This window comes from Streptomyces sp. NPDC021225 (assembly GCF_044332865.1).
Lineage (GTDB): Bacteria > Actinomycetota > Actinomycetes > Streptomycetales > Streptomycetaceae > Streptomyces.
Genome location: NZ_JBIRPV010000012.1, coordinates 167,941 through 224,666 on the forward strand (window position 1 = coordinate 167,941; position 56,726 = coordinate 224,666).

Consider the following 56,726-nt stretch of genomic DNA (forward strand, 5'->3'; position numbering starts at 1 on the left):
ACTGGGTTCGGCCAAAGGGCTAGGCTCCCGCCCGTACCAGTCGTACGGGCCGTGCGGAGCGACCGCGGCCCGACGAGAAGCACCGCGGCCGTGACCACGAAGCGACGCGCCGCACGATCGGGAGACTGCCACGCCATGGGCAAGAAGCGCCGCCCCCAGACGACGAAGGCCGGACCGCGGGTCACGAGCGCGGAGATCCCCGTGGTGGGGGCGCGCGAGCCCTGCCCGTGCGGCTCCGGCCGCCGCTACAAGGCCTGCCACGGCCGGGAGGCGGCGCACGCCGTCACCGAGCTGGTGCACCGCCCCTTCGAGGGGCTGCCCGGCGAGTGCGACTGGGTCGCGCTGCGCGAGCTCGTCCCCGCCGCGACCGTCGAGCTCAAGCTCGCCGAGGGGCTGCCCGAGGACGTTCCGTCCGTGACCCTCGCGACCGTGCTGCCCATGGCCTGGCCGGCGCTGCGCCGCGACAACGGCGCCGTCATGCTCGGCCTCCAGAACGACACGGCCTCCGGCGACATCAGCCGCGACCTGGCCGACACCCTCCAGCGCGCCCTGACCGCCGAGCCGGGGACGCCGGTGGCCGCCGAACGGGTCTCCGGCGAGGGTCCGCGGCTCCAGGATCTGCTCGATCCGAAGGGCGGTTTTTCGCCGACCCTGCACGAGGGGTTCGAGTTCTGGCTCGAGGACGCCGCGAGCGCCACCGGTGAGGTCGCCGCATCCCTCGAACGGGCCAACGCCGCCGCCATCCCGACCGCCCGGCTCGCCGGCGTCGAGGCCGCCTACTGGTGCCGGACGCCGGAGAAGAACCACCTGCGCTGGGTGATGTCCCACCCGGAGGAGCAGCTGCTCGACGCCCTCGCGCGGCTGCACGCCGCAGGCGCCTCCTCCCTCGGTGAAGGCACCCGGCTGGTCGGCTCCTTCCGGGCGCACGGCCTCACGGTCCCGGTGTGGGACCTGCCCGGCGAGATGGGCGCGGAGGACGTGGAGAAGCCCGCCGAGGCGTTCGCGGAGCGGCTCGCCGAGGCGCTGGCCTCGGACGCTCCGCTGACCGCCGAGCAGCGGCGGGCGCGCGGCGGGCTCACCAACCGTCAGGTGACGCTCAGCTGACGGTCATACCGGGCTCAAATGCGGGGAACCGTACGCGTGACACTGCTCACAACTCAGCGCTACGCCCTGCAATTACGCGTCCGGAAATCCGCGATCGAATTTGCGAACCGCCGATCTCTTGTTACGGTTTTAAAAGCCCGGTCGCTGGTGCATCCCCCGTCGCCAGCGACCGGGCGCTTCCATGTCCGCTCCGCGTCCGCCCCGCACCCGCGTCCCGTACGGGCCGGGCGGCGTACGGGCAGGGCGAGGGTGAGGGGTTCCACCGAGGGCGGCCAACGCGCCCCGCGGTCTACGAAGTTGAGTCCCCTGCGCGGAGCCGCCGCGGACCGTCCCCATCGCAACCGCAACCGCCGCGAGGGCACACACGGCCGTCTGCGCGCCGTGGGCGGCCTCCGGGCCACCGGACCCCGGGGCGGGCGTGCACGGCGCCCCGCGGCCCCTCTCCCGCGTTCTGAGGGCAGCCGCGGAGCCGGGCACCGGACCCAACACGCCGACACCCGCCCCCAACGCGTCGGGGCCCGCAGCGCACGTCACGCGCCGGGGCCCCGCACACACGCCTCCGCGAGGTCAGTAGGCCAGCCTGCTGCCTCCGTCGGGCGCGCTGCTGCTCGCCTCGACCAGCGCGTCCACCACCGTGGCGACCTCGGGCAGCCACGGCCGCCCGCCACGGCGCAGCGGGGCCCGCTCCCAGCGCACCCCGCCCGAGCCGAGCTGCGAGGGGGGCAGCGCCAGATAGCCGCCCTCGCCGTGGAACCGCAGCGAGCTGGGCACCCAGTCCTGGTGGTAGAGCAGGTCGCCGAGTTCTTCGAGGGAGTACGGAGCCACCAGCAGCGCCCAGCGGGTGGGCGTGGCGATCACTGGGCCGAGCCGTACGCCGGACCGCTCACAGGCGGCCAGCGCCCGCATGCCGGCGACCGCGGGCAGGCTCACCGCGCACGGGCCGCGCCCTCCGGTGGCGAGCAGGACGGGCGCGGTCGGGCGGTTCGCCCACCACCAGCGCACCATGCGCGGGTCGGTGGTCGCCGCGAGGAGGACCGGGTCGAAGGGGTGGCCGCCGGGCACCGCGCAGTCCGGCTGCGGGCATCCGCACGCACGCGGCCGTCCGCCGCCGGGCGTCAGGCCCACGCCGGGGAGTACGGGCCACTGCCACTCGGTGGCGCAGGTGAGCGCCGCACGGAGCAGCGGCGACCGCGCACCGCGCCGCAGCGAGAACTTGCGTCGCCTTCCGAGGATCTCGCGCATGAGCGCTCGTTCCTTTCCGTTAACGCCGAGGGCTGTTCCGTCGCACTACATGGACATGGCACTTCGCATGGCACTACGTGGCGCTGTCCGGCATTGTTCGGCCCGTCACACCACGTGGATCACAAGTCACTGCGCGTACAAGGCAGCGCATCACGCCGCAGGCCGAGCGTGGAACGTGGCGAGGGGTGGCGCGCACATGGCGCTTGCCGCCTTCTTTAGTGCGCTTCCTCGCCACTCGGGGATGGGCGCCGGCCGTTGCCGTCTATGACGCCTGGACCGGCCACGGGGTTCCGGGGCGGTCCCAACTGCCCCTGCCCTTCTCCGAATGTGTACCCGCCGCGATGGAGACGACGCGCTGTCGAATGACGCCAGTCGACCCTAAATCGGCAACGCAACTACCTCTTTTCAGCCAAGTTCAATTCCGCACAGACACCAACAAGACCACCGGGACAATGCTGGACATCGCCTCTCCGGTGCGTGTACATGTGGAGACAGTAGCGGCACCTTAGCGGCGCAGCACGACAGGGGGTTTGCGATGCGATCGAGCAAGCCGGAGGCCGCGTGCGAAGGCGGCGGGCCATGAGCTCGCCCCACCTGCCGAAAGTGGCCGGAATCGATCCTTCACTACCCGCCCCCACACACACTTCCGACCCCGTCACGCCGCCCACCGCCTCCGAATCCTCCACCGCCGCCGTCTCCGGTCCCGCCCTTCAGGACCATCTCGCCCGGTGGGTCTCGGACCTGACCACCCTCCACGAGCTCACCGAGCGGCTCGCCCTCACGGGCACACTGGACGACGCGCTGCACGAACTCCTGCGCGCCGGAGCCGCGCTCGTGGGCGCCCGGCGCGGGCTGGTCGCGCTGGAACCGGCCGACGGGCTCGGCCCGGTCACCACCGTCGGCCTCGGCCTCGGGCGCGCCGACCTCGGCCATATCGAGACGCTCCCGCGCGGTTCCGCGTCGGCCGGCCACCTCCTGGACGGGCTGCCCGAGCCGGACGGCGAGCCGCGGCCCGGCGTCGCGCACCCCGACATCCCGGGCGAGGCCGAACTCGACCCGCGCCACCGCGAAGTCGCCGCCCGCCTCGGCTACTCCGCGAGCTACGCCGTGGCGCTCGACCCGCTCGCCGGCCCCGGCACCGCCTCGAAGAGCCCCACGGGCGCCGGGGGACCCACCGGACGGCTCGGCGCGGCGGCCTGGCTGTACGACGAACCGGCCGAGCCCGCCGAGCGCCAGCGCCACCTCGTGGGCCTGTACTGCCGCTACGCCGCCGCGCACATCGCCCGGCTGGTCGAGCTCACCCGCGCCCGCGCCACCGTCGCGACCGTCCAGGAGGAGCTGCTGCCCACGCGGCTGCCTCGGATCCCCGGGGTCCGCCTCGCCGTGCGCCACCGCGCGGCTCCCCTCGGGGGCGGCGACTGGTACGACGCGCTGCCGCTGCCCGACGGCGCGCTCGGCCTCTCCGTCGGCGGGGTGACCGGTTCCGGACCCAGCGCGATCGCCGCCATGGGGCGGCTGCGGGCCTCCCTGCGCGCGTATGCCGTGATGGAGGGCGAGGATCCGGTGGCCGTGCTCTCCGACCTCGAACTGCTGCTGCGGCTGACCGAGCCCGCCCGCTCCGCGACCGCCCTCTTCGCCTACTACGAGCCCCTGCCACGCAAGGTGGTGCTGGCCGGGGCCGGCCACTGCCCGCCGCTGATCACTGGCGAGCGGCGCACCGAGTTCGTGGAGACCGCCCTGTCCGCGCCGCTCGGCATGCTCTCCTGCTGGGAGGCGCCCAGCGTCGAGCTCGAACCCGCCCATGGAGAAACGCTCCTCTTCTACAGCGACGGGCTGCTCCACCGCACGGGAGAGCCCATGGACCGGGCCTTCGCCCGGCTGCACACGGCCGCCGCGAGCGCCCCCAGGGCCGTACGGCACGATCCGGACGGCTTCGCGGACCACGTGCTGCGCACGGTCCTCCCCGGAGCCGGAGACGGAGCCGGAAGCGGGGCGGGCGGGGGCGCGAGCGCCGCCGACGACTGCGCGGAGGACGTCGTCCTGCTCGTCGCCCACTTCGACTGACCGCGCGCGTGAACGGCGATAAACGGCGATGAACCCCCGAGAACTCCGACCGGTCATCGAGTGACAAAAAGTCTCAAATCCTCTTTGACCGGCAATCGACGGCAGATCAGGCACGTCCCGGCCGTCATACCCCGCGCCTACCATGGACACGGTCCAACGCGAGGAGGATGACGTGACCGAGGAGCCCACCTCCGAGGCCCTGGAGACCCCAGAGGCCGCGGAGCAGCCCATCAAGCAGCGGAAGAACGGCCTTTACTCAGGCGTTTCCGACGAGCTGGCCGAGAACATGCAGTCCGGCTGGGCCGACACCGAGCTGCACGGCCTTGAGCCCATCGAGCAGGCGCCCCACACCGCCCGCCGCCGCGCCGCGCTCTCCGCGCGGTTCCCCGGTGAGCGGCTGGTCATTCCCGCGGGCAACCTCCGCACCCGCTCCAACGACACCGAGTACGACTTCCGGGCCGCCACGGAGTACGCGTACCTCACCGGCGACCAAACGCATGATGGCGTCCTGGTCCTGGAGCCGGACGGCCCCGGGGGCCACACCGCGACCATCTATCTGCTGCCCCGCTCCAACCGGGAGAACGGCGAGTTCTGGCTGGACGGCCAGGGCGAGCTGTGGGTCGGCCGCCGCCACAGCCTCGCCGAGGCCGAGCAGCTGCTGGGCCTGCCCGCCAAGGACGTGCGCAAGCTCCCCGACGAGCTGCGGGCCGCGACCGGCCCGGTGCGCATCGTCCGCGGCCACGACGCCGGTCTCGAGGCGGCCCTGACGGACAAGGTCACCGCCGAGCGCGACGCGGAGCTGCGCACGTTCCTCAGCGAGCAGCGGCTGGTCAAGGACGCGTTCGAGATCGGCCAGCTCCAGGCTGCCGTCGACTCGACCGTGCGCGGCTTCGAGGACGTGGTCAAGGTCCTCGACAAGGCCGAGGCCACCTCCGAGCGCTACATCGAGGGCACGTTCTTCCTGCGCGCCCGCGTCGAGGGCAACCACGTCGGCTACGCCTCCATCTGCGCCGCCGGCCCGCACGCCACCACGCTCCACTGGGTGCGCAACGACGGACCCGTCCGCTCCGGGGAGCTGCTGCTCCTGGACGCGGGTGTGGAGACCCCCACCCTCTACACCGCCGACGTGACCCGCACGATGCCGGTCAGCGGCCGCTTCACGCCGCTTCAGCGCAAGATCTACGACGCGGTGTACGAGGCGCAGGAGGCGGGCATCGCGGCGGTCAAGCCGGGCGCGAAGTACCTCGACTTCCATGACGCCGCCCAGCGGGTTCTCACCGCGAAGCTGGTCGAGTGGGGCCTGATCGAGGGCCCGGTCGAGCGCGTCCTGGAGCTCGGCCTCCAGCGCCGCTGGACGCTGCACGGCACCGGCCACATGCTCGGCATGGACGTCCACGACTGCGCCGTGGCCCGCCGGGAGGCGTACGCGGAGGGCACCCTGGAGCCCGGCATGTGCCTCACGGTCGAGCCCGGCCTGTACTTCCAGGCCGACGACCTGACCGTCCCCGAGGAGTACCGGGGCATCGGGGTCCGCATCGAGGACGACATCCTCGTCACGGAGGACGGCAACCGGAACCTCTCGGCCGCGCTTCCCCGCACCTCCGACGACGTCGAGGCGTGGATGGCGGCGCTTCTTTAGGCCCTTCTTCAGGCCCTGAAGAGCCGAGCTCGGGAGAAGAGACCCGGGGTATCGTCGGTCGCCGTGGCGGAATCCTGGGTCAATTCGGCGGCGGCCCTCGGCAGTGATCTCCATCTGGAGCTGGCCAGGGCGGGCAGCCGCCGGGCGGCGTTGACGGGGGCGCTGCGCGAGGCCATCCGCGACGGCCGGCTCGCCCCCGGCACCCGGCTGCCGCCGTACCGGTCCCTCGCCGCCGACCTCGGCCTGGCCCGCAACACCGTGGCCGGCGCCTACGCCGAGCTGGTCGCCGAGGGCTGGCTCACCGCCCGCCAGGGCTCCGGCACCCGCGTCGCGCCCCGGGCCGCGCCGCCCCCGCCCAGGCGAGTGAACCGAAGGGGCGGCGCGGCCGTGGGCTTCGGCTCGGCGCCCGTGCGGCGCGCCCGCAGCGCGCCCGCGCGTCCTCCCGAGCCCGTCCACAATCTGCTGCAAGGCCAGCCCGACGCGGCGTCCTTCCCCCGTTCCGCCTGGCTGGCCTCCGCCCGCCGCGCCCTGACCTCCGCACCCAACGAGGCCTTCGGCCCCGGCGATCCGCACGGCCGCCCGGAGCTGCGCCGCGCGCTGGCCGGCTATCTGGCCCGCGCCCGGGGCGTGCGCACCGACGCGGACCGGATCGTCATCTGCTCCGGGTACGCCCACGCGCTGCGGCTGCTGGCCGGGACGGCGGCGCTGCGCGGCACGGCGGCCGTGGAGGCGTACGGCCTCGGCTTCCACCGCTCGCTGCTCGCCGCCGCCGGGATCCGTACCGTGCCGCTGTCGCTGGACGCGGACGGCGCCCGCACCGAGGAGCTGGCCTCGCTCCAGGGCGTACGGACCGTCCTGCTCACGCCCGCCCACCAGTTCCCCACCGGCGGGCCGCTGCACCCCCTGCGGCGGGCGGCCGCCGTCGACTGGGCGCGCGCCCGCGGCGGGCTGGTCCTGGAGGACGACTACGACGGCGAGTTCCGCTACGACCGCAAGCCCGTGGGCGCCGTCCAGGGCCTGGACCCCGGGCATGTCCTCTACGTGGGGTCGGCCAGCAAGAGCCTGACCCCGGCCCTGCGGCTGGGCTGGATGGTGCTGCCCGACCACCTCGTGGACGAGGTCCTGGCCGTCAAGGGGGAGCGGGAGGCGTGGGCGAGCGCGCTCGACCAGCTCACCCTCGCCGACTTCATCGAGTCGGGCGGATACGACCGGCACATCCGCAACATGCGCCAGCGCTACCGCCGCCGCCGGGACCAGTTGGTCGCCGCCCTCGCCGAACGCGCCCCGCACATCCGCGTCAGCGGCGTCGCGGCGGGGCTGCACGCGGTGCTGGAGCTGCCGCCGGGCACCGAGCGGTCCGCCGTCCAGGCCGCCGCCTGGCAGGGGCTCGCCCTGGAGGGCCTGGCCGGCTACCGCCATCCGGACGCGGCGGGGCCGCCCCGCGACGGCCTGGTCGTCGGCTACGCCACCCCGCCCGACCACGCCTTCGCGGGCGCGCTGGACGCGCTGTGCCGCGGGCTGCCGCCCGACCTCTCGGCCGATGCGGCCGAAGCGGCCGAAGCGGCCGAAGCGGCCGAAGCGGCCGACACGGACGCGGCTGACACGACCGGCGCGGCTGACACGACCGACGCGGCTGACACGGTCGTCACACCCCCGTCAGGGAGTCCTCGCGCCACTTGAGGATCTTGTCGAAGCTGACCACCACACCGCCGCGCCCCGGGCGGTCGCGGTAGCGGACGTGGTCGGTCAGCGCCTCGATCAAAAAGAGCCCTCGCCCGTGCTCTGCCTGGGCGGGGGCCGGCTGTCTCGCGGCGGGGTGGGGCTGCGGGGCCTTGGCCCAGTCCCCCGGGCCGGCGGGGACGGGGCGGCGGTGGAAGCCCGGCCCGGAGTCGGTGACCTCGATGCGGCAGGTGTCGCCGTCGATGAAGGTCGTGACTCTGTAGTCCCCGTCGGCGCCGTCCGCGCCGCCGTGCTCGACCGCGTTGGCGCAGGCCTCGGAGAGGGCGACCGACAGGTCGTAGGAGATCTCGGGATCGACCCCGGCCGTCTCCATCGTGCCGAGGAGCAGGCGCCGGGCGAGCGGAACGCTCGCCGCCTCACGCGGCAGATGGAGTGACCACCAAATGCTCATACTCCAGCCTCCCGGCCACGGCTCGACATACCGTTACGTATTGCCTGCGTCCATGGTCCGTAAGCGTCCAATTGACGTGACTCCCCTCATTCGGCGGAAGCGCATATTCCATATCGCGGTGTATGGAGCGGTGCATGGAGCTGTCCAGGTGTGCGGCGGTACGCCCCACCCGCCGTGGGGGAATTCGGGGCCCAGTGGGATGATGGCGCGGCCATGTCTGCCCCCCACGGACGCGCCGGAGCCGATCTGCGGATACTGCGGGCCGCGGTGTTCACCGCGGTCTGCGTCGTGCTGTCCGCGGGCGGGCACATGCTCGCCTCCTGCACGACCGTGCCGCTGTGGACGCTCGGCGCGGGCTGCGCGGTGCTGTTCGCGACGGTGGCGCCGCTGGCCGGGCGGGAGCGGTCGCTGCCCGGGATCGCCGTGGTCCTGGGCGTGGGTCAGCTCGCGCTCCACGCCGTCTTCGCGCTCGGGCAGCGCACCACCCAGCAGACCCCGGCAACGGGCGGCTCCGAGGGCGGGGTGACCGCCATGGCCGGCCGGCTGCTGTGCGGCTCGGGCCCCGTCCGGCTGGACGCCGCCACGGCGCACCGGATCGTCACCCACGCCGGGATCGACCCCGCCACGGTGGGCTCCGCGCCGTCCCGGCCGGGCCCCGAGGCCATGCACCTGGACACCCTGCTGCCGTCGCTGCCGATGGCGCTGGGGCATCTGCTCGCCGCCCTCGCCGTCGGCTGGCTGCTGCGCCGCGGCGAGGTGGCCGTGTGGCGGGCGGTGCGGCTGTCGGCGGACGGGGCGCGCGGGGTCGCGGAAGCCGCGCTCGTGCGGGCGCTGCGCGCCGCGCTGCGGCTGGTCCGGGCGCTGCGCGCCGGCCAGGACGAGCCGCTCGGCGCCTCCGTGCGCCGGCCGCGCACACCCGAACGGGACGAGTGCGCGGCCGAGACCCTCGTACTCCAGCACAGTGTGATCAGGCGGGGCCCGCCTGGCTTCGACCTCGCGGCCTGACCGACGCGGCGCACTCCGGCGGGACCGGGGGCGTTCGCGCTGTCGCCGCACGCGCGCCACCCCCAAATCCCGATTCATTCCTGCCATGGAGTGTTTTGTCATGAACGCCATGCGTCTTCCCCGTCTCCGCCGTCTTCCGATGGCCTGCGGCATCGCCGCCGGAGCACTGGTGCTGTTCGCCGCCACCCCCGCCTTCGCGCACGTCAGCGTGCAGCCGGGCCAGGCCGAGCAGGGTGGCTACAGCACGATCGCCTTCAAGGTGCCCAACGAGAAGGACGACGCCTCGACCGTCAAGCTCGAGGTCACCCTGCCCGCCGACCACCCGCTGGCCTCGGTGATGGCGCAACCGGTGCCCGGCTGGGACGTGAAGCTCACCAAGACCAAGCTCGCCAAGCCGGTCGAGGTGCACGGCGAGAAGGTCACCGAGGCGGTCACCAAGGTCACCTGGAGCGGCGGCAAGATCGAGCCGGGCACCTTCCAGCAGTTCCCGCTGTCGGTCGGCGCGCTGCCCGACGACGCCGACCAACTGGTCTTCAAGGCCCTCCAGACGTACGACGACAAGGAGGTCGTGCGCTGGATCGAGGCGCCCAAGGAGGGTGCGCCGGAGCCCGAGAACCCGGCGCCCGTCCTCAAGCTCGTCAAGCCGGCCGAGGGCTCCGACGGCCACGGCGGCGGCACCCAGAACGCGAAGGCCGAGGCCGACGGCGCCACCGAGAAGACCGCCTCCGCGTCGAGCGATGACGGCGGCGACAACAGCGACACCACCGCCCGTGTGCTGGGCATCGTGGGCATCGTCGTCGGCGTCGCCGGCGTGGCCTTCGGCGTGCTCGCCGGCCGCCGTCGCAACGCCTGATCTCCACCCCGCAGCACCGAGGGACCTGAGGGGTGGTGGGCGCGCTTGCCCGCCACCCCCGCACCACCGATCCACCCGCATCTTTTGGAGAACGACTCCATGCGCAACACCACATACCTGGGCGCGGCCCTCGTCACCGCCGCCGCTCTCACCCTGACCGCCTGCGGCGGTTCCGGCGGCGACGGCGACCGGACCGAGAAGGCCGCCGATGTCTCCGGCGGCAGCAAGCCCGGCCAGGCGATCGTCCTCGACCAGCCCAAGGCCAAGCCCGATCTCGTCCTGACCGACACCGACGGCAAGAAGTACGACCTGCTGAAGGAGACCAAGGGCAAGCCCACCCTGATCTACTTCGGCTACACCTACTGCCCGGACGTCTGCTCGCTGGTCATGAGCAACATCGGCCTCGCGGAGCAGAAGCTCCCCAAGGCCGAGCGCGACAAGCTCCAGGTCGTCTTCGTCACCACCGACCCCGGGCGGGACACCCCCAAGCGCATGCGCTCCTGGCTGGACGGCCAGGGCGGTCAGGACTTCGTCGCGCTGACCGGCGACTTCGACACCATCCAGGCCGCCGCGCGGCCGCTGGGCATCCTCGTCGAGAAGCCGAAGAAGGAGAAGGACGGCAGCATCACCGTCAACCACGGCGCCGAGGTGATCGCCTTCTCCCCCAAGGACGACAAGAACCACTGGCTCTACACCACCGAGACCACGGCCGACCAGTACGTCAAGGACCTGCCGAAGATCATCAAGGGGCAGAACCCGTGACCGGGACGGCGACCGGCGCGCGGCGGACGGCCGCCGCCGCGCTGGTCCTCACCCTGTCCGCCGCCCTCGCGGCCTGCGGCGGCGAGGACGGTGGCGGCGGCGACCGGCCGAAGCTGTCCGTCAGCGGCGCGTACGTGCCCCAGCCCCCGACCCGGGACATGGCCGCGGGCTATGTGACGGTGACCAACAAGGGCGGCGGCGCCGACGAGCTGACCTCCGTCACCACCTCGCTGGCCGGCGAGGTCACCATGCACACCACCACCGGCACCCGGATGAAGCAGGTGCGGTCGCTGAAGATCCCGGCCAATGGTGAGCTGCGGCTGGCCACCGGCGGAGATCATCTGATGCTGACAAATCTGACCCGCAAGCCGAACGTCGGTGACAAGGTCGGTTTCACCCTGCATTTCGCCTCCTCCGACCCCATCGAGATCAAGGTCCCGGTCGAGCCGACGACGTACCGCCCCAAGGACTGACGCCCGATGCCCTCGCTGCCCCCCTCCCTGACCAGGACGACCAGGTCGGCCTGGACGACCAGGCTGACCAGGCCGTCCAGGCCGTCCAGGCCGACCACCAGGCGACTGCTGTCGGTCTTCGGTGCCCTGCTGGCCGCGCTGCTGTGCGCGCTCAGCTTCGGCGCGTCCTCCGCGTCGGCGCACGCCGCGCTCACGGAGACCGACCCCGCGGACGGCGCGGTGGTCAAGGCCGCGCCGTCGCAGGTGCGGCTCACCTTCTCGGAGGGGGTGCTGCTGTCCGGCGACTCCGTGCGCGTCCTGGACCCGAAGGGCAATCGGGTGGACACCGGCAAACCCGCCCATGTGGGCGGCAAGTCGTCCACGGCCGGCGTCGCGCTGCACGCCGGGCTGCCCGACGGCACGTTCACGGTGGCCTGGAAGGTGGTCTCGGAGGACAGCCACCCGGTGGCCGGGGCGTTCACGTTCTCCATCGGCGCGCCGTCCAAGACGAAGGCCAAGGTGCCCTCGGCCGCGGGCCCCGACGAGACGGTCGAGACGCTGTACGACATCGGGCGGTACGTCGCCTACGGCGGCTTCACGGTGCTGGTCGGCGGCTGTGTCTTCGCCGGGCTGTGCCGCTCCTCGCGGCCGGTCCAGAAGCTCACCGTCGGCGGCTGGGTGGCCCTCTTCTCCGCGACCCTGCTGCTGTTGCTGCTGCGCGGCCCGTACACCGACGGCAAGGGCATCGGCGGGGTCTTCGACCTCGGTGGCCTGAGCGATGTGCTGTCCACCAAGGCGGGCGCGGCGCTGCTGTCGCGGCTGATGCTGCTCGGCGCGGCGGCGCTCTTCCTGGCCGTGCTCTTCGGCTCGTACGCGCGCCGCGCGGCGGACGAGGACCAGGGGCGGCGCCAGGACCTGGCCTTCGGGCTCGCCTTCGGCGGCACCGTCGTCTCGGTGGGCATCGCCGCGACCTGGGCGATGGCCGAGCACGCCTCGGTCGGCATCCAGTCCACCGTGGCGATGCCGGTCGACGTGGTCCACCTGCTCGCCGTGGGCGTATGGCTGGGCGGTCTGGCGGCGCTCGTGGCCACGCTGCGCGCGGGGGAGCCGATCGGGCGGACGGCGGTGCGCCGCTTCTCGCGGCTGGCCTTCGGCTCGGTCGTCGTCCTGGTCCTCACCGGCCTCTACCAGTCGTGGCGGCAGGTCGGCTCCTGGGACGCGCTGACCGGCACCGAGTACGGGCGCTGGCTGCTGGTCAAGGTCGGCCTCGTGGCGGTGCTCGTCGCCATCGCCTCCGTCTCGCGCCGCTGGACGGGCCGCCTCACGGACGAGGAGGCGACGGCGAGCGGTGACGAAGCCGAGGCCGAGGAAGAGAAAGAAGAGGAAGAGGCCAAGGACACGGAAGAGGCTGCCGCCGCCGACCCCGTGCGCACCGCCCAGCTCGCCCGCCAGAAGGCGGCGGTCTCCAAGGCCGCCACCCTCCGCAAGCGCCACGGCGACCTCACCCGCGGCTCGCTCTACCGCTCCGTACTCGCGGAGACGGTCGTGGCCGTCGTGCTGCTCGCCGTCGCCACGGTGCTCAGCACGACCCAGCCCGGCCGGGCCGCGAGCGCCGTCGCGAGCGCGAAGTCCGGCGGCGCGGCCGTGGACACCACCCCGGCCGTCGACCCGATCAGCGTCGAGATCCCGTACAACACGGGGCCCAAGAGCGGCCGCGGCAAGGCGATCTTCATGCTGGACCCGGCCCTCCCCGGCGACAACCTGATCCATGTCTTCACCTTCGACCTGGCCGACCGGCCCGTGGACGCGGAGGAGGCGAAGGTGACCCTGACGCTCCCGAAGGAGAACATCGGCCCGCTGACCGTGCCGCTGGAGCACGTCGCCACCGGCCACTGGAGCGCGAAGAGCTTCCAGCTGCCCATGGGCGGCACCTGGCGGCTCGCCCTGACCGTACGGACCTCCGACATCGACCAGGTGACGGAGACCAGGACCCTGAAGATCGGCCAATGAGCAAGACCCCGAACACCCAGCACACCCCGGACACCCAGCCGGAACCCCCTTCCTCGATCTCCCGGCGCCGCCTGCTGGGCACGGCCGGCGCCGTCGGCGCGGCCGGGCTCGTCGCGGGCGGCGCGGCCGGGGCGTACGCCGCCGAGACGGCCCGCACCGACCCCGACCCGCTCAGCTCCGTCGGCTCGACCGCCGTGCCCTTCCACGGCGAGCGCCAGGCCGGCATCACCACCCCCCTCCAGGCGCACGGCCACGTGGTCGCCCTCGACCTGGCGCCCGGCGCGAACCGCAAGGCGGCCGCCGCGCTGCTGCGCCGCTGGTCGAAGACGGCCGAGGAGCTGACCGCGGGCAGGGCCCCGGCGAACGACACGGGCATCGCGCTGGACGCGGGCCCGGCGTCGCTCACCGTCACCTTCGGCTTCGGCCGCACCTTCTTCGGCAAGGTGGGGCTGGGCGACCGGCTGCCGGAGGCGCTGGCCCCGCTCCCCGACTTCTCCGCTGACGTGCTCGACCCGAAGCGCAGCAACGGCGATCTGTGGCTTCAGATCGGCGCGAACGACGGGCTGGTCGCCTTCCACGCGCTGCGCGCGCTCCAGCGCGAGGCCGGGGAGACGGCCCGGGTGCGCTGGCAGATGAACGGCTTCAACCGGACGCCCGGCGCGACCTCCCGCCCCATGACCGCCCGCAACCTCATGGGGCAGGTCGACGGCACCAACAACCCCAAGCCCACGGATGACGACTTCGACCAGCGGATCTTCGTCCCCGCGCAGGGGAAGCCGGACTGGATGGCGGGCGGCTCGTACGCGGTGGTGCGGCGGATCCGGATGCTCCTCGACACCTGGGACCACCTCTCCCCGGAACGGCAGGAGCGGGTGATAGGCCGCCGCAAGTCGGACGGGGCCCCGCTGTCCGGCGGCACCGAGACCACACCGGTCCAGCTGGACAAGGTGAACGCGGACGGGTCGCTGGCCGTCGCGGGCGACGCGCACGTACGGGTCGCCGCGCCCGTCTCGAACCAGGGCGCGGCGATGCTGCGCCGCCCGTTCTCGTACCACGACGGCTTCCGCGCGGACGGCGCGCCGGACGCGGGGCTGCTGTTCATCGCCTGGCAGGCGGATCCGATGAAGGGCTTCGTACCGGTGCAGCGGAAGCTGGACCGGGGCGACGGGCTGTCGCGCTTTCTGCGGCACGAGGCGAGCGCGCTCTTCGCGGTGCCGGGCGGCTGCGCCCCGGGCGAGTACGTCGGTCAGGCACTCTTGGAAGGGTGAACCACGGCGTCAGGGGCCGGACGCTGGGTATCGTTGCGGTTCTCGTCCGTTCCAGGGAGTCAGCGTGATGTCGGCCAGTGTTTATACCTACCTCGGTCCCGAAGGCACGTTCACGGAGGCCGCCCTGCGGTCGCTGCCCGAGGCCGCCACGCGCGAGCTGACCCCCATGGTCTCGGTGCCGACGACGCTGGACGCCGTGCGGTCGGGCGCGGCGGCGGCCGCGCTGGTCCCCATCGAGAACTCGGTGGAGGGCGGCGTGACCATCACGCTCGACGAGCTCGCCACCGGCGAACCGCTGATGATCTACCGCGAGGTGCTGCTGCCGATCGCCTTCGCGCTGCTGGTACGGCCGGGCACCCAGCTCTCCGATGTGAAGACGGTGACCGGCCACCCGGTGTCCCAGCCGCAGGTCAGGAAGTGGCTGGCGGCCAATCTGCCGGACGCGGTGTGGGAGTCGGCCGCCTCCAACGGGGACGGGGCGCGGCTGGTGCAGGAGGGGCGCTACGACGCGGCGTTCGCCGGTGAGTTCGCGGCGGCGACGTACGGGCTTACGCCCCTGGTGAGCGGCATCCATGACGCGCAGAACGCGGCGACCCGCTTTGTGCTGGTCGGCCGCCCGGCGCGGCCCGCCGCCCGGACGGGCGCGGACAAGACGACCGTGGCGATCTGGCTCGGCGACGACCACCCGGGTGCGCTGCTGGAGCTGCTCCAGGAGTTCGCGGCGCGCGGGGTCAACCTGGTGCGCATCGAGTCGCGCCCGACGGGCCAGGGCATCGGCCGCTACTTCTTCTCGGTGGACCTCGAGGGGCACATCACGGACCGGCGGGTCGCCTCGGCCCTGATGGGGCTGAAGCGGATCTGCCCGAATGTGCGGTTCCTGGGCTCCTACCCGCGGGCGGGCTTCGAGCCGTCGGACATGTCCCCGCTGCGGTACGGGACCGAGGACAAGGACTTCGCGGCGGCGGACGAGTGGCTGGCCCGCTGCCAGGACGGCCGGGCCTGACCGAGTTATCCACAGGCACGGGGCGCGGGCTGGGGACAAGTCGACACATCAACCCGGCGTAATCGACAAATCACCCAGCTCGCACCAACCCACCTATCGCCACACCTATCACTCACGTCACCCCTTTTCTCTCGACCAACTCTCCGGAGTGAGCAAATCCCACCCGAAAGAGTGTGTGAACGAGGTTTGATCGGGGAATCCATCGCCGAGCACTTCGCGTACCAGATGATCAGCCCGACATCCACAGAACTCACACACAGCCTGTGGATAACTTTGGGCGCCGCCACCCCACCCTGTGGACAACGCGAGGGTCAACTCCCCGTTCGCACAAGGGAACCCGGTCACCCATAGCCGCCCCTTCGCCCCATTTCAGGGAATGCGCGCTTTCGTCACCAAGGCACGCGGATGCACAGACGGGCGAATTCTCAAGAATCCATACCATCCCAAACGCGGACAAAGTGCACCGCAAGGGAATATCGGGTCGAGCACCGGATGGGCACACCGGTAACCTGGTGACGTGATTGACCTTCGTCTGCTCCGTGAGGACCCCGACCGTGTGCGCGCCTCCCAGCGCGCCCGTGGAGAGGACGTCGACGTCGTCGACGCGCTGCTCTCCGCCGACGAGCGGCGCAGGTCGTCCAGCGTCCGCTTCGACGAGCTGCGCTCCGAGCAGAAGGCGCTCGGCAAGCTCATCCCCAAGGCCTCCGGCGACGAGAAGGCGGAGCTGCTGAAGAAGGCGGGCGAGCTGTCCGCCGCGGTGAAGGCCGCCGACGCCGAGCAGGACGAGGCCGCGGAGGAGACCCAGCGGCTGCTGCTCCGGCTCGGCAACCTGGTCCACCCCGACGTGCCCATCGGCGGCGAGGACGACTTCGCCGTCCTGGAGACGGTCGGCACCCCGCGCGACTTCGCGGCCGAGGGCATCACCCCCAAGGACCACCTGGTCCTCGGTGAGCTGCTCGGCGCGATCGACACCGAGCGCGGCGCCAAGGTCTCCGGCTCGCGCTTCTACTATCTGACCGGCGTCGGCGCGCTGCTCGAGCTCGCGCTGGTGAACGCCGCGATGGCGCAGGCCACCGCCGCGGGCTTCACCCCCGTCCTCACCCCGGCCCTGGTCAAGCCCCGGGCCATGGAGGGCACCGGCTTCCTCGGCCAGGCCGCGGACGACGTCTACCACCTCGACAAGGACGACCTCTTCCTGGTCGGCACCTCCGAGGTGCCGCTGGCCGCGTACCACATGGACGAGATCCTGGACGCGGGCGAGCTGCCGCGCCGCTACGCCGGGTTCTCCTCCTGCTTCCGCCGTGAGGCCGGCTCGTACGGCAAGGACACCCGTGGCATCTTCCGGGTGCACCAGTTCGACAAGGTCGAGATGTTCGTCTACACCACGCCGGAGGAGGCGGAGGCCGAGCACCAGCGGCTGCTGGAGTGGGAGAAGCAGTGGCTGACCTCGCTCGAGCTGCCGTTCCGGGTGATCGACCTGGCCTCGGGAGACCTGGGCTCCTCGGCGACGCGGAAGTTCGACTGTGAGGCGTGGATCCCGACCCAGGGCAAGTACCGCGAGCTGACCTCGACCTCCAACACGACCGAGTTCCAGTCGCGCCGGCTGTCGATCCGGATGCGCGAGGACAAGCGGGTACGGCCGCTGGCGACGCTGAACGGCACGCTGTGCGCGGTCACGCGCACCATCGTCGCGCTGCTGGAGAACCACCAGCAGGCCGATGGATCGGTGCGGGTGCCCGAGGTCCTGCGTCCGTATCTGGGCGGACGCGAGGTCCTGGAGCCGGTCGCCCGATGAGCGACAGCCCCTCGCTGCCCTACCGCCTCATCGCCACCGACCTCGACGGCACCCTGCTGCGCGGCGACCACCGGGTCTCCGAGCGCACCCGGGCGGCGCTCGCCGCGGCCACCGCGGCGGGCGCGGCGCACATCGTGGTCACCGGGCGGACGGTGCCGGTGGCCCGGCACATACTCGACGACCTCGACTACCACGGGCTCGCGGTGTGCGGGCAGGGCGCGCAGGTCTACCACGCGGGCGAGCACCGGCTGCTGACGTCCGTGACCCTGGACCGGCGACTGGGCGCGCTGGCGCTGGAGAAGATCGAGTCGGAGGTCGGCCCGCTGTTCCTGGCCGTGGCCCGCGACGGGCTCGACGGCAAGCTGCTCTTCGGGCCCGGCTATGGGGTACATCCGGCGGAGCGGTCGGCCCGGTCGCTGAAGGACCGGGCCGATCTGTGGTCCGCCCCCGTCAGCAAGCTCTACATCCAGCACGCGCGGATGGGCGACGACGAGTTGGCCGAGGCCGCCCGCACGGCCGCGGGCGGCCTGCTGGGGGTGACGGTGTCGGGCGAGGGCCTGGTGGAGCTGTTGCCGCTGGGGCTGACCAAGGCGACGGGCCTCTCGCTGGCCGCCCGGCGCCTCGGGATGACCGCGGAGGACACCATCGCCTTTGGCGACATGCCCAACGACACAGCGATGCTCCGGTGGGCGGCCCACGGCGTGGCGATGGCCAATGCCCACGAGGAGCTGAAGGCCGTCGCCGACGAGATCACCGCGTCCAACGAGGAGGAGGGCATCGCCCTCGTCCTGGAGCGGCTTTTCAGCCCAGCGCCTTGACTGCCTGGTAGTACGTCCAGGCGGTGCTGTTACAGGCGGTCTTGGACGCCCCGCTGTAGCCGTTGCACACCCGCTTGAGGTCCTCGTAGAAGGCGCTGTCCAGGCGGGCCTTGTTCGCGCTGAAGGCACCTATCGCCTTGTAGTTGCGGTAGCCGAAGTCATGGCGGGCGCAGGCGGTCTTGAAGGGGAAACCGAAGGGGTTGTCGGGGGACTTGCTGCAATAGTCGGTCGACCAGTCGAACTGGTACGCCGACCAGGCGCCCTGGTTGTTGCGCGCCGCGAGCCACGCGTTGTAGCTGCTCGCGCTCGTCTGGGTCCAGCTGGAGAGCACCTGCGGCTTGTCCGCAGGGGCGGCTTGGGCGGGCCCGGCGAGGGCCACGGCGGTGGCCGCGGCGACCGCGGTGGCGGCGAGACTCGTGGCAAGACGACGCATCGGTTCCTCCGATGTCTGACGGCCCTTCATAAAAGGCCGTAGGGAAGGGAACTGGAACGAGTACGAGGCAGTGCGTTGGCGCACGCCAAGGGTTCGGCAGGTCCCTGACAATCGTCAAGATTTATTGGGTCGTCTGCTTGAACAGAGTTCAACCACCGGGAGTTGGGAGCTTCCTCCAAGTACCGCCCTGGCCAGGGGATTTGACCGGGGTACGGCGGCAGGTGCGGCGGTACGTCAGGGGGCGCGCCGCGCCCCGCCGCGCGGCGACAGCGGCAGCGGCCCCGCGCCCTTGACCCGGCGGATCGTCGGCGAGGTCTCCATGCCCCGCACCCCCGGCAGCGCGGCGACCCGCGTGGTCAGGTACTCGTACAGATGCCGGACGTCCCGGCACACCACGACCGCCAGCAGATTGTGCGGCCCGGTGGTCGCGCAGACGAAGGCCGCCTCCGGGTGCTCCGCCACCGCCTGCCCGGCGGCGGCGAGGTGGGCCGGCAGCACGGACAGCCACAGCACGGCCGTGGAGCCATGGCCGAACATGCGGTAGTGGTAGTCGACGTCGAAGTAGAGGGTGCCGTCGGCGCGCAGCTCCGCCATGCGGCGGCGTACCGTCGACTGCGACCAGCCCGTGGCGGCAGCCAGCTCGGCAAGACCCGCCCGCCCGTCGCGCGCCAGCACGGCCAGAAGCTGCCGGTCGCCGTCGTCCAGCCGGGCGCGGCCGTCCGGCGGGCGGTTGACGACGGGGACGACCAGCCGCTCGATCTGCCGGGGCGTCAGCGTGCCCGACTTGCTGACCAGCCCCTGCGGCCCGCCGAAGTACTCATGGAGCACACAGTGCGCGGCCACGCCCACCACCCGTGGAGTACCCGGCAACTTGCGCAGCAGCAGCGCGTCGCTGTCCTCACCGGACGCCGCGCGCGTGATGCCGGAGATCTCGGTGCCGCCGGACATCAGGCTCACCCATGAGGTGTCGGGGCGGCGGGCCAGCGCCTCGGCCACCGACATGGCCGCGTCCGGGGTGCACTGCACCCGCAGCAGCCAGACGACTTCGCCGAGCGCGGCGGGGTCGGTGAGCCCCAGCACCCGGATGGCCCCGGCCGTGCGCAGCCGGGTGTAGCGGCGCGCCACGGTCTGGTCGGAGACGCCGAGCACATCGGCGATCCGGCTGAACGGGGCCCGGCCGTCGAGTTGGAGGGCCTGGACCAGTTGCCGGTCCAGCTCGTCGAACGCGTCGGGATTCACCGCAGAAGGCTAGCCGTTGTCGGATAGCGCCACAGATGCGGCGTTGGCTGGAAGGCGCGGGGTCGGCTGACGGAACTTGGGGATCACGGGGGGTACGGCGTCGGGCCGGGCCCCACTCTCTGTGGACTCGGAGTTCGTCATGCGGAGCAAATGGTGGCCGCTCGCGGCCATCACCCTCGGCAATTTCATGCTGCTGATCGACGTCACCATCGTGAACACGGCGCTGCCGCAGGTGGCGCAGGGGCTGGACGCCTCCTTCACCTCGCTCCAGTGGGTGATGGACATCTACGCACTGGCGCTCGCCGCCCTGCTCATGGCCGCCGGTTCGGCGGCCGACGTCTTCGGCCGGCGGCGGCTGTATCTGCTCGGCCTCGCCGTCTTCGCGCTCTCCTCGCTGGCCTGCGGCCTTGCCCCGGACAGCGGGGTGCTGATCGCCGCCCGCGGGGTGCAGGGCGTCGGCGCGGCGGCGATGTTCGCCACCAACACCCCGCTGCTGATGGCCACATACACCGGGCGGGACCGCGGCATCGCCTTCGGCGTATGGGGCGGGACCAGCGGGGCGGCCGCGGCGGTCGGCCCGGTGCTGGGCGGGCTGCTCACCGAGTACGCCGACTGGCGGGCGATCTTCCTGGTCAATCTGCCGCTGACGGCGCTCGCGGTGTGGATCACGATCCGTACGGTCGACGAGTCGCGCGGCGCGCCCGGCGCGCGGATCGACTGGCCGGGCGCCGCCCTCTTCACGCTGTGCGCCGGGGCGCTGACGTACGGGCTGATACGGGGCGGCGAGGAGGGCTGGTCCGAGGGCGGCACGGTCGTGTCGCTGGTGGTCTCCGCCCTCGCGCTGGGCGTGTTCGTCCTGGTGGAGCGCGGGAAGCGACAGCCGCTGCTGGATCTGGGGCTGATGCGCCGTCCGTCCTTCGCGGTGCTGATGGTCGCGGCCCTGCTGCTCCAGGCGGCGGCCTTCCCGTACCTCACCTACGCGGGGATGTGGCTCCAGTCGGTGCTCGGGCTCAGCCCGGTGGAGGCCGGCCTGGCGGTGACCCCGATGGCGGGGGTCGCGCTGGTAGTCGGCGCGGCGGGCGGACGGCTGCTGGGGCGGGTCGCCCCGGGGCGCGCGCTCGGCGGCGGGCTGCTGCTGGTGGGCGCCGCGGCCCTGGTCACCGCCGTGCGGCTGACGGCCGACTCGGACTGGACGGCCTTTGTCCCCGGGCTGATGCTCGGCGGGCTCGGCATCGGTCTGGCCATGCCCGTCCTGGTGTCGGCGGCGCTCGGCTCGGCGCCGCCGGAGCGCGCCGGGATGGCCAGCGGCGCGGTGAACACCTTCCGGCAGCTGGGGTACGCGCTCGGGATCGCGGTCCTGGGCACGGTGTTCGCGGCGCGGGTGCGCGATGTCGTCGAGGACAGCGGATCCGTCCCGGCGCGCGCCGCCGGACAGGCGGCCGAGGCGATCAGCGGCGGGCACGCGGACGCGGTGATCGCCGCCGCCCCGGCGGGGCGGGCGCAGGCGGCGAAGGCGCTGGTGCACGAGTCCTTCGTGGCGGGTCTGGACCGGATCTGTGTGATCTCCGGGGTCACCGCGCTGGTGGCGGGCGCGCTGGTGCTGGCCGTCGTCCGCGGCGGCCCGGGCACGGCGGCGGGGCCCGGCGCCCCCGAGAAGACCGCGCCCGAGACAGAACCGGCCCGCACCTGAGCCGGGCCCGGTCCACAGCTGCCTCGTAGGTGACGTAGGGCTGATCGACAACTCCGCCCGTCAGGATCGCCTCATCGGCACCGATGAGGATCGGAGGACGGCATGAGCGGCACGGCGGTTGTGGGGCGTACGTCGGGGTGGGTGCGGATGCTGCGGGCACCGTGGACGGTCGCCTGTGTGGCGGCGACCGTGCTGCTCGGCTCGTCCGCCACGGTGGCCTCGGCCCTGGACCGGGCCAACGCCGCCCCTGGGCACAGGACGGCGGTGGCGGCCGCGCCGAGCGCGGCGGCCACCGCCGAGACCGGCGGCCGCTTCACCGCCGTCCCGGCCCGCTGGCGCCCGTAGGGCCTGTCGTCAACGGGGTCACTCCTCGCCCGCGGTCACTCCTCGCCCGCGAGGGTCAGGGTCCGCAGCTTCCGGCCCGCGAACCAGATGGCGGCCACGGTCACGACGAGCAGCAGCACCACGCCGGTGGACAGGCCGACGACCGAGGTGACCGGCCCGCTGTCGGAGACCTTCTGGGCCAGCGCCAGCGACCACTGCTGGACACTGAGCGTGCGGGCCCCGGGGACCAGGCTGCCGAACAGCGACTCCCACACCAGGGCGTAGACCAGGCCCACGATCACCGCATGCCGGGTGACGGTGCCCAGCAGCAGGAACATCGCGCTGTAGGCGACCGAGGCGACGGTGGCGGCGACGGCGTAGGCGACCGCCAGTTGCTGGCCGTTGCCGTTGAGGATGAAGCCCGCCAGCAGCGTGGGCACCGCCGAGAAGAGAACCGTGACGCCGGTCGCGACGACGAACTTGGTGAAGATGATCGTGGGCCGCTTGACGGGCTTGGACAGCAGATAGAGGACCGAGCCGTCGTCGATCTCCGGGCCGATCGCGCCCGTACCGGCGATCACCCCGATCAGCGGGACCATCGTGGCCAGTGCGAAGCCGCCGAGGACGGAGTCGGCGGTGCCGTCGTCGACGCCGGCCAGCGCCCGTACGGCCACCGAGATGGCCAGCAGCAGCGCGGGCAGGATGAACAGGATCAGCGCACGGCGGCGGCCGAGCAGGGCCCGGTAGGTGAGCCGGGCGACGGTGGGGTGGTAGAGCGAGGACATCGCCTCAAGGCTCCTTTCCGGCCGCTCAGGCCGCGACGAGGTAGGAGAACACGCTCTCCAGGGACTCGTCGGAAGGCGAGACCGTGAGGAGCCGGATGCCCAGATCGCGGGCGACGCGGGGCAGCAGTTCGGTGAAGCGGGCGAAGTCGACCGCCTGGATGTGCAGGCCGGCTTCGGGCCCGCCGCTCACGTCCACCTCGATGCCGGTGGTGGAGTGGTCGGCGATGAGGGCCGCGGCGAGCGCGCGGTCGTCGCTGGAGCGCACCAGATAGCGGTGCGGACGGTCGGTCATCAGGCGGCGGATCTTGCGGAAGTCCCCGGAGGCCGCGTGCCGGCCCGCGACGATCACCTCGATGTGCGCGGCGAGCTGCTCGACCTCCTCCAGGATGTGCGAGGAGAACAGGACGGTACGGCCGTCGTCCCCCATGCGCCGCAGCAGGTCCATGAGTTGCATCCGCTGGCGCGGGTCCATGCCGTTGAACGGCTCGTCGAGCAGCAGCACCGACGGCTCGTGGACCAGCGCGGAGGCCATCTTCACCCGCTGGCGCATGCCCTTGCTGTACGTGGCGATGCGGCGGGAGCCCGCGAAGTCCATCTCGACGGTCTCCAGCGCCTTGCGGGCGGCGGCGCGCGGGTCGGGCAGCCCGTGCAGCTCGGCGTTGGCGATGACGAACTCGCGGCCGGTGAGGAAGTCGTACATCCCCTCGCGCTCGGGCACGATGCCGATCCGGCGGTACGCCTGCTCATTGCGCCAGATGGTGGCCCCGTCCAGGGTGACGGAGCCGGTGGAGGGCGCCAGGAAGCCGCCCATCATGCTGATGAGGGTGGACTTGCCCGCGCCGTTGGGGCCGAGGAGGCCGGTGACCCCGGGGCCGATGGCCATGGTCACGTCGTTGACGGCGACCACGTTCCCGAACCAGCGGGAGACATTGTCGATGGCGATCGTGGTCACAGCCCGACCTTTCGGTAGCGGCGCAGGAGCAGGCCGTAGGAGCCGGCGATCAGGCCGAGGAGGACGAGGAGGAAGAGGAGTCCCGCCTTGGCGTCGGGCCCGAATCCGCCGGGGTAGGCGGAGGTGGCGCCGAGGAAGGCCGTCTGGACGCCGTCGATGATCGTGATCGGCGAGAACAGCCCGATCCAGCTGACCGCGCCGGTGTTGCCCTGGTCCCACGCGATGGCCTGAAGGGTGGACACCGCGCCGTAGGAGATGGTCAGCAGGGCGATGACGGCCGCCACGCCGAAGCCCCGGCGTGGGGTGAGCGCGGCGACAACCAGGCTGATGCCGGCGAAGAGGAGGGAGAGCAGAGCCACGGAGACCAGTCCTTGCGCGAAGGCCTTCGTCTGGTCGGCGAAGTCCAGCTTGGCGAGCAGGGCACCCACGTAGAGGATCACCAGGGGGACGCCGGTGAGGGCGAACAGGGCGGAGGCCATGGCGGCGAACTTGGCCGTCACATAGTCCGCCGCCTCGATGGGGCGGGAGAAGTAGAGCGGGATGGTCTTGAAGCGCAGGTCCCGGGAGACGGACTGGGGGGCCTGGGCCGCGGTGTAGAGGCCGATGACGGCCTGCATGATCACCGCGTAGCGCGTGTACTCGACGGGGAGGCGGTTCTGCTTGGTCACCACGGTGACCGCGACGAGGATCAGGGCGGGCACGCACATCACGGCGGCCAGCAGCATCGGCGCGACCTTGGACTTGGCGGAGCGGCCGAGGCCATAGGCGCCGCGCAGGCTCTGGGAGAACAGCGAGCGGCGGGCGTAGGCGCGGCCGAGGCGAGCGCCGTCGTAGTGGCGGTAGCCGATGTTGTGAATTTCGGCGCGTTGCTGGGTCTGGGTCTCAGGCGGCATCGGCGGCACCTCCGCTTCCGTTTCCGTCGTTTCCGTCGTTTCCGTCGTCGTCGCGGAAGATCTCCGCCATGCGGTGGCGGCGCTGCTCCATGCGGATCAGGCCGAGGCCCAGCCGGGCGATGGCGTCGCGGACCGCGTCGTAGGTCTCGTCACCGTCGACGTCCACGAGCAGCAGATGCTCGGAGGCGGACGCGGCCCCGTCCCCGGAGCGGCCCGCGGCCCGGACCGTGAGCCCGGACTCGGCGAGGGCGGCGCGCAGCGCGGCCGTGCCGTCCGGGTGCGCGGCGGTGTCGGTCACCTCGACCGCGAGCGAGGCCGTGGCCTGGGTGAACTCCCGGGTGGAGCTGGAGCGCAGCAGCCGGCCGCCGTCGATGACGACGACGTGGTCACAGGTGCGCTCCAACTCGCCCAGCAGATGCGAGGTGACCAGGACCGAGATGCCGAAGTCGGTGTGCACCCGGCGGATCAGGCCGAGCATCTCGTCACGGCCCGCCGGGTCGAGGCCGTTGGTGGGCTCGTCGAGAAGGACCAGCCGCGGGTCGTGCACCAGCGCCTGGGCGAGCTTGACGCGCTGCTTCATGCCGGTGGAGTAGCCGCCCATGGGGCGGTACCGCTCCTCGTAGAGCCCCACATGGCGCAGGGTGTCGGCGGTCCGCTCACGGGCGGCGGTGGGCGGCAGCCCCGACATGCGCGCCATATGGACGACGAACTCGGTCGCCGAGACATCGGGCGGCAGGCAGTCGTGCTCGGGCATATAGCCCACCCGCTCGCGGATGGCGCTGCCGTCGGTGGCCACATCGAGGCCGAGGACGGAGGCACGGCCCTCACTGGCGGGGGACAGCCCCAGCAGGATCTTGATCAGGGTGGACTTGCCGGCCCCGTTGGCACCTACCAGGCCGGTGACGCCCGGCGTGATGTCGACGGAGAGCCGGTCAAGCGCGGTGACCCGGGGGAACCGCTTGCTCAGGCTTTCGGTGGCGATCACAGTCACGTCTTCGACCGTAGTGGTGTGGGACACACCCGACGTCAGTCCAGACGGCTGGATTTCCCTAGTTCTCGGGTCTGACAATCCCGTAGGGGACCGGCACTTTCGGCAGGCCGACCGGTTGCGAAGAGCCGCGTGTCAGTCACCCATGGTGTCGGTCACCTGTGTGAAGATAGCCCTCATGTTTGGGGGAGGGAACACCAGACCGCCTGGTCAAGGCGGCAAACCAAGCCTGGCCGACCTGGTACGCCAGGAGACCGCCGCGCAGATGTCGGAGCGGGAGAAGTGGGCGGCGCTGCGCCAGGCGCGGCTGTACTTCCAGCGCCCGGAGAATCCGGGATTCCTGGTCTCGGAGACGGCGGAGGCCGGCCCGCTCGTGCCGGTGTTCACCTCGCTCGAAGGGCTCGCGCGCTTCGCGGGGGCGTGCGGGTGGGCCTCTACGACGGCCGAGGACCTGGTGGGCCTGTTGCCGGAGGGCGTACGGGCGTTGGTGGACCCGCTGAGCAAGCGCCCGTTCCTGCTGGACGAGCAGACACTGCGCGAGGAGGAGGGGGCTGACGGTGGCGGATCCTGACGCGAGGGATGTAAACCGGGCCCCTACCGAGGGTGGCGCGGACGGCAAGTACGGCGGTAACGAGGGCGCTGACGGGTACAAGCTCGAGATCGCTGCGGTGAAGGCGCAGATCCTCCCGCTGGAGGAGTCGGTGGTCGCGGCCAAGGCGGTCAAGAACGGCCAGGAGAAGCTGACGGCCTATCTCCAGCACTGCGGCTCGCCCGAACTCCTGGAGTCGGGCAAGGCGTTCGTCAAGGAGTGGGGCTTCGGCATGGGTGAGCTCGCGGACCATGCGGATGCGGTGGTGGAGCGGCTGTACGAGGCGGTGGCCGGGTACATGCTGGCGGACCTGATGCGAGTGAAGGACTTCTGGCCCTCGGACGCGAACATGGCCAAGCTCCCGTCGGGCGCGGCCGGCAAGTGGTCCTGGGAACACATAGGGGCGCCGGAGATGGAGAAGCGCCCGGGGAATACGGCGTTGGCGGAGTTCGCGCGCAAGGCGCTGGGCGAGTACGAGGACGAGTCCTGATGGCAGACCCGGATGCGGTGCGGCCACCGCAGATACGGATACCGGAGGGCGCGAAGCCCAAGGACCTGATCCCCGGAAACCCGGGCGACGTCGACGACCTGGTGCTGGAGCTACGCGCGTATGCGGGCGCCTTCCAGGACGGCAAGGACAAGCTGCGCCCGCTGGACCTGGAGGACTGGCAGGGCAAGGGCGCGGGCGACTTCCGGAAGGCCGTCGACCGGCTGCCGAAGGAACTCACCTCAGGCCACGACCAGTTCACGCACGCGGCGAGCGCGTTGGCCGCGTATGCCACGAAGCTGCGGTCGGTGCAGAAGCGGTGCGAGCCGATCATCGAGGACGCGGACGCGGCGCGGGCGGCGTCCAAGTCGCACCACAAGAAGGTCGATGCCTACAACGACGCGGTGACGCGGGGCGATGAGCAGTTGCCGGAGAAGCCCGCGCAGACCGATCCGGGTATCGCGGCGATGGAGGACTGTGTCGGTCGGCTGGACAAGCTGGTCGAGGAGCTGCGGTTAGTCGCCGAGGCGTCGAAGAAGAAGATCGACAAGGCGGCGGAGAAGGCCCCGAACAAGCCGAGTAACTGGCAGAAGTTCGGCGAGGGCGTCAAAGACGGGCTGTGGAAAGCCCACTATGGCATCCTCGGCCTGGCCGAGCTCCCCGCCTCGCTCCTCAAGGGCGACCTCGGCGGCTTCGGTATGCAGCTCGCCAATATCGGCGACGGCCTGGAGTACGCCAGACAACACCCGAAGGAGTTCCTGAAGGCGGCCACCAACTGGGAGATGTGGTCCAAGGACCCGCTGCGGGCAGCGGGCGAGATCACACCGGAGCTGCTGCTCGCCCTGACCACGGGCGGCGCGAGCGTGCTGCGCAAGAAGCTGGACGTGGGCGGCAGCGCCGCCGAGCGGTTGGCGGCGCGCAAGAAGGCGCTGGGCCGGGACGGTGAGGCGCACGACCGGGCGAACAGCAAGGGCACAGACAAGTGCGGGGTCGAGAAGAAGTGCAAGGGCGACCCGGTCGACGTGACGACCGGCGAAATGGTCATGCCGGCCACGGACGTGTCCCTGCCCGGCGCGCTGCCGCTGGTCCTTGAGCGCAACTTCGTCTCCGGCCACACCTGCGGCGGATGGTTCGGCCGCACCTGGTCCGCCACCCTCGACCAGCGGCTGGAGCTGGACGCGGACGGGATCGTGTTCGTCGCGGCCGACGGCATGGTGTTGCGGTACGCGGTCCCTCGCCCCGAGGAGGACACATACCCGGTGCGGGGCCCGCGCTGGCCTCTGCGCTGGGATGGCACGGCGGGCGGCACGATGCGGATCGAGGTCCCCGAGCAGGCCCGCACCCTGCACTTCACACCCCTGGCCGCCGACGGCAACGAACTCCCCCTCCAGATGATCGAGGACCGCAACGGCCGGTCCATCACCTTCACCTACGACACCGACGGCACCCCGGTCGAGGTGGTGCACTCCGGCGGCTACCGCATCGCGATCGACGCCGACCCGGAGCTGCTGCGCATCACCGCGCTGCGCCTGCTGGGCGTCGGCGACGCCGAGGCGGGCACCACGCTGGTCTCCTTCGCCTACAACGGCGCGGGCGACCTGACCGACGTCATCAACTCCGCCGATGAACCGCTGCGGTTCACCTACGACGACCAGCACCGCATCACGTCCTGGACCGACCGCAACGGCACCAGTTTCGGGTACGTCTACGACCACCGGGGCCGCGTGCTGCGCACCATCGGCTCGGACAACATGATGACCGGCCGATTCCACTACGACGAAGCGTCCCGCACCACCGTCTACACCGACTCACTGGGCAACCGGACCACCTACGTCTACAACGAGGCGTGCAAGGTGGTGACCGAGACCGATCTGCTGGGCAACATGACCCGCACCCAGTGGGATCCGAAGACCAATCGCCTCCCGCTCTCGGTGACCGACCCGCTGGGTCACGCCACGCGTTACGCGTACGACGACTCCGGCAACCTCATACGCGTCGACCGCCCGGACGGCACGGCGGCCACGGCCACCTATGACGAGTACGGCCAGCCGCTGGAACTCTGCGAACCGGACGGCGCCGTGTGGCGCCACGCGTACGACGACCGGGGGAACCGGATCCGCACGACGGACCCCACGGGCGCGGAGACCCACTACACATACGACGACTCGGGCAACCTGACTTCCGTCACCGACCCGCTGGGCCACACCACGAGCGTGGAGTGCAACGAGGCGGGCCTGCCGGTCGAGGTCACCGACGCGCTGGGCAACACGACCACCGTCCGCCGGGGCACCCACGGCCGCATCACCCGCATCACCGACCCCCTGGGTCACGTCACCCGCCAGGGCTGGACCATCGAGGGCAAGCCCTCCTGGCGCACCCGCCCCGACGGCACCCGCGAGACCTGGACCTGGGACGCCGAAGGCAACCTCACCGAACACACCGACCCGGCCGGCAACACCACCCGCCACACCCACACCCACTTCGACCTCCCGGCGACGCGTACGGACCCGGACGGAGCGACGTACGCCTTCGCATACGACACCGAGCTACGCCTGACGACGGTCACGAATCCCCAGGGCCGGACCTGGACCTATACCTACAACGGAGCGGGGCAGGTCACGGCGGAGACGGACTTCAACGACCGCACGCTCAGGTACGAGCACGACGCGGCGGGCCGCCTGATATCCCGGGAGAACGGAGCAGGGGAAACCCTCACCTACACCCGGGACACACTGGGCCGCACGATCGTGACGCGCACGGCGGACGGCACGGAGACGACGTTCGCGTATGACGCCGGGGGCCGCCTGACGCAGGCAGCGAACCCGGACACGGACCTGCGCCGCACGTATGACGCGCGGGGAAGGGCCCTGACCGAGACGGTCAACGACAAGACCACCGTCTACGCCTACGACCAGGCAGGCAACCGCACCGAACGCATCACCCCGAGCGGCCTGCGGTCGGAATGGACGTACGACGCGACCGGCCGCCCCACAACGCTCACCACGGCGGACAACACGCTGCACTTCGCCCACGACGCGGCGGGCCGCGAGACATCACGCACGTTCGGCGCCGACGTGGCGCTCACCCAGACCTGGGACAACCTGGACCGCCTGACGACTCAGGCCCTCACCCATGGCGACACTTCCACGCTGCTCCAGCACCGGGAGTACACCTACCGCCCGGACGACCACCTCACCGAAATCCGCGAGCTGACCTCCGGCACCCGCCGCTTCGACCTCGACCCGGTCGGCCGCGTCACGGCGGTCCACGCCCACGGCTGGACCGAGACCTACACCTACGACAGCGCGGGCAACCTCACCCACGCCACCGCCCCAGGCCACGAAGCCCCCGGCGACCGCCAGTTCTCCGGCACGATCATCCACCGCGCCGGCCACACCACCTACGAACACGACGCCCAGGGCCGCCTCGTCCGCCGCACCCGCAAACTCCTCAACGGCCAGACCCGCACCTGGACCTACACCTGGAACGCGGAAGACCGCCTCACCAAGGCCACCACCCCGCACGGCGAGGAGTGGACCTACACGTACGACCCCCTGGGCCGCCGCATCGCCAAACAACGCCTGGCGGAGGACGGCACAGTAGCCGACCAGATCCACTTCACCTGGGACGGCACCCGCCTGGCCGAACAAACCACAACGGACGGCGCCACAACAACCTGGGACTACGCCCCAGGAACCCACCGCCCCATATCCCAAACCGAGCGCCACACTCCGCCCGAGCCGATGGACGAAACGTCATCCATCCTCCAACAGGAGTACGACGCCCGCTTCCACGCCATCATCACCGACGTCGTCGGCACCCCTACCGAACTCGTCACCTCCGACGGCACCCTCGCCTGGCAACACCGCACCACCCTCTGGGGCACCCCACTCCCCACCCCACCCAGCTCGGCCGACTGCCCCCTCCGCTTCCCCGGCCAATACGCCGACCCGGAAACCGGCCTCCACTACAACTACTTCCGCCACTACGACCCCGAAACCGCCCGCTACGCGTCACCGGACCCATTGGGCCTGGCTCCAGCTCCAAACCCAGCGTCATATATCGATAACCCCTACACCTGGGCCGATCCCCTCGGCCTCGCTCCGGATTGCGCCGATAAGTGGCGCGGCCCAGGAATGCGGACGCCGTCAGAGGCTGGCATAAGTCCGAACGATGCTCGGCGAATTCAGAATGCCGCCAATAAGGCAGGTGAGCCAATCATCGTAGTTGGAAGCCGAGCGAGCGGAACGTCCAACCCTGCATCGGACTGGGATTACATCCTGTCTGGCCCGTCCAGGACCCGACACAGCGTCCACAATTCCCTGCCGAGAGGAACAGGCGACGGCGAGGGCAGTGGACGGGGTCGGGACTTCTGGCAGACTCATAACCCGAACCGACCAGACTATGCAGAGCTTGACAGAGATAAACCGTATGTTGTATTCGAGCCCGAAAGCGGGTGATCGCATGAGAGAGTCGGAGCGAATGATCAATGAGGTTGCCCAAGGACTACGCAGCATGGAAGCGGCCGTAAGCTGGTTCGGCTCGCTGGCCCAGGCCGAACAGAAAGCGGTGCTGCAAGAGGTGGTTCGATACTCAATGCAGGCCCACGTAACATCGGAGGACGGGCGAAACGGCCTGGCACAGTCAGGGGTGAAGCCAACGATGACCCCTGCTGTGCTGATAGTTCGAGAACCAATTCTCGAACAGATGGGGAAGATTATTAATCTCCCTCCGAGCGAGCATCTAAAGTCCTTCCGCGTCCTGCTTTCGACATTCGTGATTGCTGACACACGACGAAGAGAAGTGGAGTGTCGCGGCGCCTGCAATCACGCCTGGCACAATCTATGAACCTCGAGGCGCTTCTTCACCTCCTCCGGGAACTTGACGTTTCCGGCGTCGGTCATCCACTCCCGCCCGCCTTCGGCCGGACGCAGGAACGCGACGCGGGGCCCCGGCATCCTGTGGTCGAAGGCAAGATCGTCAACGTGGCAGACGTCCTGGAGGACACCGACGCGCCCCGTCGCAGCGTCGTACGCTTCCTGACCCACCTTCGGGACCCTGTACGGCGTCGGCCGGCTCATGCGGGCAACCCCCAACGAGCCGTACGGCTCGGCATCTCGTGGGACGGGTGACGGCGGCGCAAGATCTCGTACGTGGTCGCCTTGTCGTAATCCCCGTCCTGCTTGGCCTTCTCGCGCAACGCGGTGTACTCCTCGCACTGCGCGCAGCCTCGGGTTCCAGCGGTCATGCCCCGCGCCATCAACGACTTCACCGCCGCGTCCCCCGCTCCAGATGCTTGCGGATCGCCTTGGCCAGAGCCTCCGCGCGCTGCTCCAGCTCCTTGGGAGTGGGGCGAGGGCTGGAACCCCCCTGCGTCTCCTGTGGAGGCGTGTCCGCGCTCACCGCGCCGCTCCCAACGCTCGCTCTCGCTCGTACTGGAGGACGTACAGCCCCACAGGGTCGAAGTCCCAGAGAATCGGGAAGCGCTCAGCAGCAGGGATGCGCGGAAGGCGGAGCGTGGGCGGGTCCTCGTAGAGGACAGAGGAGGGCACGGGGGACTCGACGGCAACGGGTTTCGGAGGCGGTACGGGAGTGTGGGCGGGGCGAGCCGCCACGTACACCGTGCTATACCGACCCCGGCCAGTCGCGATGACGTGCCGCACGCGCCGCAGCAGCCCTCTGGTTGCGTTCACCGTCCGGCGTAGTCGGTGAGCTATACGGAGGGACACACGTCGGAGATCACTTCTGCTCGCGGCGTCCGGCACGGATTCGCTGATCTGTTCGGGGGAAACCATCACCAGGGGGCCTTCTCTCATCTGGCGCTCCTGCTCGTGGCCAATGGCCACCTTGCGCGGTAACAGCCTGTCGCCCTGCGCGTACGATCTGAAGTCATTGATGTCCCAACCGGCCCATCGGGAAATGAGGTTGCTCGATGCCAGCTCGGCCACGCGCACTGACGCCAGATCGATCCGCCCGCCACCTGTTCGGTTCGGAGATGCGCCGGTTGCGTGAAGCGGCAGGGATGTCCCTTGAGGCCCTGGCCGAGATCACCAAGTTCAGCAAGAGTTCGCTGGCGCGGTTCGAGACGGCCGAATCCATGATTCCGCCGGAACTGCCGTCCATGCTCGACGCGGCGTTCGGTACGGATGGCATCTTCGGGAAGCTGTACGCCCTCGCTCGCAAGGAGATCCACCCCGACCAGTTCCGCCGTCGCATGGAGCTGGAGGCACGCGCACAGATCATCCGGGAGTACGCCTGCCAGATCGTGCCCGGTCTGGTGCAGACCGAGGGCTATGCCCGTGCACAGTTCGAGAAGCACAACCCGAAGGCGACGCCGAACGAGATTGATGAGCTGTGGTCGGCTCGCGCGAGTCGGCAAGTACTGCTGCAAGCCGACCCCGCCCCGGACCTGTTCTACATCCTCGATGAGGCGGTGATTCGCCGCCACTTCGGTGGCCCGACGGTCATGCGGGCGCAACTGGCCCGCCTCATTGAGTTGACGGAAACCCCCACAACCGTCGTGCAGATTCTGCCGTTCGAGCACGGCGGGCATGCCTTGGTAGGCGGAACGCTGACACTGATGACTCTGGACTCCGGTAGTCAGGTTGCCTACGAAGAAAGCATCACAACTGGAACGCTGCTGGAAGGTAAGGAGGCTGTCGCCTTCCTCCAGCGGTCCTACGATCTACTCACAGCGCATGCCCTCTCGCCGGGCGATTCAGCCGCGCTCATCCGGTCCACGATGGAGGCATTACCAACATGAGCACCATCCCCGACCTTTTCCACGCAAAGTGGATCAAGTCCAGCTACAGCGGCAACGGAGGCGGCAGCTGCGTTGAGTGGGCGCCGGACATCGCCGCCTCCGGCCGGGTCCCCGTACGGGACTCCAAGGCCCCCGACGGCCCGGCGCTCATATTCGAGGCCGCAGCCTGGTCGTCGTTCGTGGCCTTCGCCAAGACGAGCAGCATCTGACACCCATAGCGGGAAGCCGCTGGTGTACTCAGCCCGCCATGCCAGGGGCTCCCCACACCGGGAACCAGCGGCTCAGGTCCTCCTCGACCCGTAGGTCGTCACCGAGCAGCCCCCGCACCTGGAGCTCAAGCGCGTTGTCGCGCTTCTCGCCACGGCCGGGCAGCGGCGAGAAGGGGTAGAACGTGCCGCGCTTGTACAGATAAACCAGCGCCAGCGGCCGACCCTCCGGGTCCCGGAAGCCGACCAGCGAGCACAGCAGCTGGGGACCGAAACCGGCCTCCTGGAGCAGGGTGTTGACCGCGTGCAGATCGCTCACCAGGGCCGCCAGGTCGTCCGGCGGCTGCCGGGCCAGCAGCCAGGTGTAGCCGTACTCGTCCCGGCTGAACTCGACGGGCACCCCGCCGCGTTCGGTGTCCGCGTCCAGCAGGTCCCGCACGTCCGCCTGGAGCCGGTCGAAGGCGCCGCCCTCGACGCTCGCGAAGCACACCGAGCCCAGCCCGGTGGGGGTGAACCCCGCCCCCGCCTCCAGCGTCACCGCCGCCGACGGCAGCGCGAAGAGCTGGTCGAGGTCGGGGCGCGCGGGCTTGCTGCGGCCGAGGATCGCGTCCCAGAAACCCATGGCTCCCTCAGCCCCTCTCCGCCTGGCCGAGCTGCGCGGAGACGCGGGCCAGCTGGTCGAGGCGCTGCTCCAGCGTGGGGTGCGAGGCGAACAGCCGGGTCAGGCTCTCCCCGCTCAGCGCCGGGGCGAAGAAGAAGGCATTGAACGGCTCCGCCCGGCGCAGATCGCTCGTCGGGATGCGGGCCATCTGCCCGGTCACCTTGGTCAGCGCGGCGGCCAGCGCCGAGGGCCGGCCGGTCAGCAGCGCGCCGGCGCGGTCAGCGCTCAGCTCCCGGTAGCGGGACAGCAGCCGGGTGAGCAGGAAGCTGATGGTGTAGACCACGGCGCTCACCAGCGGGATGATCAGCATCGCGATGGCGGTGTTGCTGTCCCGGCTGCTGCGGCTGGTCAGCCCGCCCCACAGGGCGATGCGGGTCATCATGCCGGCCAGTACGCCCAGGAACGAGGCGATGGTCATGACCGCCACATCGCGGTGGGCGACGTGGGACAGCTCGTGCGCGAGCACGCCCTCCAGCTCCTCCGGCTCCAGCCTGCGCAGCAGCCCCGTGGTCGCGCACACCATGGCGTTGCGCTGGTTGCGGCCGGTCGCGAAGGCATTGGGCACATCGCTGTCGGCGATGGCCACCTTCGGCTTGGGCATGTCGGCGAGCGCGCACAGCCGGTCGACCGCGCCGTGCAGCTCGGGCGCCTGCTCGGGGGTGACCTCGCGGGCGCCCATGGAGTACGCCGCGATCCGGTCGCTGAACCAGAACTGCGCCACGAACAACCCGCCCGCGAGCAGCACGATCAGCGGCCAGGCCCCGCGCAGCAGGGCCAGCAGCACACCGACGAAGACCACATACAGCAGACCGATGAAGAACATCGTGGTCACCATGCGGGTGGTCAGTCCCCGATCAGGGGCATAGCGGGTACGTGGCATGGGTGCCTCCCCAGCGACGGTCACGGCCGGAGTCTCTACACCCGATTCTGCGCCTTGTGTCCGTCTTGCCGGAGTAAAGGCGCCTCGCCGGGTGAATCCGGTGCGGGATCCGGTGCGGGATCCGGCGTGGACCCCGCGTGGACCCCGCGTGGATCCGCCGCTGGTCCGGCTACCCGTCGAGCTGCGCCAGACCCTCCGCGGCGATCTTCTCGAAGACGGCGAGGTCCGCCGCGAAGACCGAGTCGGGGATCGGCCAGTGCAGCACGATCTCGTCGATGCCCAGCCGCGCGTGCTCCCCGGCGAAGTCGACGAAGGCGTCGAGGGAGGACAGCGGCCGCCCCGGGTCCGGGGTGAAGCCGGTGAGCAGGACCTTGCCCAGCTCGGCCGCGTCCCGCCCGGCCTCGGCGCACGCCTCGCCCAGCCGGTCGATCTGGCGGCCGATGGCGGCCACCGACTCGGCCGGAGTGCCCGTCTCGTAGATCTTCGGGTCGCCCGTGGTCACCCACGCCTGCCCGTAACGGGCCGCGAGCCGCAGCCCGCGCGGGCCGGTCGCGGCGACGGCGAAGGGCAGCCGGGGCCGCTGGACGCTGCCGGGGATGTTGCGCACCTCCCGGGCGCTGTAGTGCCGGCCCTCGTACGTCACCGCGTCCTCGGTCAGCAGCCGGTCCAGCAGCGCCACGAACTCACCGAAGCGATCCGCCCGCTCACGCGGCGTCCACGCCTGCTCGGCGCCGCTCAGCAGCGCCGTCGCGTCGAAGCCGGAGCCGCCCGCTCCGATGCCCAGGGTGATCCGGCCGCCGGAGATGTCGTCCAGGGAGATCAGCTCCTTGGCGAGCGTGACCGGGTGGCGGAAGTTCGGGGAGGTGACCAGGGTGCCGAGGCGCAGCCGGGACGTCGCCGCGGCCGCCGCCGTGAGCGTCGGTATCGCCCCGAACCAGGGGCCGTCGCGGAAGCTCCGCCACGACAGGTGGTCATAGGTGTACGCGGTGTGGAAACCCAGGTCCTCGGCGCGCTGCCACAACTCTCGGCCGCCGTCGGACCAGCGGTGCACGGGCAGGATCACGGTGCTCAAACGCATACCGTCGAGCCTAAGGGCATATGCCGCCGAGCCTGACGGCACTCGTGTCCGGCATATGCGGGAGGATGGTTGCCGTGACCCCAGCAACCGAGCAGTCCGAGCCCCCGGCCGCGCCCAGACCCGTTCCCGCCACCCCCCGGCCCCGGCTGATCGCCACCGACCTCGACGGCACCCTGTTGCGCAACGACAAATCCGTCTCGGACCGCACCGTCGCCGCGCTCGCCGCGGCGGAGCGGGCGGGTATCGAGGTGTTCTTCGTCACCGGCCGGCCGGCCCGCTGGATGGACGTGGTCAGCGCCCATGTGCACGGCCACGGCCTGGCCATCTGCGCCAACGGCGCGGCCGTCGTCGATCTGCACGACGGCGGCCGGCTGCTCGACGCGCGCCCGCTGCCCGGCGAGCGGGCGGTGGCCGTCGTGGAGGCGCTGCGCGGCGCGGCCCCCGGCACCTCCTTCGCGGTCGAGCGCACCGGCGGGATCGCCTACGAGCCGGAGTACCCGCCCTTCAACCGCGACCCGAGCGCGGTGATCGCCCCCGCCGAGAAACTGCTCGCCGACGGCGGGGAGTGCGACGGCATGCCGATCCTCAAGCTGCTCGCCCACCACCCCACCCTGGCGCCCGACGCCTTCCTGGAGCTGGGCCGCACGGTGGCGGGCGCGCACGGCGACTTCACCCGCTCCAGCCCGACCGCCCTGCTGGAGATCAGCGGGCCGGGGGTGAGCAAGGCGAGCACCCTGGCGCGGTGCTGCGCTCAGCGGGGCATCGCCCCCGAGGAGGTCGTGGCGTTCGGCGACATGCCCAACGACCTGGAGATGCTGGCCTGGGCGGGCACCTCGTACGCGATGGCCAACGCGCACCCGGAGGTGCTGGCATCGACCACCGGCCTCACCGCGAGCAATGAGGAGGACGGCGTCGCGGCCGTCATCGAACGGATCCTGGAGGGCATCCAGGAGGACACCCGGAAGGACGTCCGGGAGGACATCCAGGAGGGCTGAGGCGCCCGGGCCCGCCCCCCGGCCGGGTGGCCGGAGGGCGGTTCCACGAGCCGCCCGGAATCGGCATGGCCGACGCGGTATCACCAGAAGAAGACGACGTATCCGTCGCCACCGGGGTTGCCCGCCGTGCCGCGCGTATTGGGCGCGCCGCCCGGGCCACCGGCGCCGCCTTCGCCCCTGATCCCGGGCGGGTCGACGATGCCGTCGACCTCATCGCCGCCCGCGCCACCGGTCTGCCCGCTGTCGCCGGTCCGGCTCACACCGCCCGTGATGCACTGGCCCGTGCCGCCGGCCCCGCCCGTGCCGTCGGCGCCGTCCGTGGCGCCCACCCCGGGGCTGCCGGGGTTGCCACCGACGCCGCCGGTGGAGTTGAGAAGGGTGTTGCTGCTGGCATCGGTCACGCTCGTGGTGCCGCCGTTGCCGCCGGTGCCACCGGCGCCGCCGACAGGCCCGGCGGTACCCGCGGTACCGGCGACACCCAGGTTCACCGTGTAGCCCTGGAGGGCCTGGACCGGGATGACGCACCAGGTGAAGCCGCCGGCGCCACCGCCACCACCGGTGCCGCCGATAGCGGTACCGGTCGGGACGGCGCCGCCGCCACCGCCGCCACCGCCACCACCGGCGCCCCATGCCTGGACATGCACCGTGGTCACGCCCGGGGGAGGCGTGAAGGTCCCGGTCGCGGTGAACTCCCGCACCCCGTGCAGGACGGCGGGGTACTCCGGCGGCCCGAAACCGGGGTCACCGCCGCCCAGAGGGCCCTCGTCGGCGATGGCGGCGGGGGCCGCGGTCAGCAGCTGGCTGCTCAGGGCCACCACCGCCGCGGCGGCGGCCAGGACGGCCCGATGGCGCGTTCGGAATCGTTTGGATGTTGCGCTCTGGCTGTTCACGTGACGACTTCCTTCCCCGCGTCGGGCCAACGACTGTCGCGGAGTGCGATAGGGCGATAGGGCGATAAGAGGCAAAGCTGACCAAGTGGCCCGCGAAGCTCATCCCACTGCCCGCCCTGGGGGTGCGCATGCTGACGCCGCAATAGTTGGCCCGCCCAGGTGAGGAGTTGCCCTGACCGGGCTAACTCCCGGTCGGCGGCGGCCTCATCCGGGTTGCCGGGGCCGCCGCGTAAACCGTCCGCCGTGAAAAGTCACCTGGGCAGCGCCGCGGCCCCGGCCAGGGGAGATGGCGCCAGGGTGCCGCCCTCCTGGGCCTCCCGCTCCAGCATCCGCCGGAACGGACCCTCCGCCGCCGCGAGTTGGTCATACGTCCCGCGCTGCACGGCCCGGCCGCCGTCGAGCACGATCACCTCGTCGACCGCCTCCAGTCCCGCCAGCCGATGGGTGATCAGCACGGTCGTGCGCCCCCGTGTGGCCGACAGCAGATCGGCCGTCAGCGCGTCGGCCGTCGGCAGGTCCAGGTGCTCGGCGGGCTCGTCGAGCACCAGCACCGGGAAGTCGGCGAGCAGCGCGCGGGCCAGCGCGAGCCGCTGCCGCTGCCCGCCGGACAGCCGCGCGCCCGACTCGCCGACCAGCGTGTCCAGGCCGTCCGGCAGCCCGTCCACCCACTCCAGCAGCCGGGCCGCGGCCAGTGCCTCGCGCAGTTCGTCGTCGCTCGCGCCGGTGCGGGCCAGGCGGAGGTTCTCGCGCAGCGAGCTGTCGAAGATGTGCGCGTCCTGGGCGCACAGCCCCACCAATCGCCGTACCGCGTCGGGGTCCATGGCCGCGGTGTCGCGGCCCGCGAGGGTGTACGCGCCCGCCCGCGGGTCCAGGAAGCGGAGCAGCACATGGGCGAGGGTGGTCTTGCCCGAGCCGGACGGGCCGACCACCGCGACCCGGCGGCCCGGGCGCAGCTCCAGGTCGAAACCGTCCAGTGCGGACTCGCGCCGCCCCGGGTACCGGGCGGATATCCCGCTCAGGACCAGCGGATACGTCCCTTGTGGGGTCTCCGTGGCCGCCGGGGCGGGGCCCGGTCCCCCGGGCGCGCCGTCCACCACGTCGTATACCCGCCGCGCGGCCCGCCGCACCCGCTGCCGGTGCTGCACCGCGAGCGGCAGCCCCACGACCGCCTCGAACGCGGCGAGCGGCATGAGCACCACCACGGCCAGCCACACCCCGTCGAGCCGGCCGTCGGCCACCGCCCGCACACCGACGAGCGCCGAGGCGGCCACCGTCAGCCCGCAGGCCAGCGCGGACAGTCCGGCGCCCACGCCGGTGGCGGCCGCCGCCCGCCGGGCGATCCGGGTCAGCACACCGTCGGCGCGCCGCACCTCGTCCAGCCGACGCGGCAGCGCACCGGCGACGGTCAACTCGGCGGTGCCCGTGAGCAGATCGACGACCTGGGCCGACAGCGTGCCGCGGGCCGGGGCCAGCCGGCGCTCCGCGTGGCGGGCCAACGCCCCGGAGACGAGCGGCGCCACGACCCCCGCCACCAGAAGTCCGGCCGCCAGCACGGCGCCCGCCTCCGGCAGCAGCCACCAGGTGAAGCCGGCGGAGGCCACGCCCACGGCCAGCGCGGCGCCGACGGGCAGCAGCCAGCGCAGGAAGTAGTCCTGGAGGGCGTCCACATCGGCGACCAGCCGGGAGAGCAGATCGCCGCGCCGGGTGTCCTTCAGCCCCACCGGCGCCAGCCGCTCCAGCCTGCGGTACACGGCGACCCGCAGCTCGGCGAGCACCCGGAGCACGGCGTCGTGCGAGACCAGGCGCTCGGCGTAGCGGAAGACGGCCCGGCCGATCCCGAACGCCCGGGTCGCGGTGACCGCCACCATCAGATAGAGCACGGGGGGCTGCTGCGACGCGCGCGAGATCAGCCATCCGGAGACGGCCATCAGCCCCACGGCGCTGCCCAGCGCGAGGGTGCCGAGCAGCAGCGCGAGCGCGAACCTGCCCCGCCAGGCCCGCGCCGATGCCCGCACCCACGCGAGCGAGGAGCGGCGCTCCCGGTGCGCTTCCGGCCCCGCCGCCTCGCGGACCGCCGACGCGTCGTGTGTGCCGTGTGCGTCGTGTGTGCCGTCCATGGGGACGGCCCGAGGCGCCGGGACCCGGGGGGCCGCGGTGGGGCCGGGCAGCCGCACCACCCGGTCGGCGACGGACAGCAGGGCCGGGCGGTGGACGACCAGCAGGACCGTGCGGCCCTCGGCCAGCCGCCGTACCGCCTCGACGACCGCAGCCTCCGTCTCCCCGTCCAGATTGGCGGTCGGCTCGTCCAGCAGCAGCACCGGCCGGTCGGCCAGGAACGCGCGGGCCAGCGCGAGCCGCTGCCGCTGCCCGGCGGACAGCCCCGCGCCCATCTCGCCGAGGGGGGTGTCGGCACCGTTCGGCAGCGCGTCCACGAAGCCGAGCGCGCCCGCGTCCCGCAGCGCGGCCCGCACCGCGGCGTCATCCGCGTCCGGGCGGGCCAGCCGTACGTTCTCGGCGATCGTCCCGGCGAACAGATACGGGCGCTGCGGCACCCAGGCGACCTGGGCGCGCCAGCCGTCGAGGTCGAGCGACGCCAGGTCCCGCCCGCCGATCAGCACCCGGCCCTCGGCCGGCTCGGCGAACCCCAGCAGGACGTTCAGCAGCGTGCTCTTGCCCGCCCCGCTGGGGCCGACCACGGCCACCGTCTCCCCCGGGAGGATCTCGAACGAGGTCGCGGCCAGGGAGGGTTCGGCGCGGCCCGGGTGGCGGACCACCAGCCCCTCCACGCTCAGCGCCGCGCCGCGCGCGTCGGGAGCGGGATCGCCGCCCGGCGCCCTGGGCTCGCGTTCGAGGACCGCGAAGACCTCGTCCGCGGCCGCCAGCCCTTCCGCCGCCGCGTGGTAGTGCGTGCCCACCTGCCGCAGCGGCAGATACGCCTCGGGGGCCAGGACGAGCACCACCAGCCCCGTGTACAGGTCCAGCTCGCCGTGGACCAGCCGCATCCCGATGCCGACCGCGACGAGGGCGACCGACACGGTGGAGAGGAGTTCGAGCGCGAAGGAGGAGAGAAAGGCCAGCCGCAGGGTGCGCAGCGTCGCCCGCCGGTAGTCGGCGGTGATGGCGCGGATGGACGCGGCCTGGGCCTTGGCGCGGCCGAAGACCTTGAGGGTCGGAAGTCCGGCGACGACGTCCAGGAAGTGCCCGGACAGCCGGGACAGCAGCCGCCACTGACGGTCCATCCGCGACTGGGTGGCCCAGCCGATGAGGATCATGAAGAGCGGGATCAGCGGCAGGGTGACGGCGATGATCAGCGCCGAGACCCAGTCGGCGGTGACGATGCGGGCCAGCACCACCACCGGCACCACCACCGCCAGGCCCAGCTGCGGCAGATAGCGGGCGAAGTAGTCGTCCAGGGCGTCGATGCCCCGGGTGGCGAGGGTGGTGAGCTCGCCCGTTCCCCTCGCCTCCCGCCCGTCAGTCCTCCGCGCGCCCATCCGCTCGGGTCCCAGCCGGGCCGCATGCGCGAGCAGCCGCAGCCGCAGCTCGGACTTGACGGCCGCACCGGCCCGGTGGGCGGCCAGCTCGGTCAGCCAGGCGACCGCGGCGCGGCCGGCGGCGACGGCCGCCAGCAGCGCCAGCGGGCGCACCAGGTCCCCGGGCGCCGTCCCATGGACGAAGGCGGCGACCACCACCTCGGCGATCAGCATGGCCTGCGCCACCACAAGCCCCGCCGCGACCAGCCCCAACGCCACGGACGCGGCGAGGAACAGACGGGTCGCCCGGGCGTGACGCAGCAGCCGGGGGTCGACTGGTTTCACGTGAAACACACCACCCGTGGGGTCAGTGACCGGTCGGCTCGGGAATGTGCTGGGTGCCGATCCGCTTGCGGAAGACCCAGTACGTCCAGGCCTGATAGGCCATCACCAGCGGGGTCATCACGGCCGCGACCCAGGTCATGATCTTCAGGGTGTACGGGCTGGACGCCGAGTCCGCCACGGTCAGGCTCCACCGCGGGTCCAGCGTGGAGGGCATGACGTCCGGGAAGAGCGCGAGGAAGAGCATCGCGACCGCCGCGGCGATGGTCACCCCGGACAGGGCGAACGCCCAGCCCTCCCGGCCGCGCCGGTTCATCACCAGCGCCGCGAGCAGCGCGACCGCCGAGACCAGCAGCGCGGCCAGCGACCGCCCGTTGCCGCTGTCGTGTTGTGTCCAGCCGAGGAAGGCCACCGCGAGCACGGCGGCGACCGGGCCCAGCACCGCCGCGTACCGCCGCGCCCGGGTCCGGATGTCCCCCATCGTCTTGAGCGAGGCGAACACGGCGCCGTGGAAGGTGAACAGCACCAGGGTGAGCACCCCGCCGAGCAGGGCGTACGGGTTGGCCAGGTCGAGGAGGTCGCCGGCGTAGTTCTTGTCCGGTCCGATCGGCACCCCGCGCACCATGTTGGCGAAGATCGCTCCCCACAGGAACGCGGGCAGCAGCGAGCACCAGAAGATCACGTTCTCCCAGTTGCGCTGCCAGCGCTCCTCGGGGCGCTTGTGCCGGTACTCGAAGGCGACACCGCGCAGGATCAGACAGACCAGGATGACCAGCAGCGGGAGATAGAAGCCGCTGAAGAGCGTCGCGTACCAGTCGGGGAAGGCCGCGAAGGTCGCGCCGGCCGCCGTGATCAGCCAGACCTCGTTGCCGTCCCAGACCGGGCCGATGGTGTTGATCAGCACCCGGCGTTCCGTACGGTCCCGGGCCAGCGGCTTGGTCAGCACGCCGATCCCGAAGTCGAAGCCCTCGAGGAAGAAGTAGCCGGTCCACAGGACGGCGATCAGCACGAACCAGACGTCGTGAAGGTGCAGTGACATGGCTCTCTCCGGCTCAGTACGCGAAGGTCAGCGGCTTGTCGGCGTCGTCGTTACCGGTGGCGTCGCCCCCGGTGGCCGACCCGGCGCCCGGTCCGCCGGAGGGCAGCCGCAGCCGGGGGTCCTTGGCCGGCGGCTTCTCGTCGGTGTCCGGCCCGGCCTTGGCGTACTTGGTCAGCAGCTTCACCTCGACCACCGCGAGCACGCCGTACAGCAGCGTGAAGACGCCCAGGGATATGAGGACCTCGGTCCGGCTGACGCCGGGGGAGGCCGCGTCGGCGGTCTTCATCAGCCCGTAGACCACCCACGGCTGACGCCCCATCTCGGTGAAGATCCAGCCGAAGGAGTTGGCGATCAGCGGGAAGCCCATGGTGAGGATCCCGATCCGCCAGGACCACTTGGTCAGCAGGGGGCTCATCTCGCGGTTCTTGGTGAGCATGAGCCGCGGCACCTCGTCCTCCCCGGTGCGGAACGCGGGGGAGAGCCACTTCTTGCGCCGGGTCGTCCACAGCCCGATGAGCGCGGCGACGAACGAGGTCATCCCGAAGCCGATCATCAGCCGGAAGCCCCAGTAGGTCATGAAGATGCTGGGGATGTAGTCCTCGGGCTGCCCGCCGTAGGCGGCAGCCTCCCGCGCGGCCACGTCGTTGATGCCGGGGACGGAGTCGGTGAAGTTGCTGTGCGAGAGGAACGACAGCATCCCGGGGATCTCCAGCTCGACGCTGTTGTGCCCCTTGCCGACATCGCCGACGGCGAAGATCGAGAAGGGCGCGGGCGCCTGGGTGTCCCAGAGCGCCTCGGCCGAGGCCATCTTCATCGGCTGCTGCTCGAACATCACCTTGCCGAGCTGGTCGCCGCTGACCGCGGACCCCAGGCCCGCGATCACGGCGACCACCAGCCCGACACGCAGCGACGCGCGCATCGCCGGGATCTGCTTCTTCTGCTTCTCGCCGAGCTCCTCGCCGCGGTCCTGGCGGCGCTTGGCCCGCCAGAGGTGGAAGGAGGCGATGCCCACCATGAAGGCGGCGCCGGTGAGGAAGGCGGCGGTGAGGGTGTGGAAGACCACGACCAGGGTGGTGTTCTGGGTCAGCACCGCCCAGATGTCGGTGAGCCGCGCCTTGCCGGTGGCCTTGTCGATGGCGTAGCCGACCGGGTGCTGCATCCACGAGTTGGCGGCGAGGATGAAGTACGAGGACAGGATGGTGCCCAGCGCGACGATCCAGATACAGGCGCAGTGGATCTTCTTCGGCAGCTTGTCCCAGCCGAAGATCCACAGTCCGATGAAGGTGGACTCGAAGAAGAAGGCGAGCAGCGCCTCCATGGCGAGCGGGGCGCCGAAGACATCGCCGACGAAGCGGGAGTAGTCCGACCAGTTCATGCCGAACTGGAACTCCTGGACGAGGCCGGTGACCACGCCCATCGCGATGTTGATCAGGAAGAGCTTTCCCCAGAACTTGGTCGCATGGAAGTACTTCTCCTTGCCGGTGCGGACCCAGGCCGTCTCCAGACCGGCGGTCATGGCCGCGAGAGAGATCGTGAGCGGGACGAAGAGGTAGTGGTAGACGGTGGTGATGCCGAACTGCCATCGCGCCAGCGTCTCCGGCGCCAGAGCCAGATCCACGGGAATCTCTCCTTACGGTCTTGCCCGGTTGTGCCCGGTCTTGCGTGCAGGGTTCGCCTGCGCCCCAAGGGAGCTTGTGAAAGTATTCACATTCACAAGCACATCATACGCACACACATTTACGCCCCTTCTCACCGGGGGGTGGAAGGGGCGTAAGCGCAACGTATCGGTATGCTTCTGCCTTTACGACCGGTCGGCGTGGACGCCGGTTCGAGCGGGGCCGCCGCAACTGCTCTACGCCGACGGCCCGCCGCGCGTCACAGCTCCTTGCGGAACTCCTCGGTGACCCGCAGGAAGATGTCGTTCGCCTCCCGCTCGCCGACCGTCACCCGCACCCCCTCGCCCGGGAACGGGCGCACCACCACACCGGCCGCCTCGCACGCCGCCGCGAAGTCCACCGTGCGCTCCCCCAGCCGCAGCCACACGAAGTTCGCCTGCGACTCGGGCACCGTCCACCCCTGCCCGGCCAGCGCCCCGCTCACCCGCGCCCGCTCCGCGACCAGCGCCTCCACGCGCTCGCGCAGCGCGTCCTCGCTGCGCAGCGAGGCCACCGCCGCGTCCTGCGCCAGTTGGCTGACCCCGAAGGGCACCGCCGTCTTGCGCAGCGCCGCCGCCACCGGCTCATGCGCGATCGCGAAGCCGACGCGCAGCCCGGCCAGGCCGTACGCCTTGGAGAAGGTGCGCAGCACGCACACATTGGGCCGCTCCCGGTACAGCTCGATGCCGTTCGGCACCCGCTCGTCCCGGATGAACTCGATGTACGCCTCGTCCAGCACCACCAGCACCTCGGCGGGCACCCGGTCCAGGAAGCGGGTCAGCGCCTCCCGGCCGACCACCGTGCCCGTCGGGTTGTTCGGGTTGCAGACGAAGATCAGCCGGGTGCGCTCGGTGATCGCGTCCGCCATCGCGTCCAGGTCGTGCACCTCGCCGCCGGTCAGCGGCACCTGTACCGGCGTCGCCCCGGAGATCCGGGTGATGATCGGATAGGCCTCGAAGGACCGCCAGGCGTAGATGACCTCGTCACCCGGCCCGGCCGTGGACTGCACCAGCTGCTGCGCCACGCCGACCGAGCCGGTGCCGGTGGCCAGGTGCTCCGGCGGCACGTCGAAGCGGCGGGCCAGCTCGGCCGTCAGGGCGGTGCAGGCCAGGTCGGGGTAGCGGTTGAAGGAGGCAGCGGCCGATATCGCGGTCTCCAGCACCCCGGCGAGCGGCGGATAGGGGTTCTCGTTCGAGGACAGCTTGAAGGCGGCGGGGCCGCCCGCCGCGGCCGGCTTGCCGGGCTTGTACGTCGGAATGCCGTCCAGCGCTCCACGCAGCTTGGGGCTCTTCTCAGTCACCGCGGCTCCTCCTCGACCGTCCCGTCCGTGCGCGACCGCCCGCACACGTCGATACCTCTCACCTTATGAGGCATCCTGGGCCCGGCGTACCGGCGAGCGAGCCCCGGGGCACAGGCGGCGGGAACCGGGCGCGGGGGCGGCCGGGGCCGACGCGGAGGCGGCTGCGGCCCGGCGCGGGGATGGCACACAGATGAGGGGGAGCGATTCCGCTTCCGCCGTGCGCCGGTGGCGAGCGCCCTGGCGCGCATCGCTCATGAAGGTGAGTTGAGACCTCTTCGAGACAACGACCAATCGGCAGGCGTGGATATGCCAGAGGCGACTACTGACCCGCGAGAACCCCCAACTATCTTGATTTCCAAGGGAATTGGGCGAAGCGCTCATGCAGAAACGTGCCTTCGCCAAGCCGAACGCACCCCCGCGCGGAGGGGCCACCCTCGCCCTACTATCGGCTCGCCATGACAGCAGCAGGGAAGCACCAGGTGAGCCGGTCGACCGGCCGCCGGCTGACACGAGCGGGCATCCGGGACGTGGCCGCCGCAGCCGGGGTCTCGATCACGACCGTCTCCGACGCGCTCAACGGCAAGGGCCGGCTCCCGGACGCCACCCGCCGCCATGTCCGCGAGGTCGCCGACCGGCTGGGCTACCGCCCCTCCGCCGCGGCCCGCACGCTCCGTACCGGCAAGTCGGGCCTCATCGGCCTGACCGTGACCACATACGGGGATGAACCTTTCACCTTCACCGAATTCGCGTACTTCGCGGAGATGGCGCGCGCCGCCACCTCCGCCGCGTTAGCACGGGGCTACGCCCTGGTCATCCTGCCCGCCACCTCCCGCCACGACGTATGGTCCAACGTCGCCCTCGACGGCACCGTCGTCATCGACCCCTCCGACCACGACCCGGTCGTCACCGAGCTGCTGCGCCAGGGCATCCCCGTGGTCAGCGACGGCCGCCCGGCCGGCACCCTCCCCGTCACCGCCTGGGTGGACAACGACCACGAGGCCGCCGTCCTCGGCCTGCTCGACCACCTCACCGACTCCGGCGCCCGCCGCGTCGGACTGCTCACCGGCACCACCACCGACACCTACACCCGGCTGTCCACCACCGCGTATCTGCACTGGTGCGAGCGGGTCGGACAGGACCCGGTGTACGAGGAGTACCCGGCCCACGACCCATGCGCCGGGGCCGTCGCCGCCGACCGCCTGCTGGCCCGCCCCGACCGCCCCGACGCCGTCTACGGCCTGTTCGACCCCAACGGCACCGACCTTCTGGCCGCCGCCCGCCGCCACGGCCTGCGCGTCCCCGAGGATCTGCTGCTGGTGTGCTGTAGCGAGTCCGCGATCTACCGCACCACCGAACCGCCCGTCACCACCCTCTCCCTCAAGCCCCGCCGGATCGGCACCGCCGCCGTACAGCTGCTGGTCGACGCCATCGAGGGGCCCTGCGCCGACCACCCCGTCGAGCGGGTGATACCCACCGAACTGATCGTGCGGACGTCCTCGCAACGGCGCCCGCCACGCACCACGGTCAGCGCGCCGCGCAGCCGTGCCGGAGGCTGACGGCCCGGGGTGCGGCCGTAACCTGAGGAAGACTTGAGGATGACGCGACACGCACCGGAGCCCGATCGGCTGCTCCTACCGGGCCAATCCGGGATAAAAGACCGTCCAAGCGGGACGGCTCCCCGATTGACGGCCCCCGGGTGCGTCACAAGCCCGTACGGTCATTCCTATGATGGGCGGACGACACCGCGGACCGCCCTCGACCAGGCATGGTCCACACGGTGGCACGGCGGCGCGAGGGTGGAGGGGTCGATGACTCAGGGGGCCGGTCTGGGAGCCTCGGCACGGACGACGGCGGCGGTTCCGCCCGTGTCCGCGTACGGATCGTCCGCCGTGCCCGGCCCTCTTCCGGGCGGCACGATCCCCACCGCCCCGAACCCGTACGGCGGGATGCCCTACGGCGCGGTCCCGCACGGCCGGGTCCCCCGCGACCCGGCCCAGCCCGCCCCGCCCCCGGCGCCCGCGGCGCGCCCCGCGGAGCCCACCCCGCCCACGCCGCCCTCACCACCGGCGCCCCCCGTCCCGCCGGTGGAGTACACCCCCACCGAGCGCTCCCTGCCGGTCATGGGCCCCGGGCACACTCTCCCGGACACCCCCCTGGTGCCCCCGCAGGACCGCCCGACCGTCGAGCTCACCCCGGTCCCCGACCCCGAGCGCTCCCAGGCTCCCGAGTCCGAGGGGCCCGGCCCGCTCTACGTCGTGGGCGATGTCCACGGCTACCTCGACGAGCTGCGCGAGGCGCTGCTCGCCCAAGGGCTGATCAACGCCGAGGGCAACTGGTCCGCGGGCAACGCCCGGCTCTGGTTCCTCGGCGACTTCACCGACCGCGGCCCGGACGGGATCGGTGTCATCGACCTCGTCATGCAGCTGTCCGCCGAGGCCGCGGCCGCCGGCGGCTACTGCAAGGCCCTGATGGGCAATCACGAGCTGCTGCTCATCGGCGCCAAACGCTTCGGCGACACGCCCGTCAACTCCGGCGCCGGCACCGCCTCCTTCCAGGCCGCCTGGCTGCTCAACGGCGGCCAGCGCACCGACATGGAGCGGCTCGAGGACCACCACCTCCAGTGGATGTCCCGGCTCGACGCGATGACCGAGCAGGACGGCCATCTGCTCGTGCACTCCGACACCACCGCCTACCTCGACTACGGCGACTCCATCGAGGCAGTCAACGACGCCGTGACCGAGGCGCTGCAACGCAGCGACGCCGACGAGTGCTGGGATCTGTTCCGCAAGTTCACCAAGCGCTTCGCCTTCCGCGACGAGGACGCCGGCCCGCTGGCCGCCCGCGAACTGCTCGACACCTACGGCGGGCAGCGCATCGTCCACGGCCACAGCCCGATCCCGTATCTGCTCGGCGAGGTCGGCTCCGAGGACGGCGAGGACGACGGCCAACCGATCGTCGAAGGCCCGCACATCTACGCCGACAACCTCGCGATCGCCATGGACGGCGGCGTCACCATGGCCGGAAAACTGTTGGTTGTCCAATTGCCTCTGAGCGACTGAGGGTTCATATCACGTCGCACGGGGAAGATAGACAGTTTCACCGACGCGGAGTGAATTCGGGAAACCTACTGTCACCCCACGCCGGATCGGCTCTACCATCGGCTTATCCGTAGCAGGCTCTCCTCCGTTTCCGCCCCACTGCCCGGTGACAGCCGGCAACGAGGCCCTACGGAGCATCGGGGGATGCACATGAACAGCGCTCCGCACCTGCTGATCGAGGACCGCCCGGAGTTCGAGCGGGTTCTCGACGAAGCGCTGCGTACCGCGGACCGTCGCGCGGACCTCAGCGGCGTCGGCCAGCGGCTCACCACCGAGCAGCTGCGCACCATGGCCATGAACGCCGCGGCCACCATCGCGGCATGCGCGGCCGACGAATACCAGCACTATGTGGACGCCCGCGAAAAGCTGCGCCAGCCCGCGGCGCCCGACTCCTGGCCCGACACGGCCGACGACGACGAGTTCGCGGCGGCGGACAGCGAGGGAGACGGCGCGGCGGGCGGGTTCGTCGCCACAGTGGGGGACGCCGCGTCCGGGGCGGGACTCGTCGCCGTGCTCTCCGTCCTGGCCCCGGTCCTGGCCGGCACCGCGGCGATCATCTTCCTGCTCGCGGGCTATCTCCTGCGCCTGCTCGACCCAGCGCCGGCGATAGCCCAGCCCATGGTCACCGCGGGGTGGCTGTTCGCCGTGCTCACCGCCGCGGGCCTGCTGATCGCCACCGTCGGCCTCCTGCTCACCGCGCTGCGCAACGGCTCGAGAGCGATGCGGGGCAGCGCGCGCAGCGCCCAGCGCGAAGAGGTGGACCGCGCCAGAGAAGCCTGGGGGCTGGCGCTGCTCGAGCGGGGCGTGGTGCCCTTCCTGCGCGACGCGCTCGCGGACCCGACGGCGGCCGACGGCTCCCACACCTCCCCGGCCCCTTCCCCCGCCTCCTCCCCGACGCGCCCGTCGTCCCCCTCGTCCGCCTCGTCTGCCTACGCCCCCAGCCGCACCCCCCATCTCGGCTACAGCCGCCCCGGCTTCAGCACGGACGACGACGCCCCCAAAACCCGCCCGCGCTACACCAGCCCCGACTTCACCAGCCCCGACTACGGCGGCCCGGAACACCAGCCGGATTAGGCGCTCGACCAGCCCGTTTCAGAGGGCAACGATCTCGCGCCAGCGGAATGATTCACTCCCCACCTTTTGAGCGAACTCGCCCTTAATCGTGGGATGTTCACGCATCGGGATGCATAACGTCCGTCATGGAGGTGATGCTCCGATGAGCACACAGAACACCCCGCCGAACCCGGCGGGCAAGCAGGACGCGATCGACATCAACGACTTCGCCTACGCGGCGACCGGAGCCCGCGTGCGGCGGCTCACGCTGCCGGACGGGACGCACTGGTTCCCGGCGGTGGATGTGGCCAAAGACCTGGGATACGTGAACACTCGTCAGGCGCTTATCTGGCACGTTCCCGAAGACTGGCGCGTAAGTCTCGACGAGCTTGCGCAAAGTGTCTATGGGCGTGATAGTTCGCACAAAATTGCAGGTCACGGGCTCAAAAGGTCCATGCGCATGGTGAGTCTGCCCGGCCTCGTCCGGCTGGTCAACGGTTGCACCAAGCCGGAGGCAGAGCCGTTCAAGAACTGGGTGACCGAGGTCGTGGTCTCCATCCAGCGGCACGGTTCGTACGAGCTCGAGAAGGCCGAAGTACAGCCCACGGCCCCGGACGCCCCGACCGCCTACGCCATGCCGAAGGAGGTCGCCGACGCCATCGTCCGGCTCGAGGAGCACAACCTGAGCATGGACGCGCAGATGCTCGCCATGCAGCGCGAGGCCCAGGAACTGCGCCGCGAGAGCGCCGAGATGCTGCGGCAGTCCGTGGCGGCGCAGCGCGAGATCGCCGAGGCGATCCGCGAGTCCACCGCCGTTCAGCGGGAGTCGTTCACCGCCGGGCAGACCGCAGCGCAGGCGCTGACGCAGCACGTGAACAAGACCGCCGTGCCGCCCCGGGTGACCCCGGCCTCGGTGATCGCCGAGTGGCGCGAGCGCAATCTCGTGGTCACCGCCGACATCTGGGCCGTGGCCGCGTACATCCTGCCCGCGATCATCGAGCACGGCGAATGCCTCTATCCGCTGGATGCCATCGCGTCCGTCACCGGGCTCACCGAGCACCGCGTGCATGACGCGCTGCGCATGTTGCAGAAGCGCGGCTGCGTCCGGCAGGCCGGGGTGACTTCGGACGGCGCTCCGGTGTACGTCCTGAAGTAGTCCGCCCCGACACGGCCAGAGGGCCCGAAGTCGCAAATCGAAGTTGCGGCTTCGGGCCCTCCCGTACGTTACTGGTGGATCACTCCGCGAGAGGCAGATACACGCGGTTTCCCGCCGCCGCGAACTCCTTCGACTTCTCCGCCATTCCGGCCTCCACCTCGGCCGTGTCCATCGCGCCGCCGTGCTCGCGCCGGATGTCCTGGCTGATCTTCATCGAGCAGAACTTCGGCCCGCACATCGAGCAGAAGTGCGCCGTCTTCGCCGGTTCCGCCGGGAGCGTCTCGTCGTGGAAGGAGCGGGCCGTGTCCGGGTCGAGGGCCAGGTTGAACTGGTCCTCCCAGCGGAATTCGAAGCGGGCGTCGGACAGGGCGTCGTCCCACTCCTGGGCGCCGGGATGGCCTTTGGCCAGATCCGCCGCGTGGGCGGCGATCTTGTAGGTGATGACACCGGTCTTGACGTCGTCGCGGTCCGGCAGGCCCAGGTGCTCCTTCGGCGTGACGTAGCAGAGCATCGCGGTGCCCCACCAGGCGATCATCGCCGCGCCGATGCCCGAGGTGATGTGGTCGTAGGCGGGGGCGATGTCGGTGGTGAGGGGGCCGAGGGTGTAGAAGGGGGCCTCCTCGCAGATCTCCTGCTGGAGGTCGACGTTCTCCTTGATCTTGTGCATCGGGACATGGCCCGGGCCCTCGATCATCGTCTGGACGTTGTGCCGCTTGGCGATCCGGTTGAGCTCACCGAGCGTGCGCAACTCCGCGAACTGCGCCTCGTCGTTGGCGTCGGCGATCGAGCCGGGGCGCAGTCCGTCGCCGAGCGAGTAGGTGACGTCGTACGCGGCCAGGAGCTCGCAGAGCTCCTCGAAGTGGGTGTAGAGGAACGACTCCTTGTGGTGGGCCAGGCACCACGCCGCCATGATGGAGCCGCCGCGCGAGACGATGCCGGTCTTGCGGCGGGCGGTCAGCGGGACGTACGGCAGCCGCACACCCGCGTGCACCGTCATGTAGTCGACGCCCTGTTCGGCCTGTTCGACGACGGTGTCCTTGTAGATCTCCCAGGTCAGCTCCTCGGCCTTGCCGTCGACCTTCTCCAGGGCCTGGTACAGCGGCACCGTGCCGATGGGGACCGGGGAGTTGCGCAGCACCCACTCGCGGGTGGTGTGGATGTTGCGGCCGGTGGAGAGGTCCATGACCGTGTCGGCGCCCCAGCGGGTCGCCCAGGTCATCTTCTCGACCTCCTCCTCGATGGAGGAAGTGACGGCGGAGTTGCCGATGTTGGCGTTGACCTTCACCAGGAATCGCTTGCCGATGATCATCGGCTCGATCTCCGGGTGGTTGACGTTGGCCGGGAGGACCGCCCGGCCGGCCGCGATCTCCTCGCGGACCACCTCGGGGGAGACGTGCTCGCGGAGCGCCACGAACTCCATCTCCGCGGTGATCTCGCCCCGGCGGGCGTATGCGAGCTGTGTCACGGCGGCGCCGTCCCGGCCCCGGCGGGGCCGGCGGGGGCGGCCGGGGAAGACCGCGTCGAGGTTGCGCAGCCCGCCGCGTGGCGCGGTGTGCTTGACGCCGTCGTCCTCGGGCCGGACGGGGCGGCCCTCGTACTCCTCGGTGTCGCCTCGGGCGAGGATCCAGTTCTGCCGCAGCGGTGCGAGCCCGCGGCGGACATCTGTCTCGATCTGAGGGTCGGTGTACGGGCCGGAGGTGTCGTACAGCGTGACGTCCTGGCCATTGGTGAGGTGCACGCGGCGGACCGGGACCCGAAGGTCCGGACGCGATCCGGCGATATATCCCTTATGCCAGCCGAACTCAGGCTTTTCGGGCGCGTGTGCATCCTGCAGAGTCATTGAGACCCACTCCCTACGCCGGCATTACCCGGTAACAGGTTCAGCGGTCGGCGCAGCGAAGTCGGTCAGCGCCCTCTCAGCCCGGTGCTCCGAGCTCCCGCGATTGCAAAGGTGTCACCCACGCTAACGGTTGTCCGGCGACGATGAACAGAGGGCCCCCGGACTTGCGATGATCTGACGGTGACCTCGACACCACAGCGGCAGCACCACCCGGACGAGCCCGGCCACGCGCACGCCGGCGCGTCCAGCCACTCGCACGGCCACTCGCACAGCCATGGCCCGGCCACACCCGTCTCCAACCATCTGCGCAAGGTCATTGCGGCGGTCCTCATCCCCTTCGCGGCCGCCGTCGTAGCCGGGCTGATCGTGCTGTGGCCGGGCGGCACGCCCGACCACAAGGCGCATGAGCGCAGCGGGCTGGGCTTCGACCAGCAGACGGTGGCCGGGCGGGTGGTGAAGGTCGAGGAGGTGAACTGCGCCGACGTCAACGCCCAGCCGCAGCAGCCCGTCGAGCCGGGCCAGGAGGCCGCGAACCAGGAAGGCGGGGCCGGGGGTCCGGCCAAGAAGACCGTCTGCGAGCGGGCGACCATCGAGGTCACCTCGGGCAAGGACAAGGGCCGTACGTTCGAGGAGATCGTGCCGCCGAACGCCTCCCGCAAGTACTCCACCGGGCAGAAGCTGAAGCTGTCGTACGCGCCCAAGGCGCCGAAGAACCTTCAGTATTCGATCTCGGACGTCGAACGGGCCCTGCCCATGGCGCTGCTCGCCGGGCTGTTCGCGCTCGCGGTCGTGGCCGTCGGGCGGCTGCGCGGTGTCTTCGCACTGGTGGCACTGGCGGTCAGCTTCGGGGTGCTGACGCTGTTCATCCTCCCGGCGATACTGGCGGGCTCCAACCCGCTGGTCGTCGCGGTGATCGGGGGCAGCGCGATCATGCTCATCGCGCTGTACATGTGCCATGGACTGACGGCCCGTACCTCCGTCGCCGTGCTCGGCACGCTCATCTCGCTGCTGCTGATCGGTCTGCTGGGCTCGCTGTTCATCGGCTGGGCGAGCCTGACGGGCAACACCGACGACCAGACGGGGCTGGTCCACGGCCTCTATCCGGGCATCGAGATCCGCGGTCTGCTGCTGGCAGGGGTGATCATCGGATCACTCGGGGTGCTGGACGATGTGACGGTCACCCAGACCTCCGCGGTGTGGGAGCTCAGGGAGGCGGACCCCACGGCGGGCTGGCGCAAGCTGTACGCGGCCGCGATGCGCATCGGGCGGGACCACATCGCGTCCGTGGTCAACACCCTGGTGCTCGCGTACGCGGGCGCCTCGCTGCCGCTGCTGCTCCTGTTCTCGATCGCGGACAGCGGCGTGGAGGCGGTGGCGACGAGCGAGATCGTCGCGGAGGAGATCGTACGGACCCTCGTGGGCAGCATCGGTCTCGTCGCCTCGGTGCCGGTGACCACCGCGCTGGCCGCGCTCGTGGTCTCCGCGGACCGCGCGCCGCGCGTCGGCGCGGAGCGGGGCGGCGCGGAGCAGGTCGGAGCCGGGCAGGTCGGAGCCGGGCAGGTCGGAGCCGGACAGGGAGCCGGCGGGGGCCGGAGCGGGCGCGGACGGCGGCGCCGGGCGCGCGGGCGCTGAGCGGCCGGACGACCCGCCACTAGCCGGCGAACCGGTCCTCCGCGAGGATCCGGTCGAGCTCCGCGTCCAGGTCGCCGACCGGATCGCAGGCCGACTGCTCCTGGCCGAACGGAACCACCCGGTCCGTACGGTCCAGGAAGGCCACCAGCGGGGCGGCACCGGCGCGGAACAGCGCCCGCTCGGCCCCCACTTGGAGCCTGATGAAGACGTCCGAAAGCCCCTCGGGCGAGGCGGGGGCGATCCGCACATCGCCCTCGCCCGAGGGTTTGCTCAGCCCGTCCAGCAGCAGTTCCCGAGCGAAGGCCCAACTCACGGGTGCGTCGCCGGGTAGATGAAAGGTGATCTCGACCGCGTACGGGTCGCTGCTGTCATAGGACAACTCGACCGGGATCCGGAAGGAGAGGTCCTGGGAGACCAGGAAGGTCATCGTTACTTCTGCCTGGACTGTGTCGCGCATGTCACGCATCGTTCGCCGCCCCGAGTTGATTGCGAATGGCCAGGTTTGAACGCCCTGGCCTCTTGACGCCATGGTCCGCTTACCTCAAGCGGGCCATAAAAAGTGAATTTTCAGATATTGATAGGGATCGAGAGGGAGCTGATATCTCGGCCGACTCTGGAGCGTAGCGACTCGACTGCGGGGCGGAGTCGGTTTGCCTCATGTGAGGGACTGGAAATGGCCAGAGTTGCCGCGGCTGTTCCCGCCGCTGTTCCCGCGGCGGCGATCGAGGAGACGGGCGCGGGCGGGCGGATCCGCTCGCCGGGCCGGGCGGGGCGGCGCCGGCCTATGACGTGGGAGTTCGGAGCCGGTTCACCGGCTGCGGCCATGTTCGCTTTCGTCAACAGGCACCCCCGGGGTGTGTTGCGAGGCAGACGCCCGGAACGGGAGACGTCGAGCACTCGAACTCTAACCGGAACGGTGCCACCGAGCCGTCAAGCCGAGGTTTGGAACGCGCGTATCCCCCGCGCGGCGTACCCGTGCTCCGCGGCGCGCCCGTACTCCTCCGCGCATCCGTACTCTTCGGCGCGTCCGTACCCTTCGGCGCGTCCGTACTCCTCCGCGCGTCCGTACCCTTCGGCGCGTCCCCGGCCCGCGGCGCACCCGCGGCGCCGGGTCACCAGTCGCCGCGGGACGAGGAGGACGAGCTGAACTTCCGTACGACGTAGATCAGACCGGCGACGAGCGCCACCAGCAGCAGCGCCTTGAAGACCAGGCCGACCACAAAGCCGACCACGCTCATGACCAGGCCGCCGAACACGGCCAGCACGAGGATCGGCACCGCGACCCATGTCACCCACCACGGCAAACCCTGGAATATGCCCTTCGTCGCCACTTCGGTCCCTGCTTTCTTCACTGAGCCAGTCGGTCCGGCCGTCGGCTTCAGCACCGGCCGGGATCCCTCCGCATTCGATGCTAGGGCGGCCGACGAGCGAACACAGGCCCCCGCGTCCCCCGTCCTCCCCTGACCGGACCCCTACGGGACGCGGGGCCCGCGCATCAGCTCTCAGGGGGAGAGAAGACGACCATGACCCGCAGGTCCTCGGTGATGTGGTGGAACTTGTGGGCCACTCCGGCCGGCACATACACGACACTGCCGCGCGCCACCTGCGTGGTCTCCATCCCCACCGTGATCGACGCCCGCCCGCTGACCACCAGGTACACCTCGTCCTGGCGGTGCGGCTGCTGCGGGTCGGTCTGGCCCGCGTCCAGCGCGTACAGCCCGACGGACATGTTCCGCTCGTGCAGGAACTGCAAGTACGCGCCGTCGTTCGCGGCCCGCTCCGCCTCCAGCTCATCCAGCCGGAACGCCTTCATTCGCCTCTCCGCCCCTTGCTCCCCGGCCCTGCCCAGCGCGGGGCCTGTTCTGCGACGATCTCAACCATGAAGAATCTTCTCGTCAAGACGATCGCCAACGCGGGCGCCCTCTGGGTGGCCATCTGGCTCCTCAAGGACATCACGCTGACCGGTGACAACACCGGCCGGAAGGCGATCACGCTCATTCTCGTGGCGCTCGTATTCGGCCTGGTGAACGTCGTGGTCAAGCCAGTGGTCAAGCTGCTGGCCTTTCCGCTTTTCATTCTCACCCTCGGGCTGATCACCCTGGTGATCAACGCCCTGATGCTGCTGCTGACCTCCTGGCT

The 56,726-nt window shown here is 71.2% G+C and carries 51 protein-coding genes and 1 riboswitch (1 of these 52 running past the window's edge); of the genes, 28 read left to right on the forward strand and 23 right to left on the reverse strand.

What is annotated here, in order from left to right; translation table 11 throughout:
* The first annotated feature begins 135 nt into the window (after nucleotides 1-135).
* Nucleotides 136-1,104 (forward strand): DUF5926 family protein, encoded by a 969-nt coding sequence (locus tag ACH4S9_RS37485; RefSeq protein WP_358846672.1) that lies wholly within the window; start codon nucleotides 136-138, stop codon nucleotides 1,102-1,104.
* A 567-nt stretch (nucleotides 1,105-1,671) separates the two neighbouring features.
* Here ACH4S9_RS37485 and ACH4S9_RS37490 read toward each other — a convergent pair.
* Complete coding sequence (locus ACH4S9_RS37490; RefSeq protein ID WP_311726073.1) at nucleotides 1,672-2,346, reverse strand: bifunctional DNA primase/polymerase; 675 nt, start codon at nucleotides 2,344-2,346, stop codon at nucleotides 1,672-1,674.
* A gap of 579 nt (nucleotides 2,347-2,925) precedes the next feature.
* On the opposite strand from ACH4S9_RS37490, the gene ACH4S9_RS37495 reads away from it, so the two are divergent.
* From ACH4S9_RS37495 to ACH4S9_RS37505, 3 genes are all read left to right on the forward strand, one after another.
* A complete protein-coding gene (locus ACH4S9_RS37495) occupies nucleotides 2,926-4,410 on the forward strand; it encodes a PP2C family protein-serine/threonine phosphatase (protein ID WP_398376120.1) in 1,485 nt (494 codons plus the stop codon).
* Between the two features lie 142 nt (nucleotides 4,411-4,552).
* A complete protein-coding gene (locus ACH4S9_RS37500; protein ID WP_398376122.1) occupies nucleotides 4,553-6,049 on the forward strand; it encodes an aminopeptidase P family protein in 1,497 nt (498 codons plus the stop codon).
* Between the two features lie 63 nt (nucleotides 6,050-6,112).
* On the forward strand, nucleotides 6,113-7,729 hold the full coding sequence (locus tag ACH4S9_RS37505; protein WP_398376124.1) for a PLP-dependent aminotransferase family protein: 1,617 nt from the start codon (nucleotides 6,113-6,115) through the stop codon (nucleotides 7,727-7,729).
* Here the strand turns inward: ACH4S9_RS37505 and ACH4S9_RS37510 are convergent.
* A complete protein-coding gene (locus ACH4S9_RS37510) occupies nucleotides 7,695-8,180 on the reverse strand; it encodes an ATP-binding protein (protein WP_311726069.1) in 486 nt (161 codons plus the stop codon). The genes ACH4S9_RS37505 and ACH4S9_RS37510 overlap by 35 nt on opposite strands.
* Nucleotides 8,181-8,393: 213 nt before the next feature.
* Here ACH4S9_RS37510 and ACH4S9_RS37515 point away from each other — a divergent pair, with 213 nt between their 5' ends.
* From ACH4S9_RS37515 to ACH4S9_RS37555, 9 genes are all read left to right on the forward strand, one after another.
* Nucleotides 8,394-9,185, forward strand: coding sequence for a hypothetical protein (locus ACH4S9_RS37515; RefSeq protein ID WP_398376126.1), 792 nt, complete (start codon nucleotides 8,394-8,396; stop codon nucleotides 9,183-9,185).
* 100 nt (nucleotides 9,186-9,285) lie between these two features.
* Nucleotides 9,286-10,038 (forward strand): YcnI family protein, encoded by a 753-nt coding sequence (locus ACH4S9_RS37520; RefSeq protein WP_311726067.1) that lies wholly within the window; start codon nucleotides 9,286-9,288, stop codon nucleotides 10,036-10,038.
* A 99-nt stretch (nucleotides 10,039-10,137) separates the two neighbouring features.
* Nucleotides 10,138-10,800 carry an SCO family protein gene (locus ACH4S9_RS37525; protein WP_398376128.1) on the forward strand — a complete coding sequence of 221 codons (663 nt, stop codon included), beginning with the start codon at nucleotides 10,138-10,140 and terminating at the stop codon, nucleotides 10,798-10,800.
* Nucleotides 10,797-11,273, forward strand: coding sequence for a copper chaperone PCu(A)C (locus ACH4S9_RS37530; protein WP_385342324.1), 477 nt, complete (start codon nucleotides 10,797-10,799; stop codon nucleotides 11,271-11,273). Before ACH4S9_RS37525 ends, ACH4S9_RS37530 begins: the two co-directional genes overlap by 4 nt.
* Before the next feature lie 6 nt (nucleotides 11,274-11,279).
* Nucleotides 11,280-13,262: a copper resistance CopC/CopD family protein gene (locus tag ACH4S9_RS37535; RefSeq protein WP_398376130.1), complete on the forward strand. Its 1,983-nt coding sequence runs from the start codon at nucleotides 11,280-11,282 to the stop codon at nucleotides 13,260-13,262.
* Nucleotides 13,259-14,530: an iron uptake transporter deferrochelatase/peroxidase subunit gene (gene efeB / locus ACH4S9_RS37540; protein ID WP_398376131.1), complete on the forward strand. Its 1,272-nt coding sequence runs from the start codon at nucleotides 13,259-13,261 to the stop codon at nucleotides 14,528-14,530. Before ACH4S9_RS37535 ends, efeB begins: the two co-directional genes overlap by 4 nt.
* Nucleotides 14,531-14,597: 67 nt before the next feature.
* A complete protein-coding gene (pheA, locus tag ACH4S9_RS37545) occupies nucleotides 14,598-15,533 on the forward strand; it encodes a prephenate dehydratase (RefSeq protein ID WP_311726062.1) in 936 nt (311 codons plus the stop codon).
* Nucleotides 15,534-16,050: 517 nt separating this feature from the next.
* Nucleotides 16,051-17,328, forward strand: coding sequence for a serine--tRNA ligase (gene serS, locus ACH4S9_RS37550; protein ID WP_311726061.1), 1,278 nt, complete (start codon nucleotides 16,051-16,053; stop codon nucleotides 17,326-17,328).
* Nucleotides 17,325-18,146, forward strand: a complete 822-nt coding sequence (locus ACH4S9_RS37555) for an HAD family hydrolase (protein WP_398376133.1) — start codon at nucleotides 17,325-17,327, stop codon at nucleotides 18,144-18,146. Before serS ends, ACH4S9_RS37555 begins: the two co-directional genes overlap by 4 nt.
* On the opposite strand, the gene ACH4S9_RS37560 is transcribed toward ACH4S9_RS37555, so the two are convergent.
* Nucleotides 18,130-18,579 carry a phospholipase gene (locus ACH4S9_RS37560; RefSeq protein ID WP_311726059.1) on the reverse strand — a complete coding sequence of 150 codons (450 nt, stop codon included), beginning with the start codon at nucleotides 18,577-18,579 and terminating at the stop codon, nucleotides 18,130-18,132. The two genes, ACH4S9_RS37555 and ACH4S9_RS37560, sit on opposite strands and share 17 nt — an antisense overlap.
* Before the next feature lie 234 nt (nucleotides 18,580-18,813).
* On the reverse strand, nucleotides 18,814-19,818 hold the full coding sequence (locus ACH4S9_RS37565) for an Lrp/AsnC family transcriptional regulator (protein WP_398376136.1): 1,005 nt from the start codon (nucleotides 19,816-19,818) through the stop codon (nucleotides 18,814-18,816).
* 139 nt (nucleotides 19,819-19,957) lie between these two features.
* Here ACH4S9_RS37565 and ACH4S9_RS37570 point away from each other — a divergent pair, with 139 nt between their 5' ends.
* Both ACH4S9_RS37570 and ACH4S9_RS37575 read left to right on the forward strand, forming a co-directional pair.
* Nucleotides 19,958-21,508 (forward strand): MFS transporter, encoded by a 1,551-nt coding sequence (locus ACH4S9_RS37570; protein WP_398376138.1) that lies wholly within the window; start codon nucleotides 19,958-19,960, stop codon nucleotides 21,506-21,508.
* A 102-nt stretch (nucleotides 21,509-21,610) separates the two neighbouring features.
* Entirely contained in the window at nucleotides 21,611-21,853 is a 243-nt protein-coding gene (locus tag ACH4S9_RS37575; protein WP_311726056.1) for a hypothetical protein, read from the forward strand.
* Nucleotides 21,854-21,888: 35 nt separating this feature from the next.
* Here the strand turns inward: ACH4S9_RS37575 and ACH4S9_RS37580 are convergent, their stop codons facing one another.
* Genes ACH4S9_RS37580 through ACH4S9_RS37595 form a run of 4 tightly spaced genes read right to left on the reverse strand, consistent with a single transcriptional unit; the run spans nucleotide 21,889 to nucleotide 25,480 of the window.
* On the reverse strand, nucleotides 21,889-22,617 hold the full coding sequence (locus ACH4S9_RS37580; protein WP_311726055.1) for an ABC transporter permease: 729 nt from the start codon (nucleotides 22,615-22,617) through the stop codon (nucleotides 21,889-21,891).
* 25 nt (nucleotides 22,618-22,642) lie between these two features.
* Nucleotides 22,643-23,569, reverse strand: a complete 927-nt coding sequence (locus ACH4S9_RS37585; protein WP_398376142.1) for an ABC transporter ATP-binding protein — start codon at nucleotides 23,567-23,569, stop codon at nucleotides 22,643-22,645.
* Complete coding sequence (locus ACH4S9_RS37590; RefSeq protein WP_311726053.1) at nucleotides 23,566-24,462, reverse strand: ABC transporter permease; 897 nt, start codon at nucleotides 24,460-24,462, stop codon at nucleotides 23,566-23,568. Before ACH4S9_RS37590 ends, ACH4S9_RS37585 begins: the two co-directional genes overlap by 4 nt.
* The gene (locus ACH4S9_RS37595; protein WP_398376143.1) at nucleotides 24,452-25,480 is read right to left on the reverse strand and encodes an ABC transporter ATP-binding protein; all 1,029 of its coding nucleotides are present in this window, start codon (nucleotides 25,478-25,480) and stop codon (nucleotides 24,452-24,454) included. The genes ACH4S9_RS37590 and ACH4S9_RS37595 overlap by 11 nt, the downstream gene beginning before the upstream one ends.
* A gap of 235 nt (nucleotides 25,481-25,715) precedes the next feature.
* On the opposite strand from ACH4S9_RS37595, the gene ACH4S9_RS37600 reads away from it, so the two are divergent.
* From ACH4S9_RS37600 to ACH4S9_RS37615, 4 genes are read left to right on the forward strand one after another with little or no spacing between them, the layout of a single operon-like run.
* Nucleotides 25,716-26,021, forward strand: coding sequence for an SseB family protein (locus ACH4S9_RS37600; protein ID WP_311726199.1), 306 nt, complete (start codon nucleotides 25,716-25,718; stop codon nucleotides 26,019-26,021).
* Nucleotides 26,008-26,529 carry a hypothetical protein gene (locus ACH4S9_RS37605; RefSeq protein ID WP_311726051.1) on the forward strand — a complete coding sequence of 174 codons (522 nt, stop codon included), beginning with the start codon at nucleotides 26,008-26,010 and terminating at the stop codon, nucleotides 26,527-26,529. The genes ACH4S9_RS37600 and ACH4S9_RS37605 overlap by 14 nt, the downstream gene beginning before the upstream one ends.
* Nucleotides 26,529-30,986, forward strand: a complete 4,458-nt coding sequence (locus tag ACH4S9_RS37610; protein WP_398376146.1) for a putative T7SS-secreted protein — start codon at nucleotides 26,529-26,531, stop codon at nucleotides 30,984-30,986. Before ACH4S9_RS37605 ends, ACH4S9_RS37610 begins: the two co-directional genes overlap by 1 nt.
* A 55-nt stretch (nucleotides 30,987-31,041) precedes the next feature.
* The gene (locus ACH4S9_RS37615) at nucleotides 31,042-31,374 is read left to right on the forward strand and encodes a DUF5958 family protein (protein WP_398376148.1); all 333 of its coding nucleotides are present in this window, start codon (nucleotides 31,042-31,044) and stop codon (nucleotides 31,372-31,374) included.
* Here the strand turns inward: ACH4S9_RS37615 and ACH4S9_RS37620 are convergent.
* From ACH4S9_RS37620 to ACH4S9_RS37630, 3 genes are read right to left on the reverse strand one after another with little or no spacing between them, the layout of a single operon-like run.
* Nucleotides 31,353-31,574 (reverse strand): hypothetical protein, encoded by a 222-nt coding sequence (locus tag ACH4S9_RS37620; protein WP_385342296.1) that lies wholly within the window; start codon nucleotides 31,572-31,574, stop codon nucleotides 31,353-31,355. The two genes, ACH4S9_RS37615 and ACH4S9_RS37620, sit on opposite strands and share 22 nt — an antisense overlap.
* A gap of 29 nt (nucleotides 31,575-31,603) precedes the next feature.
* Nucleotides 31,604-31,774, reverse strand: coding sequence for a hypothetical protein (locus ACH4S9_RS37625; protein WP_398376150.1), 171 nt, complete (start codon nucleotides 31,772-31,774; stop codon nucleotides 31,604-31,606).
* 20 nt (nucleotides 31,775-31,794) lie between these two features.
* Nucleotides 31,795-31,929, reverse strand: a complete 135-nt coding sequence (locus ACH4S9_RS37630) for a hypothetical protein (RefSeq protein ID WP_398376152.1) — start codon at nucleotides 31,927-31,929, stop codon at nucleotides 31,795-31,797.
* Nucleotides 31,930-32,458: 529 nt separating this feature from the next.
* Here ACH4S9_RS37630 and ACH4S9_RS37635 point away from each other — a divergent pair.
* Both ACH4S9_RS37635 and ACH4S9_RS37640 read left to right on the forward strand, forming a co-directional pair.
* Nucleotides 32,459-33,289 (forward strand): helix-turn-helix domain-containing protein, encoded by an 831-nt coding sequence (locus ACH4S9_RS37635; RefSeq protein WP_398376154.1) that lies wholly within the window; start codon nucleotides 32,459-32,461, stop codon nucleotides 33,287-33,289.
* A complete protein-coding gene (locus ACH4S9_RS37640; RefSeq protein WP_398376159.1) occupies nucleotides 33,286-33,498 on the forward strand; it encodes a DUF397 domain-containing protein in 213 nt (70 codons plus the stop codon). The genes ACH4S9_RS37635 and ACH4S9_RS37640 overlap by 4 nt, the downstream gene beginning before the upstream one ends.
* 28 nt (nucleotides 33,499-33,526) lie before the next feature.
* Here the strand turns inward: ACH4S9_RS37640 and ACH4S9_RS37645 are convergent, their stop codons facing one another.
* The 3 genes from ACH4S9_RS37645 to ACH4S9_RS37655 form a co-directional block, all read right to left on the reverse strand.
* Nucleotides 33,527-34,117: a hypothetical protein gene (locus ACH4S9_RS37645; RefSeq protein WP_398376163.1), complete on the reverse strand. Its 591-nt coding sequence runs from the start codon at nucleotides 34,115-34,117 to the stop codon at nucleotides 33,527-33,529.
* A 7-nt stretch (nucleotides 34,118-34,124) separates the two neighbouring features.
* Nucleotides 34,125-35,036: a zinc metalloprotease HtpX gene (htpX, locus tag ACH4S9_RS37650; RefSeq protein WP_311726043.1), complete on the reverse strand. Its 912-nt coding sequence runs from the start codon at nucleotides 35,034-35,036 to the stop codon at nucleotides 34,125-34,127.
* Between the two features lie 169 nt (nucleotides 35,037-35,205).
* Nucleotides 35,206-36,114, reverse strand: a complete 909-nt coding sequence (locus tag ACH4S9_RS37655) for an LLM class flavin-dependent oxidoreductase (RefSeq protein ID WP_398376167.1) — start codon at nucleotides 36,112-36,114, stop codon at nucleotides 35,206-35,208.
* Nucleotides 36,115-36,179: 65 nt separating this feature from the next.
* Here ACH4S9_RS37655 and ACH4S9_RS37660 point away from each other — a divergent pair, with 65 nt between their 5' ends.
* Entirely contained in the window at nucleotides 36,180-37,109 is a 930-nt protein-coding gene (locus tag ACH4S9_RS37660; RefSeq protein ID WP_398376169.1) for an HAD family hydrolase, read from the forward strand.
* 80 nt (nucleotides 37,110-37,189) lie between these two features.
* Here ACH4S9_RS37660 and ACH4S9_RS37665 read toward each other — a convergent pair whose 3' ends face one another.
* From ACH4S9_RS37665 to hisC, 5 genes are all read right to left on the reverse strand, one after another.
* Complete coding sequence (locus ACH4S9_RS37665) at nucleotides 37,190-37,999, reverse strand: hypothetical protein (protein ID WP_398376173.1); 810 nt, start codon at nucleotides 37,997-37,999, stop codon at nucleotides 37,190-37,192.
* Nucleotides 38,000-38,250: 251 nt separating this feature from the next.
* Nucleotides 38,251-41,817, reverse strand: coding sequence for a thiol reductant ABC exporter subunit CydD (gene cydD / locus ACH4S9_RS37670; RefSeq protein ID WP_398376177.1), 3,567 nt, complete (start codon nucleotides 41,815-41,817; stop codon nucleotides 38,251-38,253).
* A gap of 22 nt (nucleotides 41,818-41,839) precedes the next feature.
* Complete coding sequence (gene cydB, locus ACH4S9_RS37675; protein ID WP_398376232.1) at nucleotides 41,840-42,847, reverse strand: cytochrome d ubiquinol oxidase subunit II; 1,008 nt, start codon at nucleotides 42,845-42,847, stop codon at nucleotides 41,840-41,842.
* A 19-nt stretch (nucleotides 42,848-42,866) separates the two neighbouring features.
* Nucleotides 42,867-44,471, reverse strand: a complete 1,605-nt coding sequence (locus ACH4S9_RS37680) for a cytochrome ubiquinol oxidase subunit I (protein WP_398376180.1) — start codon at nucleotides 44,469-44,471, stop codon at nucleotides 42,867-42,869.
* A 257-nt stretch (nucleotides 44,472-44,728) separates the two neighbouring features.
* Nucleotides 44,729-45,808, reverse strand: coding sequence for a histidinol-phosphate transaminase (gene hisC, locus ACH4S9_RS37685; protein WP_361185700.1), 1,080 nt, complete (start codon nucleotides 45,806-45,808; stop codon nucleotides 44,729-44,731).
* A gap of 455 nt (nucleotides 45,809-46,263) precedes the next feature.
* Here hisC and ACH4S9_RS37690 point away from each other — a divergent pair, with 455 nt between their 5' ends.
* From ACH4S9_RS37690 to ACH4S9_RS37705, 4 genes are all read left to right on the forward strand, one after another.
* Complete coding sequence (locus tag ACH4S9_RS37690) at nucleotides 46,264-47,364, forward strand: LacI family DNA-binding transcriptional regulator (RefSeq protein ID WP_398376184.1); 1,101 nt, start codon at nucleotides 46,264-46,266, stop codon at nucleotides 47,362-47,364.
* 252 nt (nucleotides 47,365-47,616) lie between these two features.
* Nucleotides 47,617-48,867 (forward strand): metallophosphoesterase, encoded by a 1,251-nt coding sequence (locus ACH4S9_RS37695; RefSeq protein ID WP_398376186.1) that lies wholly within the window; start codon nucleotides 47,617-47,619, stop codon nucleotides 48,865-48,867.
* 183 nt (nucleotides 48,868-49,050) lie between these two features.
* Nucleotides 49,051-49,980: a hypothetical protein gene (locus tag ACH4S9_RS37700; RefSeq protein ID WP_398376187.1), complete on the forward strand. Its 930-nt coding sequence runs from the start codon at nucleotides 49,051-49,053 to the stop codon at nucleotides 49,978-49,980.
* A gap of 142 nt (nucleotides 49,981-50,122) precedes the next feature.
* Entirely contained in the window at nucleotides 50,123-51,115 is a 993-nt protein-coding gene (locus ACH4S9_RS37705; RefSeq protein WP_398376189.1) for a Bro-N domain-containing protein, read from the forward strand.
* Nucleotides 51,116-51,194: 79 nt separating this feature from the next.
* Here the strand turns inward: ACH4S9_RS37705 and thiC are convergent, their stop codons facing one another.
* Entirely contained in the window at nucleotides 51,195-52,955 is a 1,761-nt protein-coding gene (thiC, locus tag ACH4S9_RS37710) for a phosphomethylpyrimidine synthase ThiC (protein WP_398376190.1), read from the reverse strand.
* A riboswitch (TPP riboswitch) is annotated at nucleotides 52,949-53,066 on the reverse strand. It overlaps the preceding gene by 7 nt.
* Nucleotides 53,067-53,135: 69 nt before the next feature.
* On the opposite strand from thiC, the gene ACH4S9_RS37715 reads away from it, so the two are divergent.
* Nucleotides 53,136-54,587 carry a YibE/F family protein gene (locus ACH4S9_RS37715; RefSeq protein WP_398376192.1) on the forward strand — a complete coding sequence of 484 codons (1,452 nt, stop codon included), beginning with the start codon at nucleotides 53,136-53,138 and terminating at the stop codon, nucleotides 54,585-54,587.
* A 19-nt stretch (nucleotides 54,588-54,606) separates the two neighbouring features.
* On the opposite strand, the gene ACH4S9_RS37720 is transcribed toward ACH4S9_RS37715, so the two are convergent.
* From ACH4S9_RS37720 to ACH4S9_RS37730, 3 genes are all read right to left on the reverse strand, one after another.
* Complete coding sequence (locus ACH4S9_RS37720; RefSeq protein ID WP_311726030.1) at nucleotides 54,607-55,044, reverse strand: SsgA family sporulation/cell division regulator; 438 nt, start codon at nucleotides 55,042-55,044, stop codon at nucleotides 54,607-54,609.
* A 655-nt stretch (nucleotides 55,045-55,699) separates the two neighbouring features.
* On the reverse strand, nucleotides 55,700-55,918 hold the full coding sequence (locus tag ACH4S9_RS37725; RefSeq protein WP_311726197.1) for a DUF5326 family protein: 219 nt from the start codon (nucleotides 55,916-55,918) through the stop codon (nucleotides 55,700-55,702).
* Between the two features lie 164 nt (nucleotides 55,919-56,082).
* A complete protein-coding gene (locus ACH4S9_RS37730) occupies nucleotides 56,083-56,400 on the reverse strand; it encodes a cupin domain-containing protein (protein WP_311726029.1) in 318 nt (105 codons plus the stop codon).
* A gap of 66 nt (nucleotides 56,401-56,466) precedes the next feature.
* Here ACH4S9_RS37730 and ACH4S9_RS37735 point away from each other — a divergent pair, with 66 nt between their 5' ends.
* Nucleotides 56,467-56,726, forward strand: the 5' portion of a protein-coding gene (locus ACH4S9_RS37735) for a phage holin family protein (RefSeq protein ID WP_311726028.1). Its footprint extends 121 nt past the window's final position; the window shows 260 of its 381 coding nt (coding positions 1-260); its start codon is at nucleotides 56,467-56,469; its stop codon lies beyond the right edge, outside the window.

Bases quoted from the DNA above. Each gene is read 5' to 3' on its own strand.
- ACH4S9_RS37655 (WP_398376167.1), bottom strand. From the start codon at position 36,114: ATGCGTTTGAGCACCGTGATCCTGCCCGTGCACCGCTGGTCCGACGGC.
- ACH4S9_RS37625 (WP_398376150.1), bottom strand. From the start codon at position 31,774: ATGACCGCTGGAACCCGAGGCTGCGCGCAGTGCGAGGAGTACACCGCG.
- ACH4S9_RS37720 (WP_311726030.1), bottom strand. From the start codon at position 55,044: ATGCGCGACACAGTCCAGGCAGAAGTAACGATGACCTTCCTGGTCTCC.
- ACH4S9_RS37520 (WP_311726067.1), top strand. From the start codon at position 9,286: ATGAACGCCATGCGTCTTCCCCGTCTCCGCCGTCTTCCGATGGCCTGC.
- ACH4S9_RS37660 (WP_398376169.1), top strand. From the start codon at position 36,180: ATGGTTGCCGTGACCCCAGCAACCGAGCAGTCCGAGCCCCCGGCCGCG.
- ACH4S9_RS37730 (WP_311726029.1), bottom strand. From the start codon at position 56,400: ATGAAGGCGTTCCGGCTGGATGAGCTGGAGGCGGAGCGGGCCGCGAAC.
- ACH4S9_RS37500 (WP_398376122.1), top strand. From the start codon at position 4,553: ATGGACACGGTCCAACGCGAGGAGGATGACGTGACCGAGGAGCCCACC.
- thiC (WP_398376190.1), bottom strand. From the start codon at position 52,955: ATGACTCTGCAGGATGCACACGCGCCCGAAAAGCCTGAGTTCGGCTGG.
- ACH4S9_RS37600 (WP_311726199.1), top strand. From the start codon at position 25,716: ATGTCGGAGCGGGAGAAGTGGGCGGCGCTGCGCCAGGCGCGGCTGTAC.
- ACH4S9_RS37575 (WP_311726056.1), top strand. From the start codon at position 21,611: ATGAGCGGCACGGCGGTTGTGGGGCGTACGTCGGGGTGGGTGCGGATG.
- ACH4S9_RS37525 (WP_398376128.1), top strand. From the start codon at position 10,138: ATGCGCAACACCACATACCTGGGCGCGGCCCTCGTCACCGCCGCCGCT.
- ACH4S9_RS37640 (WP_398376159.1), top strand. From the start codon at position 33,286: ATGAGCACCATCCCCGACCTTTTCCACGCAAAGTGGATCAAGTCCAGC.
- ACH4S9_RS37510 (WP_311726069.1), bottom strand. From the start codon at position 8,180: ATGAGCATTTGGTGGTCACTCCATCTGCCGCGTGAGGCGGCGAGCGTT.
- ACH4S9_RS37700 (WP_398376187.1), top strand. From the start codon at position 49,051: ATGCACATGAACAGCGCTCCGCACCTGCTGATCGAGGACCGCCCGGAG.
- ACH4S9_RS37535 (WP_398376130.1), top strand. From the start codon at position 11,280: ATGCCCTCGCTGCCCCCCTCCCTGACCAGGACGACCAGGTCGGCCTGG.
- pheA (WP_311726062.1), top strand. From the start codon at position 14,598: ATGTCGGCCAGTGTTTATACCTACCTCGGTCCCGAAGGCACGTTCACG.
- ACH4S9_RS37555 (WP_398376133.1), top strand. From the start codon at position 17,325: ATGAGCGACAGCCCCTCGCTGCCCTACCGCCTCATCGCCACCGACCTC.
- htpX (WP_311726043.1), bottom strand. From the start codon at position 35,036: ATGCCACGTACCCGCTATGCCCCTGATCGGGGACTGACCACCCGCATG.
- ACH4S9_RS37705 (WP_398376189.1), top strand. From the start codon at position 50,123: ATGAGCACACAGAACACCCCGCCGAACCCGGCGGGCAAGCAGGACGCG.
- ACH4S9_RS37560 (WP_311726059.1), bottom strand. From the start codon at position 18,579: ATGCGTCGTCTTGCCACGAGTCTCGCCGCCACCGCGGTCGCCGCGGCC.
- ACH4S9_RS37690 (WP_398376184.1), top strand. From the start codon at position 46,264: ATGACAGCAGCAGGGAAGCACCAGGTGAGCCGGTCGACCGGCCGCCGG.
- ACH4S9_RS37590 (WP_311726053.1), bottom strand. From the start codon at position 24,462: ATGCCGCCTGAGACCCAGACCCAGCAACGCGCCGAAATTCACAACATC.
- ACH4S9_RS37695 (WP_398376186.1), top strand. From the start codon at position 47,617: ATGACTCAGGGGGCCGGTCTGGGAGCCTCGGCACGGACGACGGCGGCG.
- ACH4S9_RS37570 (WP_398376138.1), top strand. From the start codon at position 19,958: ATGCGGAGCAAATGGTGGCCGCTCGCGGCCATCACCCTCGGCAATTTC.
- ACH4S9_RS37610 (WP_398376146.1), top strand. From the start codon at position 26,529: ATGGCAGACCCGGATGCGGTGCGGCCACCGCAGATACGGATACCGGAG.
- ACH4S9_RS37635 (WP_398376154.1), top strand. From the start codon at position 32,459: ATGCCAGCTCGGCCACGCGCACTGACGCCAGATCGATCCGCCCGCCAC.
- ACH4S9_RS37645 (WP_398376163.1), bottom strand. From the start codon at position 34,117: ATGGGTTTCTGGGACGCGATCCTCGGCCGCAGCAAGCCCGCGCGCCCC.
- ACH4S9_RS37580 (WP_311726055.1), bottom strand. From the start codon at position 22,617: ATGTCCTCGCTCTACCACCCCACCGTCGCCCGGCTCACCTACCGGGCC.
- ACH4S9_RS37515 (WP_398376126.1), top strand. From the start codon at position 8,394: ATGTCTGCCCCCCACGGACGCGCCGGAGCCGATCTGCGGATACTGCGG.
- ACH4S9_RS37490 (WP_311726073.1), bottom strand. From the start codon at position 2,346: ATGCGCGAGATCCTCGGAAGGCGACGCAAGTTCTCGCTGCGGCGCGGT.
- efeB (WP_398376131.1), top strand. From the start codon at position 13,259: ATGAGCAAGACCCCGAACACCCAGCACACCCCGGACACCCAGCCGGAA.
- ACH4S9_RS37485 (WP_358846672.1), top strand. From the start codon at position 136: ATGGGCAAGAAGCGCCGCCCCCAGACGACGAAGGCCGGACCGCGGGTC.
- ACH4S9_RS37495 (WP_398376120.1), top strand. From the start codon at position 2,926: ATGAGCTCGCCCCACCTGCCGAAAGTGGCCGGAATCGATCCTTCACTA.
- ACH4S9_RS37615 (WP_398376148.1), top strand. From the start codon at position 31,042: ATGGAAGCGGCCGTAAGCTGGTTCGGCTCGCTGGCCCAGGCCGAACAG.